A 57,671-nucleotide genomic window follows, 5' to 3' on the forward strand; every position below is an offset into this window, starting at 1 on the left:
TTGGTGTTGTGCTTATTGTTACTATGATTGCAATCATGTGGTTAACAAAGGAGAGACGTCAATGAAAAAATTTGCAAATCTCTATTTAGCTCTAGTCTTTGTTATCATCTACCTGCCAATCTTTTATCTAATCGCCTTTTCTTTCAATAGTGGTGGCGATATGAATAGTTTCACAGGATTTACTCTTGATAACTATCAGAGCATGTTTTCAGATAGTCGACTCATGTTGATTTTAGCTCAAACCTTCTTTTTAGCTTTTCTTAGTGCCCTCTTGGCGACGATTATTGGTACCTTTGGGTCAATTTTTATCTATGAGAGCAAGCAGAAGCAGCAGACTGGAATCTTATCCCTAAATAACGTGCTAATGGTTGCACCGGACGTTATGATTGGTGCGAGTTTCTTGATTCTCTTTACCTGGATTGGTTTCCAACTTGGCTTTGTATCGGTTTTGTTGAGTCACATTGCCTTCTCAATCCCAATCGTGGTTCTCATGGTTTTGCCGCGCCTCAAGGAAATGAATCGAGACATGGTGAATGCAGCTTATGACCTGGGTGCGACCCAATGGCAGATGTTACGCGAGGTCATGTTGCCATACTTGACACCTGGTATTATCGCTGGTTATTTCATGGCCTTTACCTATTCTTTGGATGACTTCGCAGTAACCTTCTTTGTAACGGGTAATGGTTTTTCAACACTTGCTGTGGAAATTTACTCACGTGCTCGTAAAGGGATTTCCTTGGAAATCAATGCCCTATCAACGGTTGTCTTCCTCTTCTCTATTCTTCTAGTCATTGGATATTATATGATTACCCAGGAGAGAAAGGAGGAGCATGATGCGTAAACTCTATCAATTTCTGTCAGGGATTTTAGCAATTATTTTCTTCCTTTGGGGAATTTCTGCCTACATGCAAAGTCGCACCGGAAGTGCTTCGGACAAACTGGTTATTTATAATTGGGGTGACTACATTGACCCTGATCTCTTGACCAAGTTCACTAAAGAGACAGGAATAAAAGTCCAGTATGAAACCTTTGATTCTAACGAAGCTATGTATACTAAAATTAAGCAAGGTGGTACGACTTACGACATCGCTGTACCTTCGGACTACACCATTGATAAGATGGTCAAGGAAGACCTTTTGGTGAAGTTGGATAAATCTAAAATCCATGGCTTCGATCAGATTGGCTCAAGCTTTAAGGGTCTTAGTTTCGATCCCAATAATGACTATTCTATTCCTTATTTCTGGGGGACAGTCGGAATTGTCTATAATACGAAATTGGTGAAAAAAGCACCTCAGCACTGGAATGATCTTTGGTCACCTGAATACAGAAACCAGATTATGATGGTTGATGGTGCGCGTGAAGTCATTGGTTTTTCTCTCAATAGCTTGGGTTACAGTTTGAATACCAAGAACATGACGGAATTGCGTCTGGCTGAAACTAAACTTAATAGCCTTACACCGAATATTAAAGCTATTGTGGGTGATGAGATGAAGGGCTACATGATTCAAGGTGATGCAGCTATTGGAGTAACCTTCTCAGGGGAAGCCAGTGAGATGCTTGATAAAAATGAAGATCTTCGTTATGTTGTTCCATCTGAAGGCTCAAATCTGTGGTTTGATAATCTGGTCATTCCTAAAACAGTGAAGCATGAAAAAGAAGCTTATGCTTTTATCAACTTCATGCTTAAACCGGAAAATGCAGCGCAAAACGCTGAATATATCGGCTATGCCACACCTAACGAGGCAGCTAAAACCTTACTTCCAAAGAGTATTACTAATGATAAAGCCTTTTACCCATCAGAATCAACCATCAAAAACCTTGAAGTCTATAATAACTTAGGTAAAAAATGGCTTGGGATTTATAATGACATTTACCTTCAAGATAAGATGTATCGTAAATAAAAAGTTTCCTTTTGGACCGTTGGGTTTTAAGCTTAGTCACAAAATACAAGAGGCTGAAACGCTAGTGTTTCAGCCTCTTGTATGATTGTCAAAGCTCTTGAAAAAGATATACTATTTTTCTTGAATAGTTGTATTACTGTGCTATAATAAAGCAAAGAAATCTTTAATGTTTATTTTGGAGGACTTAACATGCAGGCAGCATTTCTCTTTTTACTGATTTTATTCTTGATTATCTTGGGAATTCTCATCAGTATGCTTTATGTCGTACGTCAACAGTCAGTAGCCATCGTTGAACGTTTTGGACGCTATCAAAAAATCGCAACGAGTGGTATTCATATGCGTTTGCCATTCGGTATCGATAAAATACAGCTCGTATTCAACTACGTTTGCTTCAAAGTGAGATTGTGGTTGAAACCAAAACAAAGGACAATGTCTTTGTTATGATGAATGTGGCTACTCAGTATCGTGTAAATGAACAAAATGTTACAGATGCTTACTATAAACTCATGTGACCAGAGGCTCAAATTAAATCATACATTGAGGATGCCCTTCGTTCATCAGTTCCTAAATTGACGCTTGATGAGCTTTTTGAGAAGAAAGATGAAATCGCTCTTGAGGTTCAACATCAAGTAGCCGAAGAAATGACAGCTTATGGATACATCATTGTTAAGACCTTGATTACCAAGGTTAGCCAGATGCTGAAGTTAAGCAGTCTATGAACGAAATTAATGCTGCTCAACGTAAGCGTGTAGCAGCCCAAGAATTGGCAGAAGCTGATAAAATTAAGATTGTCACAGCTGCCGAAGCCGAAGCCGAAGCCGAAAAAGACCGTCTTCATGGTGTTGGTATTGCCCAACAACGTAAAGCCATCGTTGATGGTTTAGCTGAATCTATTGCAGAACTTAAAGAAGCCAATGTTGGTATGTCTGAGGAACAGATTATGTCTATCCTCTTGACCAACCAATATCTAGATACCCTTAATACTTTTGCGGATAAAGGTAATCAAACTTTATTCTTGCCAAATAATCCAAATGGCGTGGATGATATTCATACCCAAATTTTGTCATCCTTAAAGGTCGATAATAAAAAATAAGTAAAAAAGGAGCCAGAGTTGAGATAATCTGACTTCTTTTTCATTATTTTTCCAAGAACTGAGCTAAACGGATGACCTCGATTTTATAGCCATCTGGATCAGTAATAAAGTAGTACATTTTTGGTTTACCAGGTAGACCTGAGAGATCAGTAACATTATAGCCAGCCTCTTTGTGGGCTTGGTGTGTGGCCTCTAGGTCATCAACACCAACAGCGATGTGTCCATAACCATTCCCAATATCATAAACTTCATGATCGTAGTTGTATGTCAATTCCAACTCGTAATCAGGATCATCTTCTAGTTGCATGTAGACAAGAGTGAACTTATATTCTGGGAAATCGTTACGACGGACTTCCTTAAAACCAAGCGCTTCTTGATAAAATTGTAGTGAAGCTTCTAGGTCTTTAACACGGACACAAGTGTGTAGAAATTTAGTCATGTGAGAGACTCCTTTTATCTAGTTTTCTAAAACCATTATAGCATTTTGATAGCGTTTTTTCTAGTTTTAGCAATTGATTTTGGAGGGACTCAGGTAAAGTCTGCTCTTGTTTCAGAGGACCTTGTCCTCTGAAAGAGTTTGCCAACGCAATCATCCCCTCAGACCTTGGATAAGGCTCTCGATGTTATTGATCATTTAGTAACTTCGGTTGAAATAGCTTTATCAGGCAGTGCAATTAGTGTTCCTGAAACTGTTGATATGGAAGGAGGGTGTGATTTATCACGGCGGTTTGTTGAGATTCTTTCATGGTTTTCGTGTCAAATAAACCCTGCAAGCTAAGTATCATTTTCCAGTAGCTGCGCTTAATGATGGTAAAGCAGCAGCCTTGGCTGAACTAGCCACAGGTCATTTGAAAGGAGTGACTAACGGTGCTGCTCTTGTTTTAGGGTCAGGCCTTGGTGGAGGTATAATAATCAATGGTAAACTTTTTCAGGGAAGCCATTTCCAGGCAGGAGAGTTGACCTTTCTCCTTCCTCTTCAAATGGAAAAACTTGATCCTTCATTGATGCAAGAAACAACTCTTTCAGCTATTGGTTTGATTACTAAAGTTAATGAAATTTTAGCTAGTCTTGATTTAAAAGATGGTTTGCTAGCCTTTAAGGCAATTAATGCTAAAAAGGAAGCAGTTTATCCAATCTTTGAGACCTATTGTCGAAACCTAGCTATTACTATATTGAATCTTCAAACTATCTTTGATATGGAAACCTTTGTTCTTGGAGGTGGTATTTCAGCTCAGTCTATTCTGATAGAAGAAGTCAACCGCCAGTTTGATAAGGTTCACCATGAGATTGATTTTATCGGTAAAATTATTAAACGTCCAAAGATTGTAGCCTGTCATCATAATGGAACAAATCTAATCGGTGCTGCCTATTTTCTTAAGCAAGGATAACGGATAGTAAATCTGATTACTTGCAAAAATATACATAAAATACCTAACTTTTTTGTGACGAACGGGCAATTCCGTTCGTTTTTTACTATTAACACTTTACAATATTCAGTAAATTCGCTATAATGGGCCCATTAAAATTTTGGAGGTGTCTTTATGACAATTTATAATTTCTCAGCAGGACCTGCTACATTACCAAAACCTGTGCTCGAAAAAGCACAAGCTGAATTGCTTAACTATCAAGATTCCGGTATGTCCGTGCTAGAAATGTCCCACCGTTCTCCAGAATTTGACAAAATCATTAAAGATGCGGAAGCGACACTTCGCGAGCTTATGGCCATTCCTGATAACTATAAGGTTATTTTCTTGCAAGGGGGCGCTTCAACGCAATTCACAATGGTTCCACTGAACCTTGCTCAAGGTAAGAAAGCTTACTACCTTGTAGGTGGTTCATGGGGTAAAAAAGCCTATACTGAAGCTGTCAAGCTTTCAAAAACTATTCCTTTTGAACCAATTCTTTTGGCGTCATCTGAGGATACTGTTTACGATCATATCCCAAGTTTTGATCCTTCAACGATTGATCCAGAAGCCGCTTATGTTCACTTGACTACCAATAATACAATTGAGGGAACATCTATCTATGATTTGCCTGATACTAATGGTGTGCCAATTGTAGCAGATATGTCTTCAAATATCTTAGCAGCTCGCTATAATGTTGAGGATTTTGCTCTTATCTATGCTGGTGCTCAGAAAAATATTGGACCTGCGGGTGTGACGGTGGTTATCGTCCGTGAAGACTTCCTTAACGACCAACCACAATTGTCTGCCATGTTGGACTACCGTATTCAAGCTGAAGCAGGATCACTCTACAATACACCACCATGTTTCAATATCTATATTTCAAAACTCGTTTTTGACTGGGTAAAAAATGAGATTGGTGGCGTAGATAAGATGGCGGAAATTCAACGTGAAAAATCAGGTCTTCTTTATGACTATATCGAATCATCTGATTTCTACACCAATCCTGTTAAAGATGCCAAGGATCGTTCTGTCTGCAACATTCCATTTGTCACACCAAGTAAAGACTTGGATGCCAAATTTGTAGCAGAAGCAGATGCTCTTGGTTTCAAAAATATCAAGGGACACCGTTCAGTGGGTGGTATGCGTGCCAGTGTTTATAACGCCTTCCCGCGTCAAGGTGTGCTTGATTTGATTGACTTTATGAAGAAATTTGAAGATGAAAATAAATAATTAGGAAAGAGATGGAAATTAGACAAGCTTTCCCAAATGAAATTGGTGCTATCATGACCGTGATTGAGAGTGCTAGAATTGCTTTAGCGGAAGCTGGTAGTTCTCAATGGCAAGGGGCTGATGGTTATCTTACAGAAGAAATCATCTTTGATGATGTTCTTAAAGGACAGGCCTATGTCGGTATCATTGACGGTCAAATTGTTTCTTATGCTGCGGTGGTTACTGATGGAGAGCCCGCCTACGAAAAAATCTATGATGGAGATTGGAAGCATCATAATAAGCGCTATGTTACCTTTCATCGAATTGCCGTTTTAAGAGAATTTACGGGACAGAAAAATGCTCAAACCTTTATTCAAGGTCTTATTGAGGGAACTGACGCTCATGATTTTCGTTGCGACACGCATGAAAAGAATCTTGTCATGCAGCACATTTTGGAGAAACTTGGCTATGTCTATTGTGGTAAGGTTCCTATTGATGGTGAACGACTTGCCTATCAGAAAATCAAAACCAAGAGGGAGAAGGCTTTTTATCAAGAAGTTGATGAAGCTACTCACCACGGAATTCATTAATTTAAGAGGAATAAAATTATGGTATTTAGCGTAAAAACATATAATAATATTAACCAAATTGGTTTGAAGGAACTTGGAAATCATTTTCAAATTGATGGTGATTTAGCGGAAAATCCGGATGCTTACATTATTCGTAGTCAAAATCTCCATGATACAGTTTTCCCTGAAAATTTGAAAGCTATTGCGCGTGCTGGTGCTGGGACTAACAATATCCCAGTTGATAAAGCAACTGAAAAAGGAATTGTTGTCTTCAATACTCCAGGAGCTAATGCTAATGCAGTTAAAGAAGCTGTCTTAGCTTCTATCTTGCTTTCAGCACGTGATTATATTGCGGCCAATACTTGGGTTAACAAACTTAGCGGTGATGATGTGCCTAAACAAATCGAAGCAGGTAAGAAGCAGTTTGCGGGTAGCGAGATTGCAGGTAAGACACTGGGTGTTATTGGCTTGGGTGCCATTGGTGCGCGTATTGCTAACGATGCCTATCGTTTGGGAATGAAGGTCTATGGCTATGACCCATACGTTTCTATTGAAGCAGCTTGGAATATTTCTCACCACGTTAAACGTGTTTCTGATCTCAAAGAAATCTTTGAAAACTGTGATTATATCACTGTTCACGTTCCATTGACACCTGATACGAAAGGTACTTTCAATGCAGACGCCTTTAGCCTCATGCAAAAAGGAACAACAATCATCAACTTTGCCCGTGCAGAATTAGTAGAGAATGATGCGCTCTTTGATGCTTTGGAAACAGGTGTAGTAAAACGTTATATCACTGACTTCGGGACAGAAGAACTACTTAACAAGCCTAATGTGACAGTCTTCCCACACGTTGGTGGTTCAACGAGTGAAGCAGAGCTTAACTGTGCTATTATGGCTGCTCAGACCATCCGTCGCTTCATGGAAACAGGTGAAATTGTCAATTCTGTTAACTTCCCACGTGTACAACAGGTTTTGAGTGCTCCATATCGTATCACTTTGATTAATAAAAACGTGCCTAACATTGTAGCCCGTATTTCAACAGCGGTCTCTGATTTTAATATTAATATAGATAATATCATTAACCGTTCAAAGGGAGAGTATGCTTATACCCTTCTTGACCTTGATGAGACAGACAAGTCTAAGATTGATGAATTGGTCGCTAAGTTTGAGGCGAGCGATAACATCGTACGAGTACGTTTGATTAAAGGTAAATAATTCAGAAATAAGCTGACAGGAACAAGGCTTTCCTGTCTTTTTTGGAATAATTGAAATATGTTTTATCGTCAGTATTTTGTATCACCTATTGGTCGCCTGTCCTTGGTTGCAAGTGAGCAAGCCCTCTATGGTATGTGGTTAGAAGGACAAAATCATTTTAGGCTGGTTTTAAGGAAGAGGAGTTAGTAGACATCTCAAATCCTATTTTAGAAGTGACCAAGAAGTGGTTGCAGGCCTATTTTAAAGGTGAAAGTCCAAGTCCAGATGACCTTCCTTTAGCTGAACAAGGAACAGCTTTCCAACAAAGAGTTTGGTTGGCTTTAAGTGAAATACCTATGGGGCAAATCAGAACCTATGGTCAGATTGGTAAGGCAATCTCTTGTCAATCCGCACAGGCTGTAGGAACTGCTGTTAGTAAGAATCCCTGGCTGATTCTTATCCCTTGTCATCGTGTTTTGCCTAGTAGTGGTCACTTAGGAAATTATGCGGTAGGAGAGGATGTCAAGTGTTTCTTACTTCGTTTGGAAGGTCTTAGGTTTGACAATCCTTAGATAGATTGCTTATGCTAGAGAAAAGGAGAAAAACATGTACACTTTTTATGAATATCCAAAATGTAGCACTTGTCGTAAGGCAAAAGCTGAACTCAATCAATTAGGTCTCGAGGTCGAGTCTGTCAACATTAAGGAAAATCCACCCTCAGCTCAATTTTTAAGAGAGCTTCTAGAGGGGGCAGATTTAGAGCTTAAGAAATTCTTTAATACGAGTGGACAATCCTACCGTTCTTTAGGATTGAAGGACAAACTTCCAACCTTATCACAAGATGAAGCCGTAAAACTCTTATCATCAGATGGTATGTTGATTAAACGTCCTATCTTGATTAAGGATGGAAAGGTTTTACAGGTTGGTTACCGTAGTCCTTACAAAGACTTAAATTTATAAATAATAAGCAAAAACTCTTGCCACAGTAAGTGGAAATATGATAAGATAGAAACAGTTGCCGCTATAGTTAAATGGTATAATAGAGCAATGGTAATGCTCCGTTCCGAGTTCAATTCTCGGTGGTGGCATCTGTGAATGAATCCAGCCTCGGGGTTGGATTTTTTATGTGTTAAGGAGTTGATTAACGATTGCTGATTTTTCAAAAAAATCTACTGAAAACTCTTGAAATTCAAAATAAAAGGAGTAGACTAATAGGTGATTAAACCTAGGAGGCGACTCGTGAAATACTACATTCAATTCATGTTGATTTGTTTGTTTGCTGTGATTGGTGAAGCTCTTTCAACCTTTTTTAAATTACCTGTACCTGGGAGTATCATTGGCTTATTCTTGCTTCTGATTGCTCTACAGCTTAAGTGGATTCGTCCACGTCATATCCATGCTGTAGCAGAGTTTTTAATAGCCAATATGACTATCCTTTTTTTGCCAGCAGGTGTCGGTATTATGGAACGATGGAATGCTATTTCGGCGAATATTGTTCCAATTATTTTGATTATTATGGGTGCCTTGGTTCTTAATATTGTAGTGATTGCCGTAGTTGTCGTCTTTATCAAAAAGCACTTTGAAGGCGATTATGAGGAGGTTAATCATGGCTAATTTTTTTAACACACCCTTGTTTGGTTTAACTCTTTCAGTATTGGCTTACACGCTGGGGCTTTTGCTTTATCGCCGTTTCCCTAATCCTTTGACAACGCCTCTTCTTGTGTCAACTGCCTTAATTATTGTCATTTTGCACTATACAGGCATTTCTTACAGGGATTACTATGTAGGTGGTTCTTATCTTAATAGTTTGATTATTCCTTCAACGGTTGCTCTAGCTGTCCCTTTTTATAAAAATCTCCACCTCATGCGTCATCACTATAAGAGTATCTTAATTGGGTCAACAGTTGCCTGTATTCTTAACACTACTTATACCGCTTTGATTGCTAAGCTTTTTGGTATGGATTATTTCCTTGCTATCTCACTCTTTCCTAAGTCTGTAACGACTGCCATGGCTGTAGGGATTTCGGAAAAAATGCAGGGGATTACAACAGTGACTTTGGTCGTAGTTGTTATTACAGGAATCTTGACATCAGTTTTAGGACCTGTCTTTTTAAAGATGATTGGTATTAAAGATCCAGTTGCTATTGGTCTTTCCCTAGGAGGAACTGGGCATGCCGTTGGTACTGGAACTGCCTTCAGATATGGTCAGGTTGCAGGTGCCATGGGTGGTCTATCAATCGCTGTAACAGGAATTTTATATGTCTTTATTAGTCCTATTGTGGCTAGTTTAATTCTGAGATAAAAAATTAAGGTTTGGATAGGTTTTCCAAGCCTTTTTAGCTATGAAAAACAAGCAAAATCTGACCTTTTATGTTATAATTAAGATTATGAATTATGGAGATTATATCTGGGATTTAGGTGGTACCTTGTTGGATAATTACCAGATATCAACCCAAGCCTTTCTAGCGACTTTAGAACGGTTTGAGCGTACAGCAGAATTTCAAGCAGTCTATGATGCCCTTAAGGTGTCGACCAGTACTGCCATTGCCATGTTTGCGCCTGATATAACTGATTTTCGAACCCTCTATAAGCAGGAGGAAGCCAAGCATTTGCAAGAACCTGTGCTTTTTGAAGGTGTTAAGGATGCCCTCGCTAAGATTGTGGCTGAGGGTGGACGTAATTTCTTGGTTAGTCACCGCAATCACTTGGTGCTAGATATCCTTGATAGAGTAGAGATTGCTCATTATTTTACAGAGGTCGTAACTTCTGAAAATGGTTTTGCTAGAAAACCTAGTCCAGATAGTTTCCTTTATTTAATTAAAAAATACGATATTAAACATGGCTTGGTCATTGGTGACCGCCAGATAGACATAGAGGCTGGAGAAGCAGCGGGTTTGGATACCTTGCTAGTTGATGGCCATAAATCATTATTGGAGATTGTGACATAGATGACTGATGAATTAAAAAATCTTGAAGAAAAAGCGCAAGAATATGATGCCAGCCAGATTCAGGTCTTAGAGGGACTTGAAGCGGTACGTATGCGCCCAGGAATGTATATTGGATCGACCTCCAAAGAAGGCTTGCATCACTTGGTATGGGAGATTGTCGATAACTCAATTGATGAGGCCTTAGCAGGCTTCGCCTCGCATATCAAAGTTTTTATTGAACCGGATAATTCTATCACGGTTGTTGATGATGGTCGTGGTATCCCAGTCGATATTCAAGAAAAAACAGGTCGTCCTGCTGTTGAGACAGTATTTACAGTTCTTCATGCTGGTGGTAAATTCGGTGGAGGCGGTTATAAGGTCTCTGGTGGTTTGCACGGGGTTGGTTCTTCGGTCGTTAATGCCCTCTCAACTCAGCTTGATGTTAAGGTTTATAAAAACGGTCATATTCACTTCCAAGAGTATAAACGAGGAGTTGTGGTAGACGACTTAAGGATTATTGGTGAAACTGAAGAACATGGAACGACTGTTCACTTTATTCCAGATCCAGAAATTTTCCAAGAAACAACGGAGTTTGACTTTGGAAAGTTAGCTAAACGTTTCCAAGAGCTAGCTTTTCTGAACAAGGGTCTACGTATCTCTATTACAGATAAGCGTGAAGGTCTTGAACAAGAGAAACATTATCACTATGAGGGTGGAATCACATCTTATGTGAAGTACATCAATGAAAACAAAGACGTTATCTTTGATGAGCCTATCTACACATATGGTGAGATGGATGGCATTTCAGTCGAAGTTGCTATGCAGTATACGACCGGCTACCATGAAACGGTGATGAGTTTTGCCAATAATATCCACACTCATGAAGGTGGTACTCATGAACAAGGTTTCCGTACGGCTCTTACTCGTGTTATCAATGATTATGCACGTCAGAATAAGATTCTCAAAGAAAAAGATGATAATCTGACTGGTGATGATGTTCGTGAAGGCTTGACTGCTATAATCTCTGTCAAGCATCCCAACCCACAGTTTGAAGGGCAAACCAAGACCAAACTTGGAAACTCAGAAGTGGTTAAGATTACTAATCGTCTCTTCAGTGAAGCCTTAAGTCGCTTCCTCTTGGAAAATCCTGCTATTGCTAAAAAGATTGTTGAAAAAGGAATTCTGGCTTCTAAGGCCCGTATCGCCGCTAAGCGTGCTCGTGAGGTGACACGTAAGAAGTCAGGTCTTGAAATTTCAAACCTTCCAGGTAAGTTGGCAGATTGTTCGTCAAACAATCCCGAAATGAATGAGCTCTTCATTGTCGAAGGGGACTCAGCCGGTGGTTCTGCTAAATCGGGTCGTAATCGTGAATTCCAAGCTATCTTGCCAATTCGTGGTAAAATTTTGAACGTTGAGAAGGCTAGCATGGATAAGATTCTAGCCAACGAAGAGATTCGTTCTCTTTTCACAGCTATGGGAACCGGTTTTGGATCAGAATTTGATGTCAGCAAAGCTCGCTATCACAAGTTGGTTATCATGACCGATGCCGATGTTGATGGGGCTCACATTCGTACCTTGCTCTTGACCTTGATTTATCGCTTTATGCATCCAGTTTTGGAAGCTGGCTATGTCTACATTGCACAACCACCAATTTATGGTGTTAAGGTTGGTTCTGAGATTAAAGAGTATATCCAGCCAGGTGCGGATCAAGAAGAAAAATTGCGTGCTGCTCTTGAAAACTACAGTGTAGGGCGTTCAAAACCTACGGTACAACGTTATAAAGGCTTAGGTGAAATGGATGACCACCAACTTTGGGAAACTACCATGGACCCTGAAAATCGTTTATTGGCACGTGTTTCTGTGGATGATGCTGCAGAGGCCGATAAGATTTTTGATATGCTGATGGGAGATAAGGTTGAACCTCGCCGCGAATTTATCGAAGAAAATGCCGTTTACAGTACTCTGGATATCTAATATTCTTTTAGAAAAGGGTGCAATGCTAGGATAACTATGTTATAATCGTAACATTACTCTACATTTATGAACATAATAGACGATTAAGGAGAAACTATGTCTAGCGGAATTGTTTTACTGATTGTAGTGGCAGTTATACTTGTAATTGTCGCTTACTTAGTCGGTATTCTTATTAGAAAACGAAATGATTCGCGGATTGCACAGCTTGAAGAACGCAAGCAAAAATTGTTTGACTTGCCAATTAACGAAGAAATTGAAGAAGTTAAAAATCTTCATTTAATTGGACAAAGTCAAACAACTTTCCGTGAATGGAATCAGAAATGGATAGATATCTCAACAAATTCATTCGCAGATATTGAAAATCATATTTTTGAAGCTGAAAATATGAATGATAACTTTCATTTCTTCAAAGCTAGTGCTGAAATCAATAATATTGAGAGTCAATTAGATCTTGTGGAAGAAGACATTAAGTCTATCCGTGAGGCGATCTCAAGCTTGAAAGAACAAGAAGAAAAGAACAGTGCTCGTGTTAAACACGCACTTGACTTGTACGAAGAGTTGCAAAATTCTATTGAAGGAAACTCTGATAATTTTGGCTCTACTTTGGATGAGATCACTAAACAGCTTAAAAATATTGAATCGGAGTTTGCCGAATTCGTGACTCTTAATTCATCAGGTGACCCTGTTGAGGCATCGAGCATTTTGGACCGTGCAGAGGAGCACACCATTGCTTTGGGTCAAATTACAGAGAAGATTCCAGCCATTGTAGCTAAGTTGGAAGATGATTTCCCAGATCAGTTGGATGATTTGGAATCTGGCTACCGCAAGTTGATTGAACAAAATTACCACTTCCCTGAGAAAAATATCGAACGTCACTTCCAGGAAATTCGTGAAGCTATCCGTTCAAACTCAAGTGAGTTGGTTTCTCTTGATCTGGATCGTGCGGAAGAAAAAAATGCTGATATTCAAGAAAAGATTGACAACTTGTATAGTATTTTCGAACGTGAAATTGCATCATACAAGGTTGTTATGCGTCAAAAGAAAATTTTGCCAGATTATCTCAAGCATGCTAAAGAAAACAACAAGAAACTTCAAGAAGAGCTTGAGCGTCTCATGTTGACTTACATTTTCGATGAAACTTATGAAGCAGCTGTACGTAGCTTTACTTCAGATATTTCGAGTGTTGAAACAGCAGTTCTTCCAACACTTGAAAACTTTGATAATCAGGTGAAACCCTTCTCAGAACTTGAAAAGATCTTCGAAAAGAGTCTCAACACCTTGTCTGCTGTTGAAAATGGACAGGTTGAGGTTTTTGAAAATCTTCGAGCTATCGAGAAAAATGAAGCTAAGGCGCGTGATGAGCTTGATGTTTATATTGATAAATTGCATGTTATCAAGCGTTACATGGAAAAACGTAATCTTCCAGGTATTCCTGAATCCTTCTTGAGTGTATTCTTCTCAACAAGTGCACAAATTGAAGCTCTAATGGATGAGCTCAGCCGTGGACGTATTAATATTGATGCAGTAATGCGTTTGACTGAAACGTCAAAAAATGCTATTGAGCATTTGGAAAAGACTGCTTATTTGGTTGTTCAAAATGCAACCTTGACTGAACAACTTTTGCAGTACTCAAACCGTTACCGCTCTTTCGAACCTGCTGTTCAAAGTAGCTTTGAGCATGCGCTTAAGTTGTTCGAAGTCGACCATGACTACGATGCATCTTTGGAAGAAATCTCTTACGCCCTGGAAAAAGTAGAACCAGGTGTAACAGATCGTTTTGTATCGTCTTACGAAAAAACACGCGAACAAATTCGTATGTAGAAGAAAGATTCTGGGCCTAGGTCCAGAATCTTTTTTGAAGAACCTTATCTCTTTTTAGGTTAATGAGAAGCTTAATAAAAGTTATATAGGTATTAGAGAATAGAGGAAATTATGTCAGAAGTAAAAGGCTTATTAGTTATGGATGTAGACTCAACTCTGGTCCAAGAAGAAGTAATTGATTTATTGGGGGAAGAGGCTGGTGTTGGTCGAGGGGTCGCTGAAATCACAGAGCGGGCCATGCGTGGAGAATTAGATTTCAGACAGGCTTTGAATGAGCGTGTGGCAACCCTTAAGGGATTGCCTGACAGTATATTTGAGAAGGTCTATGCCCGCATTCATTTCAACAAGGGAGCCAAGGAACTTGTGGATGAACTCCACTCACGTGGCTTCAAGGTAGGTTTAGTTTCTGGTGGTTTCCATGAGACAGTTGATAGACTGGCAAGAGAGGCAGGTATTGATTATGTGAAGGCCAATCACCTTGAGGTGATCGATGGTTTCTTAACTGGAAAGGTTTATGGTGAGATTGTTACCAAAGATGTCAAGGTAGCTAAGCTTAAAGATTGGGCAGCGGAAAATGGACTTAAACTCTCTCAAACCATTGCTATGGGTGATGGAGCCAATGATTTGCCTATGATTAAGACAGCCGGCATAGGCATCGCCTTTTGTGCCAAACCAATTGTCCGTGCACAAGCTCCTTATCAGATCACAGAACCAGATTTGTATAAGGTCATTGAGATCTTGGATGAGGTGGGAAAATAGTAGAGATAAAAGAGTCCTTTGGATGATTCCAAGGGACTCTTTGTGTATAAAAAAAACACCGAATCGGTGCCACCTTTTCAAGTTGAGTACGGACTAAGCCTTATTTTAACTCGCTGTGTTGTTTCGAATGGTTTCAAACCACAATTATTATTATATAGTTTTATAACTAATATGTCAATTTACTATAGGGTAAAGTATAAAAAATTTGGTAGTGTAAAATAAGTTGTGTAAACACAAAAAGGAATAAATCCGTTATAGTAGAGTTGCAAAACATTACTAGAAAGAGATTTATTCCTATGACTCAGTTTACCACAGAACTACTTAACTTCCTAGCCCAAAAGCAAGATATTGATGAATTTTTCCGTACTTCTCTTGAAACAGCAATGAATGATCTGCTTCAAGCAGAGTTATCAGCCTTTTTAGGGTATGAACCTTACGATAAATTAGGCTATAATTCTGGGAATAGTCGTAACGGAAGCTATGCACGGAAATTCGAAACCAAATATGGGACTGTTCAGTTGAGTATTCCTAGAGATCGTAATGGGAACTTTAGTCCAGCTTTGCTTCCCGCTTATGGACGTCGAGATGACCACTTGGAAGAGATGGTTATCAAACTCTATCAAACCGGTGTAACGACTCGAGAAATTAGTGATATCATCGAGCGAATGTATGGTCATCACTATAGTCCTGCCACAATTTCTAATATCTCAAAAGCAACTCAGGAGAATGTCGCTACTTTTCATGAGCGAAGCTTAGAAGCCAATTACTCTGTTTTATTTCTTGACGGAACCTATCTCCCCTTAAGACGTGGAACCGTTAGTAAAGAATGTATTCATATCGCACTTGGCATTACACCAGAAGGACAGAAGGCTGTTCTTGGATATGAAATCGCCCCAAATGAAAACAATGCTTCTTGGTCCACCCTGTTAGACAAGCTTCAAAACCAAGGAATCCAACAGGTTTCTCTTGTAGTGACCGATGGCTTCAAGGGGCTTGAACAGATTATCAATCAGGCTTACCCATTAGCTAAACAACAACGTTGCTTAATTCATATTAGTCGAAATCTAGCTAGTAAAGTGAAACGAGCAGATAGAGCGGTTATTCTGGAGCAATTTAAAACGATTTATCGTGCTGAAAATTTAGAAATGGCAGTGCAAATTTTAGAGAACTTTATCGCCGAATGGAAACCAAAGTATAGGAAAGTCATGGAAAGTCTGGAGAATACGGATAATCTTTTAACTTTTTATCAGTTTCCCTACCAGATTTGGCATAGCATTTATTCGACAAACCTCATTGAGTCTCTTAACAAAGAAATCAAACGTCAAACGAAAAAGAAGGTTCTTTTTCCTAACGAGGAGGCTCTGGAACGTTATTTAGTTACCCTGTTTGAAGATTATAATTTCAAGCAAAATCAACGCATCCATAAAGGGTTTGGCCAATGTGCTGACACACTTGAAAGCTTATTTGATTAACATTCTTCAACTCTACTTGAGTGTTTACACATAATTATTGACAGTATCAAAAATTTTATTCTTGATTACAAGATTTCAACGTCATACTATTTAATCAGTAATTCTATTAGATGTTGAAATGTTGTTTAATAAGTGTATAATAATTTCTATAAATTTAGATTTTTCAAATAAGGAGAAATGTATGACTAAGCCATACTCAATTGGACTTGATATTGGAACGAATAGTGTTGGATGGGCTGTAATAACTGATAATTACAAGGTTCCGTCTAAAAAAATGAAAGTCTTAGGAAATACGAGTAAAAAGTATATCAAAAAGAACCTGTTAGGTGTATTACTCTTTGACTCTGGAATCACAGCAGAAGGAAGAAGATTGAAGCGTACTGCAAGAAGACGTTATACTAGACGCCGTAATCGTATCCTTTATTTGCAGGAAATTTTTAGCACAGAGATGGCTACATTAGATGATGCTTTCTTTCAAAGACTTGACGATTCGTTTTTAGTTCCTGATGATAAACGTGATAGTAAGTATCCGATATTTGGAAACTTAGTAGAAGAAAAAGCCTATCATGATGAATTTCCAACTATCTATCATTTAAGGAAATATTTAGCAGATAGTACTAAAAAAGCAGATTTGCGTCTAGTTTATCTTGCATTGGCTCATATGATTAAATATAGAGGTCACTTCTTAATTGAAGGAGAGTTTAATTCAAAAAATAATGATATTCAGAAGAATTTTCAAGACTTTTTGGACACTTATAATGCTATTTTTGAATCGGATTTATCACTTGAGAATAGTAAACAACTTGAGGAAATTGTTAAAGATAAGATTAGTAAATTAGAAAAGAAAGATCGTATTTTAAAACTCTTCCCTGGGGAGAAGAATTCGGGGATTTTTTCAGAGTTTCTAAAGTTGATTGTAGGAAATCAAGCTGATTTTAGGAAATGTTTTAATTTAGACGAAAAAGCCTCCTTACATTTTTCCAAAGAAAGCTATGATGAAGATTTAGAGACTTTGTTAGGTTATATTGGAGATGATTACAGTGATGTCTTTATCAAAGCAAAGAAACTTTATGATGCTATTCTTTTATCGGGTTTTCTGACTGTAACTGATAATGAGACAGAAGCACCTCTCTCTTCTGCTATGATAAAGCGATATAATGAACACAAAGAAGATTTAGCGTTACTAAAGGAATATATAAGAAATATTTCACTAAAAACGTATAATGAAGTATTTAAAGATGACACCAAAAATGGTTATGCTGGTTATATTGATGGAAAAACAAATCAGGAAGATTTCTACGTATATCTAAAAAACCTATTGGCTGAATTTGAAGGTGCGGATTATTTTCTTGAAAAAATTGATCGAGAAGATTTTTTGAGAAAGCAACGTACATTTGACAATGGTTCGATACCATATCAGATTCATCTTCAAGAAATGAGAGCAATTCTTGATAAGCAAGCTAAATTTTATCCTTTCTTGGCTAAAAATAAAGAAAGAATCGAGAAGATTTTAACCTTCCGAATTCCTTATTATGTAGGTCCACTTGCGAGAGGGAATAGTGATTTTGCCTGGTCAATAAGAAAACGAAATGAAAAAATTACACCTTGGAATTTTGAGGACGTTATTGACAAAGAATCTTCGGCAGAGGCTTTCATTAATCGAATGACTAGTTTTGATTTGTATTTGCCAGAAGAGAAGGTACTTCCAAAGCATAGTCTCTTATACGAAACTTTTAATGTATATAATGAATTAACAAAAGTTAGATTTATTGCCGAAAGTATGAGAGATTATCAATTTTTAGATAGTAAGCAGAAGAAAGATATTGTTAGACTTTATTTTAAAGATAAAAGGAAAGTTACTGATAAGGATATTATTGAATATTTACATGCAATTTATGGGTATGATGGAATTGAATTAAAAGGCATAGAGAAACAGTTTAATTCTAGTTTATCTACTTATCACGATCTTTTAAATATTATTAATGATAAAGAGTTTTTGGATGATAGTTCAAATGAAGCGATTATCGAAGAAATTATCCATACTTTGACAATTTTTGAAGATAGAGAGATGATAAAACAACGTCTTTCAAAATTTGAGAATATATTCGATAAATCCGTTTTGAAAAAGTTATCTCGTAGACATTACACTGGCTGGGGTAAGTTATCTGCTAAGCTTATTAATGGTATTCGAGATGAAAAATCTGGTAATACTATTCTTGATTACTTAATTGATGATGGTATTTCTAACCGTAATTTCATGCAACTTATTCACGATGATGCTCTTTCTTTTAAAAAGAAGATACAGAAAGCACAAATTATTGGTGACGAAGATAAAGGTAATATTAAAGAGGTCGTTAAGTCTTTGCCAGGTAGTCCTGCGATTAAAAAAGGTATTTTACAAAGCATAAAAATTGTAGATGAATTGGTCAAAGTAATGGGAGGAAGAAAACCCGAGTCAATTGTTGTTGAGATGGCTCGTGAAAATCAATATACCAATCAAGGTAAGTCTAATTCCCAACAACGCTTGAAACGTTTAGAAAAATCTCTCAAAGAGTTAGGTAGTAAGATACTTAAGGAAAATATTCCTGCAAAACTTTCTAAAATAGACAATAACGCACTTCAAAATGATCGACTTTACTTATACTATCTTCAAAATGGAAAAGATATGTATACCGGAGATGATTTAGATATTGATAGATTAAGTAATTATGATATTGATCATATTATTCCTCAAGCTTTTTTGAAAGATAATTCTATTGACAATAAAGTACTTGTTTCATCTGCTAGTAACCGTGGTAAATCAGATGATTTTCCAAGTTTAGAGGTTGTCAAAAAAAGAAAGACATTTTGGTATCAATTATTGAAATCAAAATTAATTTCTCAACGAAAATTTGATAATCTGACAAAAGCTGAACGGGGAGGATTGTTACCTGAGGACAAAGCTGGTTTTATTCAACGCCAGTTGGTTGAAACACGTCAAATAACAAAACATGTAGCTCGTTTACTTGATGAGAAATTTAATAATAAAAAAGATGAAAATAATAGAGCGGTACGAACAGTAAAAATTATTACCTTGAAATCTACCTTAGTTTCTCAATTTCGTAAGGATTTTGAACTTTATAAAGTTCGTGAAATCAATGATTTTCATCATGCTCATGATGCTTACTTGAATGCCGTTATAGCAAGTGCTTTACTTAAGAAATACCCTAAACTAGAGCCAGAATTTGTGTACGGTGATTATCCAAAATACAATAGTTTTAGAGAAAGAAAGTCCGCTACAGAAAAGGTATATTTCTATTCAAATATCATGAATATCTTTAAAAAATCTATTTCTTTAGCTGATGGTAGAGTTATTGAAAGACCACTTATTGAGGTAAATGAGGAGACCGGCGAATCCGTTTGGAATAAAGAATCTGATTTAGCAACTGTAAGGAGAGTACTCTCTTATCCGCAAGTAAATGTTGTGAAAAAAGTTGAGGAACAGAATCACGGATTGGATAGAGGAAAACCAAAGGGATTGTTTAATGCAAATCTTTCCTCAAAGCCAAAACCAAATAGTAATGAAAATTTAGTAGGTGCTAAAGAGTATCTTGACCCCAAAAAGTATGGGGGGTATGCTGGAATTTCTAATTCTTTTGCTGTTCTTGTTAAAGGGACAATTGAAAAAGGTGCTAAGAAAAAAATAACAAATGTACTAGAATTTCAAGGTATTTCTATTTTAGATAGGATTAATTATAGAAAAGATAAACTTAATTTTTTACTTGAAAAAGGTTATAAAGATATTGAGTTAATTATTGAACTACCTAAATATAGTTTATTTGAACTTTCAGATGGTTCACGTCGTATGTTGGCTAGTATTTTGTCAACGAATAATAAGAGGGGAGAGATTCACAAAGGAAATCAGATTTTTCTTTCACAGAAGTTTGTGAAATTACTTTATCATGCTAAGAGAATAAGTAACACAATTAATGAGAATCATAGAAAATATGTTGAGAACCATAAAAAAGAGTTTGAAGAATTATTTTACTACATTCTTGAGTTTAATGAGAATTATGTTGGAGCTAAAAAGAATGGTAAACTTTTAAACTCTGCCTTTCAATCTTGGCAAAATCATAGTATAGATGAACTCTGTAGTAGTTTTATAGGACCTACCGGAAGTGAAAGAAAGGGGCTATTTGAATTAACCTCTCGTGGAAGTGCTGCTGATTTTGAATTTTTAGGTGTTAAAATTCCAAGGTATAGAGACTATACCCCATCATCCCTATTAAAAGATGCCACACTTATTCATCAATCTGTTACAGGCCTCTATGAAACACGAATAGACCTTGCCAAACTAGGAGAGGGTTAATGGCAGGTTGGAGAACAGTAGTCGTAAACATACATTCTAAACTGTCATATAAGAATAATCACCTTATTTTTAGAAACTCATATAAAACTGAGATGATTCATCTTTCTGAAATTGATATACTTTTATTGGAAACAACTGACATTGTATTGACTACTATGTTAGTGAAGAGATTAGTTGATGAAAATATTCTAGTTATTTTCTGTGATGATAAACGATTGCCGACAGCTTTTCTTACACCGTATTATGCACGTCATGATTCTAGTCTGCAAATAGCTAGACAAATTGCGTGGAAGGAAAATGTTAAATGTGAGGTATGGACTGCTATTATTGCGCAAAAGATATTGAATCAATCTTACTATTTGGGAGAATGTTCCTTCTTTGAGAAATCTCAATCTATTATGGAATTATATCATGGATTAGAACGGTTTGATCCTAGTAATCGTGAGGGTCACTCTGCCAGAATTTATTTTAATACGCTTTTCGGTAATGATTTTACTAGGGAAAGTGATAATGATATCAATGCAGCGCTGGATTATGGTTATACCTTGTTATTGAGTATGTTTGCACGTGAGGTTGTCGTCTGTGGTTGTATGACACAAATTGGTTTAAAACATGCTAACCAGTTTAATCAATTTAACCTTGCTAGTGATATTATGGAGCCATTTAGGCCAATTATAGATAGAATTGTTTATCAAAATCGACATAATAATTTCGTCAAAATCAAAAAAGAACTTTTTTCGATCTTTTCAGAAACCTATCTCTATAATGGAAAAGAGATGTATTTATCAAACATTGTTAGTGATTATACAAAAAAAGTTATAAAAGCGTTAAATCAGTTAGGTGAGGAAATTCCTGAATTTAGAATATGAGTTATAGATATATGCGAATGATATTAATGTTTGATATGCCAACAGATACTGCTGAAGAGAGGAAAGCGTATCGTAAGTTTAGAAAGTTCCTCTTAAGTGAAGGTTTTATCATGCACCAGTTTTCGGTATATAGTAAACTGTTATTAAATCATACCGCCAATACAGCAATGGTTGGACGACTTAAAGCTAATAATCCTAAAAAAGGAAATATAACAATACTAACAGTTACTGAAAAGCAATTTGCCCGTATGATTTATTTGTACGGAGATAAAAACACAAGTATTGCCAATTCAGAGGAAAGGTTAGTGTTCTTAGGAGATAATTATTGTGATGAAGATTAATTTTTCACTTTTGGATGAGCCTATGGAGGTTAATCTGGGGACAGTTCTCGTAATTGAGGATGTGAGTGTGTTTGCTCAGTTAGTCAAGGAATTCTATCAGTATGATGAACAATCGAATTTAACAATATTTGATAGTAAAATAAGGAGTATAAGGTCCTCTGAATTACTTTTAATAACGGATATTTTAGGTTACGATATTAATACTTCTCAGGTATTAAAGTTGCTTCACACAGATATTGTAAGCCAGTTGAATGATAAACCTGAAGTTAGATCAGAAATAGATTCTTTGGTATCATTAATTACTGATATTATAATGGCAGAGTGTATAGAAAATGAACTAGATATAGAGTATGATGAGATTACACTTTTAGAACTAATTAAAGCATTAGGTGTCAGAATCGAAACTAAGTCTTGTACGGTTTTTGAAAAAATATTTGAGATTTTACAGATTTTTAAATATTTAGTTAAAAAGAGAATTTTAGTATTCGTCAATAGCTTGTCGTATTTTTCTAAAGATGAAATTTATCAAATCTTGGAATATACAAAGTTATCACAAGCTGATGTATTATTTTTGGAACCTAGACAGATTGAAGGGATTCAACAATTTATTTTAGACAAGGATTATATTTTGATGCCCTATAATAACTAGTAAATTAGTAATAAGTATAGATAGTCTTGAGTTATTTCAAGACTATCTTTTAGTATTTAGTAGTTTCTGTATGAAGTTGAATGGGATAATCATTTTGTTAGAGAGTAGATTATAAGGATTTGATAGAGGAGGAATTAAGTTGCTTGACATATGATTATTAAGAAATAATCTAATATGGTGACAGTCACATCTTGTCTAAAACGTTGATATATAAGGATTTTTAAGGTATAATAAATATAAAATTGGAATTATTTTGAAGCTGAAGTCATGCTGAGATTAATAGTGCGATTACGAAATCTGGTAGAAAAGATATCCTACGAGGTTTTAGAGCTGTGTTGTTTCGAATGGTTCCAAAACTTTTTTAGCACGATAGCCACCAAAATATTTGTTTTAGAGCTGTGTTGTTTCGAATGGTTCCAAAACGGCACTATCTGCATAAGCAAAATGGACATAGTTTTAGAGCTGTGTTGTTTCGAATGGTTCCAAAACGAATCCAGACCGTAATGTCATTAGATACGTGTTTTAGAGCTGTGTTGTTTCGAATGGTTCCAAAACTTTGGGAACAACTACAGACTACATTCTATTGTTTTAGAGCTGTGTTGTTTCGAATGGTTCCAAAACACACTCTCAAACTTTGACAATCATGAGTGCGTTTTAGAGCTGTGTTGTTTCGAATGGTTCCAAAACGGCACTATCTGCATAAGCAAAATGGACATAGTTTTAGAGCTGTGTTGTTTCGAATGGTTCCAAAACCCGTGGTGAGCAAGGCTTGCAAGGACCGAAGTTTTAGAGCTGTGTTGTTTCGAATGGTTCCAAAACTTTAGCAACAGAAAGCCCACCGAGCGAACAGTTTTAGAGCTGTGTTGTTTCGAATGGTTCCAAAACTTTTGTTATCACAATTTTCGGTTGACATCTCTTAGAACTCATCTTATCATAAAGGAGTCTAGTATTAAAATATGAGAAGGAACATGTTATACGAATATCCAGCTATTTTTCACACGATTGAGGAAGCTTGCAGGATTAGTTTTCCCAATTTTGGTCGGATTATTCAGGTAGCTTCTTTATTTAATGTTATGACGAAATCGTCAGTATTTTTGGCTTATATTATTTATTATTATGTGGACCAGGTCTTGCCTGATTTGACGGCAGTAAGTAGTATTCCTAATGAGAAAGAGCTTGTGGTTTTGATTCAGTTAGAACTTGATTGACAGCAAAAAACTCTTGGAGGATAAATTTCCAAGAGTTTTAATTTTTATTAGCCACATAGACTCCAAGGACTACCAAGATTCCCGCTAAGATTTGTAACTGTGAGAAGGGCTCTCCTAAGAAGACTACAGCAGCTAGAATTGAGATAATCGTTGATATGCCAATGAAAGAAGCAGTTCGGTTAACCCCGATAGTTGCGATAGCAAAATTTGAAAGGATATACCCTATAACACTACACCCCAATCCTTGGTACAGGATGGTTATGGCGAACTTTGGATTACTCCAAGGGAGCGTTAAAAGCTCTTTCAAGTTACCCGCTAGAAAGCTACGGCTTAGTGCAAAGAGTCCAAATGTAAGGCAACCACTGGCTAACATAAAATAGCTAATCTCAAAGCTAGTGAATTGACTGGCTTTTTCAACGTCAACGCAATAAAGGGCATAGGAGACAACGGCTAAACCTAAAATGAAGTATCCGACAAGTGAGAAGTTGGTGGAGCCACCCGCAGCGAATACGGCAATAATGATACCGATGAGGGTTGTAGCGACACCTACCACTTGCCAACGACTTGGCCATTCTTTCAAAATAAGACTAGACATGATAAGTGCGACGACCGGAATGCAAGCGAGGAATGCTCCACTTTCAGAGGCAGTAGTCATACGAATCCCAATCGTTTCGCAGATAAAATAGATAATAGGATTAAGGATGGCAATACGTATCAGTGGTTTGAGATTTCTGCCATTTATGACTACCTTTTGTCTTCTTGTGAGAAGATAAAGGTTGACAAAGAAGAAGGCTGTGACAAAACGCCAAGAGATTAAAGCAAGGCCACTGGCCTGTGCTGTAATCGATTTGGTAAATATAAAACTGAGCCCAAAAAGGATCTCGCAGGCAGCTGCAGCCAAACATCCCAAGATGATTTTATTTTTCATTGTCTTACCCCCTGATTATGGATTTCCACCCCTATTATAGCATCTTTAGGTAACGATTTTATGATTCTGAATCTAAAAAGATTTGCAGAATAGCTAGCCCATCTTATATTAGTTACCAATTGAGACAGTTCCGTCTGAGCCAACTTTTATATTTGTATCGTCTTGGCTTAAACAGCATTTTCACCATTTATTTTGGCAGAATTACCGTTCTCGCCGTTCAATTCAGTTGAACCGTCTTTGTTAACTTTAACTGAGGCACTTGAGTCGGTAGAAGAAGAGTCTTTTCTCACCCTACTTGATGATGAAGAAGATGATGAGTTACTTTTATCTTTGGAGTTACCACATGCTGCTAGGGTTAACAAGGCGAGAACTGAGACAGATGCTAAAGTTAATTTAGAAAAAACTCTCATAATAATCTCCCTTTTTTATTAGTAGAGTTAATTTAATGAAAACTCATCAAATTAAAAGCACTTCCAGTTGTTTTTACCTAATTGTAATCTCTTAGTAATGTAGGTATTGTATAAGATTAATCTGTTGAAAAGTAAGAGGATTCCTTAAGGGTTGTGATAGATATTTCAAAGTGTTCAGTTCGGTTGTTAGGCTTCTCTTTGTTATAATAAAAAAACAAATGTAGGTGCATTACGTATCAAACGACGATTAAAGTTGACAACGCTATTATTCAGTTTCAGAGGGTTACGGAGTGTCTGTGGAACTATTCTGATATATGGAAAATGGGATGACACCTATGAGTTGGGTGAATATTGCTTTAGCCTCTTGCGTGACCATGTGTCTACAGAGTTATTTTTCCAATTATCAGGAAATAGAGGAGCTTGCAATTCAGGTTGATTCTAGCTATGAAGAAGGGCATTTCAAGCTTGACATTCATCTACCTAAGGACTTGAATAGTGATAATGAGCAGGAAATCTTGTCTTTTTAGATACTTATTGCCGAGCGAAGAATTTTTTTCGTGAGGATATAGATGTTGATATCAGCTTAGTCAAATAAGCTTGTTATCCGTTGAGAAATTCGTGTTATACTAGTAGCTATAGACAACCTGTTTCACTTGTGGTGGAATGGGTATTGATAGGAGGGCTTGCTATGCAAGACAAACTACATGAAATCCGTGTGTTTGAGAATTTTCAAGAAGAACTATTTGAAACTGGACATGTGATTGTCACTACTGAGGTGGTCGAGAAGTCCTTAAATTATTTTGGTAATGCTCATGGTGGTTATTTATTTACGCTCTGTGATCAGGTGGCAGGACTTGTGGCACTTTCAACAGGAGACTACGCTGTAACTCTTCAGTCCAATATCAATTATTTAAAGGCAGGTCATTTGTCTGACCAACTCAAGATTGAAGGTCTTTGTGTGCATAATGGTAAAACGACCAAGTTGGTAGAAGTCCTCATTACTAATCAGGAGGAAAAAATTCTTACTAGAGCGACCTTTACCATGTATGTGACGGGCTCGATTTCGGAGTAGAGAAGGAATCTTATGTCAGATTTTTAAACTATGGATGACTTTGCAGTCTTTGTAAATGACTACCTGACACCAGACCAATTGAGTATTCAGGAATATTCTTGTGCCTCTGATCAGCAGGAATTTTCTCTTCTTGTGACTATTGATGATTATGAGATGATGTGTCGTTGGCATACCGTCTGGACTTTTTCTAGTATACACCGGATCTTTTTTCAGTCCGTAATGGATTTGGATAATAGTTTTACTATATATGCTGAAAGTCTGACGATGAAGGTACGACTTAGGGACCAAGAACTTATGTTTCAAGTGACTGGGCTGGAGATGGTGGTTATTGGTTTGTCTGAATCCCTTTATTGTTTAGTTGATGGGTCATTCAATGAGAGAGGTAAGCATTTTAGCTACCTTTTTGAAGATAAGAGTGTGAGATCTGAAGGTTGGGTGTTGGATCTTGAAATGTTGAAAAAGAAGCATTTGTAGAAAAAAATTCCTATATACTAGATGATGAGGTTCCAGTTGAGCTGATAAAGCTTAAAAAAGTGATACAAAAGTTAGATTTAGTAACCGTTCGTCATGATGTGAAGGTTGTTCGAAAAGTTTTTTGAGTTTTTCAGGGATGGCTTTTGATGGTGAGGACAATAGTCTGGAAATGATTGTTCTTGCGCCAGCTACGTATGCCATTTTCAAGTTGAAGGGCCCTGCAATGGCAGCTGTCTGGGGAAGTTTTCATTCTGCGAAGAAACATTGTGAGATGATTGACCAACCAAGTGTAGAAGTTTATCCCCTAGGTAATCATCAGGCTGACGATTATGAGATGAAAGTGTGGATTCCAATAAAGGAGGAAGTATAGATGCGTCTGGACAAGTTTTTGGTAGACTGTGGTGTCGGGAGTCGTAGTCAAGTCAAGACCTTTCTGAAAAAGAAGCAAGTGACCGTAAATGGGCAGGTGGAGACATCACCTAAGACTCAGATTGATGAGGATAAAGACCAAATTGCATACTTGGGTCAGGAGTTGACACATGAGACCTTTGTTTACTATCTCTTAAATAAACCGCAAGGTGTCATTTCAGCAACGGAAGACTCTCGTCATAAGACTGTCCTCGATTTACTCGATGAGACAGCAAGACATAAGCAGGTTTTTCCAGTTGGTCGCTTGGATATTGATACTCATGGTCTTCTTCTATTGACCAATAATGGAGACTTAGCCCACGCTATGCTGTCTCCCAAGAAGCATGTGGACAAGATTTATCAGGCCAAGGTGGCTGGTATTATGGATGAAGAGGATATCTTGGCTTTTGAAAAAGGGATCAAGCTTAAAGACCATACTTGTCAGCCAGCGAAATTAGAGATTGTATCAGTCGACAGGAATGCGAGTACTAGTTTGGTTCAAATTACCATTGCCGAGGGAAAATTCCATCAGGTTAAGCGTATGGTAGCCGCTTGCGGTAAGAAAGTGGCGGATTTACAACGTTTGAAAATGGGACCTTTAAGCCTGCCAAATGATTTAGAGCTTGGTGCTTGGCGACGTTTGACACAGGAGGAGTTAGACGCTCTAACTATTTTTGGAATTCCTTTGGCCTAAGATAGTCTAGTAGTTGCGAAATAGGCGGATTTTTGTTACTATTATTGTGATATTCTAGAAGAAAAAACGAGGTAAATTCAAGTGGCATTTGGAGATAACGGACCACGTAAGAAATCATTTTTTGAACGTCTAACAGTATTAGTCGTTTTGATTATGCTAGTAGTAACAGTTGGGGCATTGATTTTCCAAGCAGTCTCAGCTGTCCGTTAAGACGCTATCAAGCGTTTTTTTGTGTATGTCGGAGATTCTTTGGTCTGAGATCAAATTAGAACACAGCATACAAATCAGAAAGAGAGAATATAAATGAGTATGTTTTTAGATACAGCCAAGATCAGTGTCCAAGCTGGTCGTGGTGGCGATGGGATGGTTGCCTTCCGTCGTGAAAAATATGTGCCAAATGGCGGTCCTTGGGGAGGTGACGGTGGTAAGGGTGGCTCAGTCATTTTCAAGGTTGACGAAGGCTTGCGCACCCTTATGGATTTCCGTTATAACCGTAAGTTCAAAGCTAAGAACGGTGAAAAAGGGATGACCAAGGGTATGCATGGTCGAGGAGCTGAGGACCTTATCGTTAGCATCCCGCCTGGTACGACAGTGCGTGACGCTGAAACAGGTAAGGTTATTACTGATATGGTCGAGGATGGCCAAGAGTTTGTCGTTGCTCATGGTGGACGTGGTGGACGTGGAAATATCCGTTTTGCGACACCTCGTAATCCTGCCCCTGAAATCGCTGAAAATGGTGAACCAGGTGAAGAGCGCGAACTTCAATTGGAATTGAAGATTTTGGCTGATGTTGGTTTGGTTGGCTTCCCATCTGTTGGTAAATCAACAATTCTCAGTGTGGTAACGGCAGCAAAACCAAAGATTGGTGCTTACCACTTTACGACAATTGTTCCTAACTTGGGAATGGTCCGTACAAAGTCAGGAGAGAGTTTTGCCATGGCTGACCTCCCAGGATTGATTGAAGGTGCTAGCCAGGGGGTTGGTTTGGGAACACAGTTCCTCCGCCACATCGAGCGTACACGTGTTATCCTTCATGTTATTGATATGTCAGCGAGTGAGGGGCGTGATCCTTACGAGGATTATCTTCAAATTAACAAAGAGCTGGAAACTTACAACTTGCGCTTGATGGAACGTCCACAAATTATTGTTGCTAATAAGATGGACATGCCTGAGGCTGAGGAAAACTTGAAAGAGTTTAAGGAAAAATTGGCTGCTAACTATGATGAATTTGATGAGTTGCCACAAATTTTCCCTATTTCAAGTTTGGCCCATCAAGGTTTGGAAAATCTTTTGGAAGCTACTGCTGAACTACTTGATCAAACAGATGAATTCTTGCTCTATAACGAAGATGATATGGAACAAGAAGAAGTATACTATGGCTTTAACGAAGAAGAACGTCCATTTGAAATCAGTCGTGACGATGATGCGTCATGGGTGCTTTCTGGTGAAAAACTTGAAAAACTCTTTGTCATGACTAACATGGAACGTGATGAATCTATTATGAAATTTGCTCGTCAATTGCGTGGTATGGGAGTTGATGAAGCCCTTCGTGAACGTGGTGCTAAGGACGGCGATATTGTTCGTATTGGTAACTTCGAATTTGAGTTTGTGGATTGACGTTGAAAGACTATCAAGTGCTTCAGCACTTGATAGTCTACGGCGGCCGCTATGGCAACCTCATTACCTGCCTAAAGTGGAGGTTAAGGATTGACTTGTGTCGCATGGATTAGTGTGATATAAATACATGTTGAATACAACAAATTATTGAAAGGAGAGGTTTACAATGGGAAATAAACCAATATCCTTCAAGGATAAAGATGGGAATTTTGTTTCTGCGGCTGATGTCTGGAATCCGAAGAAACTTGAAGAATTCTTTACGCGATTAAACCCTAACCGAAAACTTCGTCTTGAGCGTGAGCGTTTGGCAAGGAAAGAAGCGGCAAAACACCCTGAATTAAATGAAGAAACAGAGCAAGTGTAGTTACTTGCCCTGTTTTTTTATTTAAATTGGTAATCAAAAACAGTTACCTCATTAGGAGTAACTGTTTTAATAATTAGGCATTTAAAACTTTGTCCAAGAATTCTTTCAAACGTGGGTGTTGTGGGTTATCGAAGATTTGATCTGGTGTACCATCTTCAAGGAACTCACCGTCTGCAGTAAAGATGACACGGTTAGCAACCTGACGGGCAAATCCCATTTCGTGAGTAACGATAATCATGGTCATACCTTGCTCTGCCAATTCTTTCATAACGTTAAGAACGTCCCCGACCATCTCAGGGTCAAGGGCAGAGGTAGGTTCGTCAAAGAGCATGATGTCAGGATTCATTGCCAAACCACGCGCAATTGCCACACGTTGTTTTTGTCCACCAGATAGGCTATCTGGTGTAGCATCAGCTTTGTCAGAAAGTCCGACACGGTCTAGAAGATCCATAGCTAATTTATCAGCTTCTTCTTTAGTCATGCGTCCCAGTTCAACTGGTGCGAATGTCACATTTTCAAGGACAGTCATGTGTGGGAAGAGGTTGAAATGCTGGAAAACCATCCCGATATTTTCACGGGCTTTGTCAATGTTTGTCTTAGGGTTTGATAATTCATAGCCATCAACGACTACTTTACCAGAAGTTATTGGTTCAAGTAGGTTAAGAGTACGAAGGAAGGTTGATTTACCTGAACCTGAAGGACCGATGATACATACAACGTCCCCCTCGTAGAATTTGGCGTCAATGCCTTTAAGGACTTCATTGTCGCCGTATGATTTGTGCAAGTCCTGCACATCGATTTTCAATTCAGCCATTATTTAAGTCTCTTTTCTAGTCGTTTAGCCAATTTCGTCAAGCATGTGATGATGACCAAGTAAATGATGGCCAAAATCGCATACATACGGAATGATTGGTAGTTACGAGCAATGATGATTTTACCAGTTTGGAAGAGTTCGACCAAACCGATAGCTGATACGATAGTCGTATCTTTCAATGAGATAACAAATTGGTTGATGAAGTTTGGCAACATCAAACGAACAGCCTGTGGCAAGATGACCTTACGCATTGTTGTATTGTATGGGACACCCAAGCTTCGGCTGGCTTCCATCTGACCAATAGGGACAGCTTCGATACCACCACGCACAATTTCAGCAATGTAAGCACCACCATTAAGTGAAAGGGCTATAGTCGCAGCCACGAAGTTATTGATTGGTGACTGGTGACCGGTGATATTTTCAATCAAGTTCGGAATACCCCAATAGATGAAGGCTGCAACGATCATCAATGGAATACCACGGACAACGTCAACAAAGATTTGTGAAATCACACGAAGGGTCTTGTTTGGTGCAACTGCCATCATACCGAAGATAATACCGATAATCATGGCAATAGCAAATGAAAGAAGGGTCAATCCAAGGGTAATTCCAAGACCTTGGAGAAGTTGTTTATAGTTGTTTTTAATTAAGCCTACGATTGTAGTTTCATCGGGAACATTGGTTGAGCTCTTTTCTTTAGATTTGTTATTGTCAAGGTATTTGTTGATAATCTTATCGTAAGTACCGTCTTTAACAATAGCAGCTAAACCATTGTTGAACATTTCAATCAACTCAGGGTTAGCCCCTTTTTTAACAGCAAAGCCAACTTTACCAGTAGAGATTCCCTTAATAGGTGTTTCAAAGTTACGTCCTTGTTGGATAGCGTATAGAAGTACGGCTTCATCATCCATAAGGGAATCGATTGAACCAGAGTTCAAGCTATCATACATAGTAGAAGCTTCATCGTATGCACGAAGCGTGAAGCCATATTTGTCGGCATTCTCTTCTAACCAAGAGTAAGAAGATGTTCCGTTTTTGGCACCAACAGTCTTACCTTTGAGATCTTCATATTTCTTAATGTTAGAGCCTTTTTTCACAGCTAAACGAATGTTTGAAGTGTAGTAAGGATCTGAGAAATCAAAGATTTGTTTACGGGCATCAGTGATGGTCATACCAGCCAATACCGCATCGGCTTGGCTAGATTGAACGGCATTAAGTGATGCATCGAAACCAGGGTTAGTTAATTTAACATTGAAACCTTGGTTTTTAGCAATGGCATTGATGATGTCAACGTCGATACCAACATACTTACCAGAACCATTTTGATATTCAAATGGTGCAAACGATGAGTCCATTGAGATGGTGTAAGTTTCCTTAGTAGGAGTAGCTTTTGCATTAGCATCACCAGTCAAGTTAAGAGCTTCCGACGGTTTTGACGATGAAGATTTTGAAGAAGCTTTTGCTGAGTCACCCAACCATTTGGTCATGATTTCATCGTAGGTACCGTCTTCCTTCATTTCCTTAAGGGCTTCATTGAAATCCTTGATAAGACTTTCGTGCTTTCCACCTTTTTTTACAGCGAAAGCGAAGCTACCGATAGATTCAGGCTTTATGTTGATAGCATAGTCTTTACCTTGACCAATAGCATATTGAACAACTGGTGTGTCGTCCATGGCTGCATAAACTGAACCAGAGTCCAAACTGTTGTTCATCAAGTCACTAGTGTCAAAAGTTTTAACAGTGAAACCATACTTGCTAGCGTTTTTATCAAGCCAGGTTTGAGCGGCGGTACCATTTTTAACACCAACTGTTTTACCTTTCAATTGTTTGTAGTCGCTGACTTTGTCGTTACTACGAGTGTAAATAACAATTGATGTGTCGTAATAAGTGTCTGAAAAAGTGAAGACCTTCTTACGTGCATCGGTTACAGTTGTACCTGCCATGAGGGCGTCTGCTTGTCCTGACTGAACTGCGTTAACGGCTGCATCAAAACCAGGATAAGTTTGGTTAACATCCCAATTCTTACGTTTGGCAACTTCGTTGATAATATCAACATCGATACCCTTGTAGGTCTGATCAGAGTCTTTGAATTCAAATGGGGCATAGGCTGTATCTGAAACTACTGAAATCGTTCTAGCAGATGCCTTAGCTCCGAAAACAAAGAGAGCTGACATGACACTCAAAAAGAGTGTCAGAAGTTTTTTCTTCATTATAAAAAGTTCTCCTTTATAAAATACCTTTCTATTCTATCAAAAAAAGCCCTTGTTATCAAACTCTGAGAAGCATCATGTTATAAAATATAACAATAATTGTTAATTGTGAGAGTTGTTTTAGAAGAAGTTGACAAGTTTGTGTCAATTCGTTACACTGTACCCTAATACAGGGAAGATTAGTTACAGGAGCTGAAAATGAAGAAAAGTATGCTTGAGAAATACACCAGCCGATATGATAAAGTCCCTAGTTGGCTGATGATTATGCTTTCCTGTTTTATTGCCTCTGGATATGTCCTTATAGGTGGATTTCTAGCAGGGATTGTTGTGGGAGTTCCCATGACTGTTATTTTTTCATTCTTGATATTTAATGGCAACATTCAGTTTCGGAATATAAATACGATTTTCACTAAACTGTTTTCAAGCTTGTATTTTCAGCTGGGAACCTTTGTCTTTACTGCCTTAGTTATCTTTATCTGAGTTAAAGTTGTTGAAAAACGTCCCATTCGTACACTCGGATTTTTTAAGGGGAATATTTGCTTGAACTTACTTAAGGGGTGGGGCTTTGGGACTCTACTCTTGTTAGCGAGTTTCCTTGGGACTTCTTTACTTGGTGGTTTAGAGTTTGTAAAAGTGGACTTTTCTCAAAGAATCTTTATATATCTCTTATCTTTGATTCCTTTCTGGTTTATCCAGGGCGGGACTGAGGAATTGGTGACACGTGGTTGGCTACTTCAGACGGTGACTAGTAAATTGAACCTTTCCTGGGGAATTGCTATTTCAAGTTCTCTCTTTTCAATACTACACCTAGGAAATCAAGGTGTCACTGCCTTGTCTCTTATCAGTATTATTCTAGTAGGAGTCCTCATGGCTCTTTACATGCTCAAGACAGATAATATCTGGGGAGTGGCATCCCTTCATGGTGCTTGGAACTTTACGCAAGGAAATCTAGTTGGCGTGGCAGTCAGTGGACAGAATGCAGGTGATAGCCTATTGCGCTTCCCTACCAAGTCAGGTGTACCGGATTGGTTATCAGGTGGAGCCCTTTGGTCTAGAAGGTAATATTATCACCTGTATCGTTCTCCTGATTGGTATTGTTATTCTTCGACTACAATTGAAAAAAGAAAATTCTTAAGGCTGAGTTCTAAAGACTCGGTCTTTTTACTTCTATGTTAAAATAGAAGAAAGGTTTGAAAAAGGGGACGAGATGATAGTAAAGCTTGATGGGCTCATATTGAAATTGAAAATAGTGGTTAGCCTTATATTTTCCGTCTTGTCTCTATGGATCCTTTTTCCTGAGCTTATTAGAGGTTCCCTTCGTGAAGATCTAGTCAAGCAGTTCCTTGGTCTCATTGTTTTATTTTGGCTCTTATTATCCATTGTTCTTCTCATAGATGGTATTGTAAATCTCAAAGGTCATGGAAAACTGTTGGAACTTGATGACAATTCTTTGACCTACTACGGCCAAGTATTTGGACGCAAAACCTTTGAAATTCCCTTATCAGAGATTGAGTTTGTCAAGAAGGCTTGGTCAACGCAGATGGAGGATATTGAACGCTCTTCGATGGTGAGATATTCTTTGAAATGCATCGAGCATGTCTTTGACTTGATGCTGAAGTTGATGATAAAAAGAGATATCAGGTCTTGCTTATCTTCTTCAAAAATGGTGAGATAGCCATTACCTATGACAAAAACTTGGTCATCAATCACGGAAGAAACGTACCTATGTCGCAAAGATGCGAATGATTGAGATTCCACTTACAAGTGGGGAGATTTTCTCCGATCAAGAGATAAATGATTGCATAAATGAAAGGAAAAACCATGATAGATAGAAAAGAAGACAACCAATTTCATTTGGTTTCTAAATACGAACCCTCAGGAGATCAGCCCCAGGCTATCGAAACCTTGGTTGATAATATCAAAGGTGGGGAGAAGGCTCAAATTTTAAAGGGTGCGACAGGGACAGGTAAGACCTATACCATGAGTCAAGTCATCCAACGTGTTAATAAGCCAACTCTGGTTATCGCCCACAATAAGACCTTGGCAGGCCAGCTCTATGGTGAGTTCAAGGAGTTTTTCCCAGACAATGCTGTAGAGTATTTTGTTTCCTATTATGATTATTACCAGCCAGAGGCTTATGTGCCTTCATCAGATACCTATATTGAAAAAGATAGCTCTATTAATGATGAAATTGATAAACTCCGTCACTCAGCGACATCAGCCCTATTGGAACGCAATGATGTAATTGTTGTGGCTTCCGTGTCTTGTATTTACGGTTTGGGTTCGCCAAAAGAATATGCGGATTCAGCTGTTAGCCTGCGTCCTGGTCAAGAAATTTCTCGGGACAAGTTGCTCAATGACTTGGTTGATATCCAGTTTGAGCGTAACGATATTGATTTTCAACGCGGAAAATTCCGTGTACGTGGCGATGTGGTTGAAATTTTCCCTGCCAGCCGTGATGAAAATGCTTTTCGAGTGGAATTTTTCGGTGATGAGATTGACCGTATCTGTGAAATTGAAAGTTTGACAGGACGTAATCTCGGTGAAGTTGAGCACCTTGTTCTTTTTCCGGCTACTCACTTTATGACCAATGAAGAGCATATGGAAGAAGCTATCAAGAATATTATGGAAGAGATGGAGGTTCAGGTTAATCAATTTGAAGCCGAGGGTAAACTCATCGAGGCTCAACGTATTCGTCAACGGACAGAATACGATGTCGAAATGCTTCGTGAGATGGGTTACACCAATGGTATCGAAAACTACTCACGTCACATGGATGGTCGTAAAGAAGGTGAGCCACCGTTTACTCTACTTGATTTCTTCCCAGAAGATTTCCTCATCATGATTGATGAAAGTCACATGACCATGGGACAGATTAAAGGAATGTATAACGGAGACCAAGCCCGTAAGAAGATGCTTGTCGATTACGGCTTCCGTTTACCATCGGCTCTTGATAACCGTCCCCTTCGTCGTGAAGAATTCGAAAGTCATGTGCATCAGATTGTCTATGTGTCAGCGACACCAGGCGACTATGAGATGGAGCAGACTGAGACTGTCGTTGAGCAAATCATCCGTCCGACAGGACTTCTTGATCCAGAAGTCGAAGTTCGTCCAACTATGGGTCAAATGGATGACCTCCTTGGTGAAATCAATGCCCGTACTGAAAAAGGAGAGCGTGTCTTTGTAACAACTTTGACTAAGAAGATGGCTGAAGACTTGACCGATTACCTCAAGGAAATGGGAGTCAAGGTCAAATACATGCACTCTGATATTAAGACTTTGGAGCGTACTGAGATTATCCGTGACTTGCGTTTGGGTGTCTTTGATGTTCTTATTGGGATTAACCTTCTTCGTGAGGGTATTGACGTTCCTGAAGTTAGTCTGGTTGCTATTTTGGATGCTGATAAGGAAGGTTTCCTTCGTAATGAACGTGGACTTATCCAAACGATTGGACGTGCTGCCCGAAATAGTGATGGGCACGTTATCATGTATGCGGATAAGATTACGGAGTCTATGCAGAAAGCTATGGATGAAACTGCTCGTCGTCGTGAAATCCAAATGGCCTATAATAAGGAGCACGGTATCACTCCGCAAACGATTAAGAAGGAAATTCGTGACCTTATTTCGATTACCAAGACCAATGAAGCAGAAGTGGCAGAGGATACTGTGAACTACAGTGCCATGAACAAGAAAGAACGCCAAGAAGCCATCAAGAAACTTCAAAAGCAAATGCACGAAGCGGCAGAGCTGCTTGATTTTGAATTGGCAGCCCAAATTCGTGATATGGTTCTAGAGCTGAAGAGTATGGATTAAGGCTAGGTTCATTACTTAGGAAATATAAGTAAGAAAGGAAATATATGTCACGTTCACAAGCAACTATTTTGACCAACATGTGTCTCATTGAAGATGGCCGTGGAAATATTGTCATGCAAATCCGCGATCCAAAACGTTATTCTTGGTCGGGAGCAGCCCTACCCGGTGGCCATATCGAAGCACATGAAGGTCTAGTAGAATCAGTTATCCGTGAGGTAAAGGAAGAAACTGGTTTGACCATCAAAAGTCCTAAATTGGTCGGTATGAAGCACTGGTACACGACAGATGACGAACGGTACTTGGTTTTCCTCTATAGAACCTCGGATTTTGAAGGGGATCTTCGTTCAACGGAAGAGGGAGAAGTCCGGTGGGTTGCTCGAGAGGAGGTAGTTCATATGGATTTAGCCTATGACATGCTTAATCTCCTTCGTGTGTTTGAAGAAGATAATCTTTCAGAACTCTTCTATCGTGAGCGCCTTGAAAATGACTTCTTAAGAGAATTTTGGTGAAAAATGAACTATTTATTCAAATGAATGAATAGTTTTTTTTAGTCTTTGAAATTAGATAGAAAACTTTAAAACAAGCGATTTTCGGCATTTATAACGATTCTGAAATTAATAAAAATAAAAACAAATCAATAAAAGTCTATTTTTGCGTTGACAAATGTATATTAATACATTATTATACTTACATAGTTAATAAATATAGAAAAGAGATTGATTATGAAACCGTGGAAAAAACTTTTATTGGGCCTTGCAGGTATCTTTGCTTTGACATCTTTAGCGGCTTGTTCTTCATCGACTAACACATTAGATAAAGTAAAAAATAAGGGGACTTTGACTGTCGCTCTTAATCCCCACTTTGCCCCTTTTGAATTTAAAACAATCCAAGATGGTAAGGATACTATTGCTGGGGCAGACATCGAAATTGCCAAGGCTATTGGTGATGAACTAGGTGTGAAAGTCAAATTCTCTGAAATGTCTTTTGACAATGTCCTAGCCAGTGTTCAATCTGGTAAAGCTGATATTGCGATTTCTGGTATATCAGCTACTAAAGAACGTCAGAAAATTTTCGACTTTTCAGATACTTACTATGATTCTGAAACGGTTCTTCTTGTCAAAAAAGATGCCACAGAAAAAACCTACAAACAAATCAGCGACTTTTCTAAGAAATCTATAGCTGTTCAAAAAGGCTCAATTCAAGAAAATATTGCCAAAGCTAACTTGTCGGATGCCAATGTGGTTTCCTTGGCGCAACCTGGTGAAGCTATCAATGAGTTGAAATCAGGTCAAGTCGAAGGAGTGGTGCTAGAAAAGGCTATCGCGAAAGGTTATGTGGACCAAAATAGTGATTTAACTATGTCAGATATTGCTCTAAAATCAGATTCAAACGATGCTTACGCTGTAGCGATGCCTAAGGGCAGTGATGATCTTAAAGCCAAGGTTAATAAGATTATCGCTAAACTCAAAAAAGAAGGTAAAATTGACAGCTATGTTCAAGATGCCTACGCTCTTTCACTTAAGAGTTCTAGCAAATCAGGAGTCACAATATGAAGAAATTTTGGTTTATGCTTACAGCCCTAGTTGCCACGTGTTTTCTTGTTGCATGTAGGGGGAGTCAAGGAGTGAGCACAAAAACGATTAAGGAAAATAAGAAAATTGTCGTAGCGACAGAGTCTGAATTTGCACCATTTGAATTCAAATCGTTGGTCAATGGCAAGGATACCTTAGTTGGAGCAGACATCGAGTTGGCTAAAGCTATCGGGAAAAAACTTGGTGTGAAAGTTGAATTTTCTGTTATGTCTTTTGACAATGTCCTTGCTAGTGTGCAAAGTGGTAAAGCAGACATTGCCATTGCAGGGATCTCGGTAACAGACGAGCGTAAAAAAGTCTATGATTTTTCTGATAGCTACTATACCTCTGAAAATGTAGTGATTGTCAAAAAAGACAAGGTAAATGATTTTACAAGTGCTGATAGTCTCGCTAAACAAACTGTCGGTACGCAAAAAGGGTCTGTTCAAGAAACAATTGCTAAGAAACAACTCTCTAAGGCAAGTGTGGTTTCACTCGCTTCAAATGGCGAGATGATTAACGAACTCAAGTCAGGACAGATTCAAGCGGTTGTCCTTGAAAAAGCTATTGCAGAAGGTTATATCGCACAAAATGATGATTTAACCCTTGCCAGCTTTAACCTTAAGTCAGATGGTTCAGATGCTTATGCAGTCGCGATACGTAAGGGTTCGGACGATTTACTTAAAGAAATCAATGCTGTCATCAAAGAGACCAAGGAGTCTGGAAAATTTGACCAATGGTTAAAAGAAGCATCAAGTTACAAACAAAGTAAGTAAACTCAAAAGATTTTCTATTTTGCATTGAATAAAAGTTCTTTTAGAAACTTTTATTAGGTAATGTCGGACGTTAGCGAACTTCTTTGAAGTTTCATGACTAAGTTCTCGAAATTTTCGAGCATCTGAAACAAGCCCGCTTCAGGTGTTTTCATCACGGCGAAAAGTCTCGATTAGAGCTCGCTTTGGCAGCTAAAGGGAATTCTCAAAACATTCTTAAATCTAAAATGAGGAATACCCCATTTTTTATTGAATTCTCTGCTAAAAACAGTTATTATCAAAGTAGGTAAGTCTTCCAAAAATGACAAATAAAATTGTAGACAGAGCTCGATAAAAGCAAGGAGAAACGATGAAGCTACCACGTTTTGGTGTTGAAGAATGGCTTAATGTCCATGAAAAATCTGCCATTTATGATATCGCAGGAGTTTCAATTAAGGCCCTTACAATGAGAGAATTATTTGACCTATCAGGCCTTGATAAGGATGCCTTTTTTTCTCAATTACTAAAGAAAAAAATGGATTACGGCTGGATTGAAGGTTCACCAGAGTTCAAAACTCAGGTAGCTAGCTTATACAAGAACATGCCAGTTGATAATATCCTCCAAACCAACGGAGCTACAGGAGCTACTATGTTAGCGCTTTATGCTCTCATTGAGCCTGAGGACCATATCATCTCCATGTATCCAACCTATCAACAGCTCTATGACATTCCCAAGTCACTAGGAGCGGAAGTGGATCTCTGGGAAGTTGAGGAGGACAAGGGCTGGTTGCCTGATTTGGACCAACTACGTCGTCTGATTCGTCCCAATACCAAGATGATTTGCATTAACAATGCTAACAATCCGACCGGTGCCCTTATGGATGCTGCTTATCTTGGGGATCTAGTGGCTATCGCTAAAGAAGTGGGAGCCTATATCTTTTCAGATGAGGTCTATCGTAGTTTTGACCAGCCTGCACCTTCTATCGTCGATTTATATGAAAAGGGAATTGCGGTTAACAGTCTTTCAAAGACCTATTCGATTCCTGGTATTCGAGTCGGCTGGGTGGCTTCTAATACTAAGGTGGCAAACATACTACGTGACTACCGCGATTACACAATGATTTGCGCCGGTGTCTTTGACGATATGGTGGCTACCCTTGTTTTGGAAAATAAAGAAGCCATCTTGGAACGTAATCGTCAGATTATAGAGGAAAATCTAGCTCTTATGGATGAGTGGATTGCCAAAGAGCCTAAGGCTAGCTGGATTCGTCCTGCTAGTGTGTCAACCTCCTTCGTCAAATTAGATGTTGATCGTCCCATTGAAGTGTTTGCCTTAGAGCTTCTACAGGAGTACGGTGTACTTGTGGTTCCAGGTAACCGTTTTGACAAGGAGTCACATGTCCGTATTGGTTATTGTTGCGATAAGGAAGTTCTTCAAAAGGGCTTGGAAAAACTGTCGCAATTTCTTAATAAATGTTGACAATGCTACTAATTTTAAATAAAATAAACAAGCAAAAAATATATTTATACAGGAGTTTCTTATGAAAAAACTTTTCCTCGGGGCGATGGCTTTCCTTGTTGCTGTAACTTTGGTAGCTTGTGGGTCAAAAAAAGACGCTGACGAATCTATTAAAGAAAATAAAAAACTTGTCGTGGCTGTCAGCCCAGACTATCCACCATTTGAGTTCAAAACTTTGGTAGATGGTAAAGACCAAGTAGTTGGTTCAGATATCAAGTTGGCACAAGCTATTGCGAATGAACTCGGTGTTAAGCTTGAAGTTACAACAATGAGCTTTGATAACGTGCTCTCAAGCCTTCAATCAGGTAAGGCTGATCTTGCTATTTCAGGTATCTCAGTAACAGACGAACGTAAGAAAACCTTTGATTTCTCAGATCCTTACTACGAAACACAAAATGCTATCATCGTTCGTAAAGGTCAAGAGTCTACTTACTCAAGTCTTGATGCTCTCAAAGGTAAGAAAGTAGCAGTTCAAAAAGGTACCATTGAAGAAGGTCTTGCTAAGAAACAATTGAAAGATTCAACAGTCATATCACTTACAGCAATGGGTGAGGCGATTAACGAGGTGAAATCTGGTCAAGTTGATGCTGTTGACCTTGAAAAACCAGTAGCAGAAGGTTACGTGGCACAAAATTCAGATTTGGCCTTGGCAAGTGTTGCCCTCAAAGTTGATGATGGCGATGCAAAAGCAGTCGCTATGGCTAAAGGCAACGACAAATTGAAAGAAGCAGTCAATAAAGTCATCAAAAAATTGAAAGCAGATGGTACTTACGACGAGTATATCAAGGATGCTTCTAAATATACAGCAGCTGAATAAATCAGTAGCTAGGGGAGATGAATCCTCTAGTTTTTTGTATAGGAAAAACCTTTGATAGTTTTAGTAGACTTAGAAGTCAACTGTAATAGCAAAAAGTTCCTAAACTTAAATATATTTCTTGACAGAAAAAGGCGAGTCTTGTATACTTGGATAGAACGTGTAAAATGTTACTTTATCTTGAGGAGGTGAATTCAATGTCAAAAGTAGTAGTACGTAAAAACGAATCACTTGACGACGCTCTTCGTCGTTTCAAACGTTCTGTGACTAAAGCTGGTACTCTTCAAGAGGCTCGTAAACGTGAACATTACGAAAAACCTTCTGTAAAACGTAAACGTAAATCAGAGGCAGCTCGCAAACGTAAAAAAATCTAATTAAGAATGAAATTAACAGAAAAAAAGCTTGAGTATTTTTGACCTGCACCCCAAAAGTTAGACAGAAAAAAATCTAACGATTGGGGTGTTTTTGTATGAAATTAAGTTATGAAGATAAACTAGAAATATATCAGTTAAGACAGGCTGGTTTTTCTTGGCCTTATATTAGTCGAAAGTACGGTGTATGTCTATCCAATCTTAAGTACATGGTACGGCTTATGGAGAGACATGGTATTGAGGTTGTTAAAAAAGGGAAAAATAAGTATTATCCCTCTAAATTAAAGCAGGAAATCATTAATAAAGTTCTTATTGACGGTCAATCTCAGCTCACCGTATCACTGGATTATGCTCTTCCCCAACAATCCCTACTCACCAATTGGATAGCACAATACAAGAAAAACGGGTATACTATTGTTGAGAAACAACGAGGGAGACCGAGTAAGATGGGACGTAAACCAAAGAAAACTTGTAAAGAAATGACTGAGCTAGAACATATTCTGGAAGAGAATGAGCGTCTGCGTACCGAGGTAGCTTATCTAAAAAAGTTGAGGGAATTGCGCTTGAGGGACGAAGCCTTACAGCGCAAAAGGCGGAAACAGTTAGAGAACTGGTCTCAGGAGGATTTCGATTAGACCTCTTACTAAAAACCGCTAAGCTAGCTCGTTCTACTTATTATTATCAGTTGAAACGGTTTAATAGAGCTAAGAAAGATAAGAAGGTCAAAGAGATGATTCAAACCATTTACGTTGACCATAAAGGCAATTATGGATACCGTCGTATTCATTTAGAACTAAGAAACCGAGGATTTGTTATCAATCATAAGAAGGTTCAACGGTTAATGAAACTCATGGGACTCGCTGCTCGTACTCGTTGTAAGCGTAAATACTCGTCTTACAAGGGAGAGATTGGGAAGAAAGCTGATAATCTAATTCAACGTCAGTTTGAAGGGGCTAAGCCTTATGAGAAGTGTTATACGGATGTCACTGAATTCGCTTTACCAAATATTAGAGAGAAACTCTATTTATCCCCTGTTCTTGATGGATACAATAGTGAGATTATTGAATTCACCTTGTCACGCTCACCTGATTTAAAACAGGTTCAAACCATGCTTAAAAGAGCATTTCCGGCTACCTCTTACCAAGGAACTATTCTTCACAGCGACCAAGGGTGGCAATATCAACACCAGTCTTATCATGATTTCTTGGCATCCAAAGGGATTCGTCCATCTATGTCACGCAAGGGAAATAGTCCAGATAATGGCATGATGGAGTCCTTCTTTGGCATCTTAAAGTCTGAGATGTTTTACGGTTATGAAAAGACTTTTAAGTCGCTTGATAAGCTAGAACAAGCCATTACGGATTATATTTTTTATTACAACAATAAACGTATCAAGACAAAATTAAAAGGACTCAGTCCTGTGCAATACAGAATTAAATCCTTTCAATAATTTATTGTCCAACTTTTTGGGGTCAGTACATTTCAAGCTTTTTTCTTTTTATCGAATAAATAAGTCAGTTAGTAGTCATGAGAAACAAAAAATAGGACGTCTGAGATTTCAGACGTCCTAAGTTTCATGTGTCTTTAGTTGAACAAATAAAGATTATTTGTTTGCAAGAAGGTCGCGGATTTCAGCAAGCAATTCTTCTTGTGATGGACCAGCTTCTTCAGCAGCTTCTTCAGCTTGATTTTGACCATGAGCTGTTCCTTTACCAGCAGCTTTAACAACGAAGAAGAGAGTAGTACCAACGATGATGAAGTTGATAACTGCGCTCAAGAAGCTACCGTATGTGATACCGTTCCATGACAATTTAGAGAGGTTTTCAACGTTAGCAGCCTTAACAACTGGGTTAAGGATAAGTGGTGTGATGATATCACTTACAAGTGAAGTGACAATAGCGTTGAAAGCAGCCCCCATAACAACAGCTACAGCAAGATCAAGGACGTTACCCTTGAACAAAAAGTCTTTAAACCCTTTAATCATTTTGACAATTAAGCCCTTCTATTATTTACTTTTAATATTTTATCTGAATTTGTAAATCTTGACAAGAGATTTGCTCATGAAAAAATCTATTTTATTTTACTTTCATTTTTCATCGTGTTATAATTAGGGGTATTGCAATTATGGTAAGATAGGGGGCGATTAGATAGTGATTGATAAAGCTTTAATAGAAGATATTAAGATCAGTACCAACATCGTCGACGTGATTGGTGAAGTTGTCAGTCTTAATCGTGCTGGCCGCAATTACCTTGGTCTCTGCCCCTTCCATAAGGAGAAAACCCCCTCATTTAATGTTATTGAGGACAGACAGTTTTACCATTGTTTTGGTTGTGGCAAGTCTGGCGACGTCTTCAAATTTTTAGAAGAATATCGTCAGATTTCTTTCCAAGAAAGTGTCAAGGTTCTGGCAGACCGCTTAGGTATTGCAGTTACAATAGATGCACCAAGACAGGCTCAGCAGCAGAACTCTCCTAATCAAGCCCTCTATGATCTTCATGAGGATGCGCTGAAGTTTTATCACGCAGTCTTGACGACGACTAAGATAGGAGAAGCGGCGCGTGCCTACCTCTATGAGCGTGGCATGACTGACGATTTACTTAAGACCTTTCAGATTGGTCTAGCCCCTGACGAACCAGATTATCTCTATCAGTCTGTATCAAAAAAATATGACGAAGAGGTACTGACAGAATCAGGTCTTTTTAATCTTTCTGAAAATAATCGTATTTTCGATACTTTTAAAAATCGAATCATGTTTCCACTCAAAAATGAGTTTGGAAAGACAATCGGTTTTTCAGGACGTGTTTGGACTAAGGAAGATATTGAAAAAGGACAGGCCAAGTACAAGAATACTAGGGCTACCCGTATTTTCAATAAGTCCTATGAACTCTACCACTTGGATCAGGCTAAACCAGTGATACAGAAGACACATGAGGTTTATCTGATGGAGGGGTTCATGGATGTCATTGCCGCCTATAGAGCTGGGCATGTTAATGCAGTGGCTTCTATGGGAACGGCTCTGACTCCTGAGCATGTCAATCGTCTTCGTAAACTGACTAAAAAAATAGTTCTAACCTATGATGGTGATAAACCTGGGCAAAATGCGATTGCCAAGTCTTTGGAACTGTTATCGGATTTTCAAGTTGATATAGTTAAAATTCCAGACAGTATGGACCCTGATGAATATCTACAGAAAACATCCGAAAAGGCCTTGGGTAAACTCTTGGTTGAGTCCCGCATTTCAGATGTGGAATTTTGGATTGGACAGCTCAAGCCTGCTAATGTAGACAACCTTCAAGCGGAGATTGCCTATGTCGAGCAGATTGCAAAGATTATTGCTAAGTCGCCTTCTGTAACGGCACAAAATTCCTACATTTCTAAGGTGGCTGACCTTTTGCCAGACTTTGATTTTTTCCAAGTTGAGCAAGCGGTCAATAACGCACGGTTGACCATGAGAAATCAGCAGACGGCTCAATTATCAGCTGCTAGTAATAGTGCTTACGAGTCTTCAGCATCAGGACTTAGAGGGACGGTCAAACTACCTTCTACACCTAAGATTACAGGTCTTCGTCGCGCGGAAAATCAACTCTTCCATCGCATGCTTAATCATCCTATGATTTTAAATGATTATCGTATGCGGGATGACTTTTTCTTCCAAACACCTGAGTTAGAAGAACTCTTTCAGATTTTGAAGCGAGATGGTCAAATTGATACGGTAGCCTTGTCTGTGCTTTCTCAAGAAGTACAAACAGCCTATTATCAGGTTTTAGAGGAAATTTTGCCACCTGAAACCAATTTAGAGGAAGTCCAGGCTATTGAAGAGCGTAGAAATCATTTTCTGAGGGAACAGGACTTCCGTAAGCAAAGTAAACAAATAAGAGAATCAAGTAACCACGGTGATGTTGATGCAGCGGTGGAAGCCCTGCAAATGCTCATCGCCCAAAAACGAGATATGGAGTAACACATGGTAACGAAAAAACAAAATACAGCATTTAACGTTCAAGTCGCTGATTTCATTCGTAATCACAAAAAAGCTGGTACAGCAATTGATGATGAAATCACAGAAAAACTAGTTATCCCATTTGTTTTAGATGCTGATGGGATTGATGACCTTTTGGAACGTTTGACAGATGGTGGTATCTCTATCACTGATAAAGATGGAAATCCTTCATCTAAATATGTTGTTGAGGCACCAAAACCAGAAGAGCTTACAGACGAGGAGCTTCTTGGTTCAAACTCAGCTAAAGTCAATGACCCTGTTCGTATGTATCTCAAAGAGATTGGGGTAGTGCCTCTCTTGAGTAACGAAGAGGAAAAAAAATTGGCTATCGCTGTTGAAAATGGTGATTTGGAAGCTAAACAACGTTTGGCAGAAGCCAACCTTCGTTTGGTAGTCTCAATCGCTAAACGCTATGTCGGACGTGGCATGCAGTTCTTGGACTTGATTCAAGAGGGTAACATGGGGCTTATGAAAGCCGTTGATAAATTTGACTACTCAAAAGGTTTCAAGTTTTCAACTTATGCGACATGGTGGATTCGTCAAGCAATCACTCGTGCCATCGCAGACCAAGCACGTACCATCCGTATCCCAGTTCACATGGTTGAAACTATCAATAAATTGGTACGTGAGCAACGTAACCTCTTGCAAGAGTTGGGACAAGACCCAACACCTGAGCAAATTGCTGAGCGTATGGATATGACACCAGATAAGGTTCGTGAAATCCTTAAGATTGCTCAAGAACCAGTCTCACTTGAAACACCTATCGGTGAAGAGGATGACAGCCATTTGGGTGATTTTATCGAAGATGAAGTTATCGAAAATCCAGTAGATTACACAACTCGTGTCGTTCTTCGTGAACAATTGGATGAGGTGCTTGATACCCTTACAGACCGTGAAGAAAATGTTCTACGTCTCCGTTTCGGTCTTGATGATGGTAAGATGCGTACCTTGGAAGATGTTGGTAAAGTCTTCAACGTTACTCGTGAACGTATTCGTCAGATCGAAGCTAAAGCCCTTCGAAAATTACGCCATCCAAGTCGCAGCAAACAACTTAAAGACTTTATTGAAGACTAAGATAGTAAATGGAAGGGGCCTGATTGTTAGGCCCTGATTTTGGAGGAAAAGCTATGTCTGAAGTGAAATACACTGAAGAAGAAATTGAAAAAATCAAAGACCGTATCTTGGAAGCCTTAGAAATGGTTATTGACCCGGAGTTGGGGATTGATATTGTCAACCTAGGCCTTATTTACGATATTCGTTTCCAGCAAGATGGCTATACTGAAATCGATATGACCTTGACGACTATGGGATGCCCCTTAGCAGATCTTTTGACAGACCAAATCTATGACGCTATGAAAGAAGTACCTGAAGTCACTAAGACTGAGGTTAAGTTGGTCTGGACACCAGCATGGACTATTGAAAAGATGAGTCGTTATGCCCGTATTGCCCTAGGTATCCGTTAGGAGAAGGTTTATGAAAACGCTAGCTATCGTTGTCCCTTGTTACAATGAGGAAGAGACTATCCCTCCTTTTTTAGAGGCTTGTCAGGTAGTTGAACGACAAATGGCCAATCAGTTGACTTTCAACTACTATTTTGTCAATGACGGTTCTAAAGATCGAACTTTGGATGTTTTGAGACAGGTTTCAAAGCAATTTGAAAATGTTCACTACCTCTCTTTCTCTCGTAATTTTGGAAAGGAAGCAGGCTTGCTTGCAGGACTAGAAGCAGCTGAAGGTGACTACGTCACAGTGATGGATGCCGATCTTCAGGATCCACCTGAACTTCTTATCGAGATGTATGCCAAAATCCAAGAAGGTTACGACGTTGTCGGGACTCGACGTGCTGACCGCAAGGGTGAACCGCCGATTCGTTCCTTTTTTGCTAAGGCCTTCTATTGGTTAATTAATAAAGTTTCTGACACAGAAATGGTAGACGGGGCGCGTGATTTCCGTTTGATGACGCGTCAAGTTGTTGATGCCATCCTAGAGCTTAAAGAAGTTAACCGTTTTTCAAAAGGGCTCTTTTCATGGGTTGGCTTTGATGTAGCCTACGTCTCTTATGAAAATCGTGAACGCGTTGCCGGAGAAACCTCGTGGTCTTTCTGGAAATTATTGAGCTATTCACTTGACGGCTTTATCAACTTTTCCGAAGTGCCTTTGAAACTTGCTACTTGGGCAGGAACCTTTTCATTCTTAATTTCTTTGGTTGGAATTGTCTTTGTCGTTATCCGAAAACTAACTATAGGTGGGAGTGTTGCAGGCTGGGCAAGCCTTGTCTCAATCATCCTCTTTATCGGAGGAATCCAACTCTTAGCCTTGGGAATCATCGGGAACTACATCTCAAAGATTTTCCTAGAAACCAAGAAACGACCGGTTTATATTGTTAAGGAAAAAGGGTGAAAGAATGAGTGAAAAAAAGAAAACAATTAACGCCTTTGTGTTAATTGTTCTTTTGTTTGGTTTAATATCATTATTTGCCTCTTATCCTCTTTCAAATGGAGATGAAGGTTTCCATATGGCAAAAAGTTACTCAGTATTTTCTGAGACATCCCCTAAGGAGACCTCGAAAAAAAGATTAAGAGAGATTGAGCTTACTGCCATTAGTCAACCTAAACAAATTTCTATAAGAAAATTTTATAGTGAAAAGATTGATAGTGTTGCTAATGATGGAATTAAATTTAATGTTTTAACTGACCAAAATCTAACATCAAAAATAGATGTTGGGCATCTTGTACCTGCAATTGGTCTACTCCTAGGAAGATTGTTTTACCCAAGCTACGGTGTAATGCTATTATCTGCTAGATTATTTAATTTAATCTTCTTTGTGGGAGGAATGTATCTAATTTTTAGAAGGGCCAAGTTTGACCATCTGATTTTCTTGATGATATTTACTGTCCCTTTTATGCAGAAAATAGCTAGTCCATCATATGATATCTTTGCGTTTCTTGCTGTAGCATCCTTTGGGACAAATTTCTTATATTTGAGTCAGTTAAAAAAAGTATCAGATGTAAGGAGAGAAGATGTTGTTTATACATTAATGACTATAGCATTGATTTTGTTGACAAAACTTAACTATATTTTTGCTTTACCAGTATTATTGGGGATTCCAATAGTATATAAACCTATATTATCAGCACTTAAACGTTGTTCGAGAATAACGAGAGTATTATTAACAATTGTAACTAGTCTATTATTCTTTATTGTTGGTTTATTTGTCCACAGAGTCTATAATATTATCGATTTGATAAAGGTATTTTTCAATAATTACTTTAATGTTGCGACTATGGGGGGAAGAGGTACAACTTTATTTTCTGTAGTTCAGGATAATCTCCCAGAGATAGTGAATATATGTTGGATTGTTTGTTTAGTATTGGTAATGATGTCAACTCAAAAGAGTGAGTACAAATTACCTACCGCTCTAGCCGGTCTAATAGTTTATCTATTAAATTGGTTTGGTATATTTTTAGGCTTTTATAGCTCACATCCTGAACATTTGCCTTTTGATGATCTGACAGGTAGATATTTACATGCATACATTATTTTTCTTATACCATTGATGTCCTGGTTAGGATTTAAAATGAATTTTAGAATATCCCCAAAAGCTAGGTATTATATTGCTATTTTTTCAACAGCTAGTGTTTTAATATTATATTTAATTACTATCGTCTATAGAGGATTTATCTTGGGGACTACACCTACGTGGAAAAACTAAGGATGAAAGCAGATTTTTTCTGCTTTTTTTGTTAAAATAAAACTAATAGTATTGAATTACGAGGAGAAAAATATGATTCTAGTAACAGGTGCAAATGGCCAACTCGGAACTGAACTTCGTCACCTACTTGATGAACGTAACGAAGAGTATGTAGCAGTAGATGTGGCAGAAATGGACATCACAGATGCCGAAAAAGTAGATGAAGTGTTTGCGGAAGTAAAACCAACCTTGGTTTATCACTGTGCTGCTTACACAGCTGTTGATGCTGCTGAAGATGAAGGCAAAGAGCTTGACTACGCTATTAACGTGACTGGTACTGAAAATGTCGCTAAGGCTGCAGAAAAACATGGTGCAACGCTTGTTTATATTTCAACGGACTACGTTTTTAATGGTGAAAAACCAGTCGGTCAAGAGTGGGAAGTTGATGATAAACCAGATCCACAGACAGAGTATGGTCGTACAAAACGTATGGGTGAAGAGCTAGTTGAAAAACATGTGACTAACTACTACATTATCCGTACTTCCTGGGTGTTCGGTAACTATGGTAAAAATTTTGTCTTCACTATGCAAAACCTTGCTAAAACTCACAAGACGCTGACAGTCGTTAATGACCAACATGGCCGTCCAACTTGGACACGTACTTTGGCAGAGTTTATGACTTATTTGGCTGAAAACCGTAAGGAATATGGTTACTATCACTTGTCAAATGATGCAACAGAAGATACAACTTGGTATGACTTTGCGGTTGAAATTCTCAAAGATACTAATGTTGAAGTGAAACCTGTTGATTCAAGTCAATTCCCAGCTAAAGCTAAACGTCCTCTTAACTCAACAATGAGTTTGGCTAAGGCTAAGGCAACAGGATTTGTCATCCCAACATGGCAAGATGCTTTGAAAGAGTTTTATAAACAGGAAGTGAAATAATGACAAGGAAAAGAGTGCTTTTATGTAGCTTGTTACTTAGTCTTTTATATGTCATTCCGATTGCTTTTTTCAATAAGGGATTGAATGGGGCAGATCTTAGCTTCCATCTAAATCGTTTATTGGGTATGGAAGGCATATATGCTTCCCCGATAAATTTTAAAGCTTTTTATGGTATAGGTTTAGGAGTTAATTATTTCTATCCATTTTTAACCTATTATCCATTTTTCGTACTATATAGGTTATCACACAGTGTTTTCCTAGGTTATTACATCTACCAATATTTGTTAACGATAATTACTTTTCTAATTGCTTACTATTCGGTAAGTAATATTATGGTTATCGAAAATAAGGAAAACAAGAAAGATTTTGCAGGTTTATTATTTGCTACCTTATATACTTTTTCCCTATATAGATTAGATAACATTGTAATACGGTTTGCAATGGGTGAGTTTATCGCCTACGCCTTCATTCCACTAGTGTTCTATGGTCTCTTTGTTATTTTAAAAGGAGATTATAAGAAGTGGTATGTTTTGAGTATTGGAATGTCTCTGATAGCCTACTCTCACTTAATTTCATTGCTTCTTACAGGTTTATTAGTTGGTTTAATTTTTATAATAACCTTTGGATTTGTGGATAGTAAGAAAGAGAGACTATTAAGTTTCATAGTGGCGACATTATCTACGATTTCTATTTTTGCATTTCAATTAGTTCTTATGGGAGAACAGTCTTTATCAAATGCGATTGTTAAGCCAGTGGGAATAAGTTTAAATACAACGACACATTCGCTTAAAGATCTATTGTTGAACCCTAATTTTGATAATAACTATACACTTCCAGGATTTCTGATTATTGTTTGTTTATTGGTCTCACTTATAGGAGTGTTTAGACTACAAAAATATGATGTCCTTATTTTTGTTTTGACATTTTTACTTATAATTCTTGAAAGTCCATTAATACATTGGCCTGAAAATAGTGAACATGTAGTGTCCTCAATACAGTTTATTTGGCGCCTAAATAATTTTATTACACTATTCACTGCTTATTTGGCAAGTAAAGTCTTTGTTAGTTTTATATTAAGAAAAGAGTACTTAATTGCAGTTTTGATTGGTGTGATCAGTTTGACGACATTTTTCACTGTGTCACAAGCAAGAAAAACGGTAGAGGGACCACAAACAACTTTTAACAATATGCCTAAAGAAGAACTTCTTCCTTTGGTTACCAATGGAGATTACCATGCTACAGACTATATGTTGAAAACTGATGGTAGTATTCCTGATTATGATGCCTTTCAAAGAAAACTACGACATGAGGTCATAAATCTTCAGAATAATCAGGTGGTTAAAGCAAAGATGTCTGTTTCTTCCTTGAAAACCAATTTTGAAATTATTAGTGATAAAAATATAACTGTTAGTTTACCTGTTTATGCATATAAAGGTGTAGCAGTCGATATAGATGGACATAGAACAGACGCTTCTAAATCACCCGATGCTGGAGTTAAAATAGTGGTACCAGAAGGAAAACATGAGATAGAGGTTTCATACCACTATACAATTTGGGCAAAGATTTTTTTCGCCATTTCATTAGTATCTGGTATCCTTGTAGCATTTTATGGTTATATAGTTCATAAAAAGCAATAATATATTAGGAATTTCTACTAAAAAAGTGTAATAATTCAATTTTTTCGAAAAGGTCGTTATGACCTTTTTTGTGTATTAGTGAATCGTTATGTGGGATTTTCACTTTTTAAAAAATCTATAGTATAATAAAGGGAAAAATCATTTTTGTAGGAGAAATAATGAGTTCGGAAAAAGGCACTTTAGTGAAGAATGTAGATGACCAACAGTTCATTTCAGAGAAATTAGATGATAAAATTTCCATAAAGAAGAATTATATCTGGAATATGTTGGGAACTATTTCCTCTTCTTTAATTTCAGTTATTCTCTTACTCTTGGCTTCTAGACTTCTTGATTCTCGAAATTCAGATATTTTTAGCATTGCATACGCACTAGGTCAGCAGTTCTTTATTCTAGGATATTTCCAGATACGTAATATGCAGTCTACAGATGTTCAAGAAAGGTACTCATTTGTTTCCTATCATAATACACGTATAGTAACAGTTATTATGATGTTATTAACCTCTCTTGGATATATTTTTGCACAAGGGTATAGCTTTTATAAAGCAGTAATTATATTACTCCTAGTATTATACAGAGCAATCGATGCCTATTCAGATGTTTTTCAGGGATATTTTCAGCAACGAAACAGATCAGATTTAGCTGGAAAAGTTCAGTTCTATCGAAGTTGGGTTTCTATATTAAGCTTTGGATTAAGCTTGGTCCTAACAAAATCACTAATGATTTCAAGTGCTATTATTTGTTTGATAAATATAGTTCTTATAGCTATCCTTGATTATAGAATCTCTACTAGAAACTTTGAAATTAATTTTTGTCCATCAATTTTAAAAGATAACAGTAATATTATCTCTATTTTAAAAGAAGCATTTCCTTTGTTTCTAAATGGTTTTTTGATTACTTATGTCTATAATGAAGCTAAGATTGATATTGATTCTCTCTTGGCTCAGGGGCTATTTTCAAATGGTATTCAACGAGACTTTAATGTGTTGTTTATGCCCGTCTTTGTTTTGTCACTCTTATTTTTCGTTTTAAGACCTTTAACGACCCAGCTCTCGATTTATTGGTACGAACAGAAATATAGTCTGTTTTATAAACAGGTTTATCTCTTATTTGCAACTATGACTGTATTAGGTACGATTATTATCGGTCTAGGTTATCTAATAGGTACAGAGATTCTAGGGCTTGTCTATGGAACGTCATTGATAGAATATAAAGTACCTTTTGTGATTCTCCTTGGGGGAGGAATACTCAATGTCTTAGCACTTGTTATTGATATAGTTATGACAATTTATAGAAAACAAACTTATCTTGTGATTGCCTATATTACTACCTTTATTGTAGCTAAATTTATCACGATGCCGTTTGTAAAGGGAGAGGGGATTATGGGTGCATCATTGTCATTCTTAATTTCAATGATTATCTTTTTTAGTACTAGTTTGTTAATTTATATTTGTGTAAATAATAACGATAAAAGAAAGAGAAGTTAATGAATATTTTATTTACGTTAAATAACGCTTTTGTTCCTCAGGTGGCAACTTGTATGTGTTCAATCTTTGAGAATAATAAATCAATGGATGAGATTGATGTCTACTTACTAAATACTGATATTTCTGAGGCTAATAAAGCTAAACTACAAGAATTCACTAAACTTTATGGTCGTTCAGTTCATTTTATTACTCTACCTAATCTGAAGAGTTTGATAGATTTTGATTTTGATACAAATGGTTGGTCACCAATTGTGTTGGCACGCCTTTTAGTTGACAAGCTTTTACCAGAAGATATCGATAGAATTTTGTATTTAGATGGCGATACTTTGGTATTGGAGAGTCTGGAATCTCTTTGGAAATTAGACATGGGTAACTGTTCAATCGGAATGGGACCTGAATCTACAGTTGATGCAGGACGAAGAGAATTTCTAGGCTTGGGAAAACAAATGTATTGTAACGCTGGGGTCCTACTTATTAATTTGGAGAAATGGAGGGAGCGTAAACTTGGAGAGAAAGTTCTAGAATATTATAAAAAACATGATGGTAATCTTTTTGCTAACGATCAAGATGCAATTAATGGATCTCTAAAGGATGAGATTTATGTTTTTTCTCCAAAATATAATTTCTTCAATATTTACTTCTTTTACCCTTATAAGGTGTTAAAAAAACTTTCTTTACCTGCTGAGTTTATTAGTAGACAAGAGTTGCAAGAATCTATTAAAGGTCCAGTTATTGTTCATTATTTGGGAGAAGAGCGTCCATGGAGAAAAGGAAACACGCATAAACTCAGAAAAGACTACCTATATTATCTTGAAAAGACTCCATGGTCTGAAACTCCGATGGAAACTGGTTGGGAATTATATTTTATTTGTTTTAGGATTTTCAATATAGTTATGAAACCTTTCCCAATGTTACGTTATAAGATAATTAATTCACTCATACCAGCATTCATGAAATATCGAAAAAAACAACTTCAAAAGAATAAAAAATAGTTGTATTGAATAAAGAAAGAAAGTAATACATGAGAGTTTTAATGATAATTCCTGCCTATAATGAGGAGGAAAGCATTTTTGACACGGTAACGAGTATCTTGAGTTACCGCAAGAAAGTTGATTTTGATTTGGACTATGTTGTTATTAATGACGGATCAACAGATAAGACAAAACAGATTCTGGAAGAGAATCATTTTAATGCTGTTAACCTTGTGATGAATCTTGGGATTGGTGGTGCGGTTCAAACAGGCTACAAATATGCACTAGAGCATGACTATGATGTAGCAGTTCAATTTGATGGCGATGGCCAGCATGATATTGAATCCTTGTCAGATTTACTAGAGCCAATTCGAAAAAATGAAGCAGACCTAGTTATTGGTTCTCGTTTTGTTGGTGATGTTAAGTCGGAATTCCAAACGACTTTTATGAGACGTTTTGGAATTAGTGTTATTTCCAATCTTATCAAATGGACAACTGGACAAAGAGTTTTAGATACAACTTCGGGTTACCGTTTGGCTGATAAAGCTGTTATTAAACAGTTCGCTAAGCGTTATCCAATCAAGTATCCAGAACCAGAGACTATTGTTCATATTTTGAAACGTAAATATCGAGTTGTTGAACGACCAGCAAATATGTTTGAACGTACTGGTGGCGTTTCTTCCATTACGCCCATTAAATCGATTCGATATATGCTTGAAGTATGTTCGTCGATTGTTATTGCAGCCTTTATGAAGGAGAGTGAATAATGTCAGTTTTATCTATTGTGATGTTGGTAGCTTCCATCTTTTTCCTTTATCTAGTCATTAGAAATATTAATAAGAATAATATCTTATTTGAACAGGCTTTCATGTGGATTGTCATCAGTCTGGTATTGATTGTTATTTCTATTTTTGATGTTATTCCTGGTTATTTTGCTAGGTTACTTGGATTTGAATTGACATCGAATTTTTTACTTTCGCTAGCTATTTTTTTCTTGTTAGTGATCGCTTTTTTACAAACCATGACTTTATCAAAACAAAAAGAACAGATAAAGCATTTGGTTCAGGAATTATCTATTCTCAAAAGTCATGTAGAAGAGAAAGAGGAAAAGAATGAAAGATAATCATACTTGGGTGATTTGCGCTTATGGAGAAAGTGATTATCTAGAGACTTGTATTCAATCTTTGAAAAATCAAACTCTCCAATCAAAAATTATCTGTTATAGTTCAACACCACTTGATTCGATTAAGGACCTTTGTCAGCGTTATGCTATCCCATTTTATACGAAACAAGGTGGAGGAATTGGCAAGGATTGGAATAACGCCATCTCTTTTGTAGAAACGAAATATGCTACCATCGCCCATCAGGATGACTATTATGAGCCAAGTTATGCAGAAAAAGTATTGTCCAAGATGGATAAGTGTAGTGATGTTCTAATCGGATATTCTGATTATTTTGAAGAAAAAAATGGTCTAAAGATTCCTGCCAACACCAATCTAAAGATTAAAACCTTAATGCTAAAAACAATGAATCTTTTTCCTAGCAGTCATTTTTGGCGTAACCGCGTAATGGCTTTTGGTAATCCAATTTGTTGTCCAGCTGTCACCTATAACCTTGAAAAATTGAAGAATTTTTATTTTGATGAAGGAATGAAAGTTAGCCTTGATTGGTATGCCTGGTACAAGATTAGTGAATATAAGGGACGTTTTGTTTATGTGTCAGATAAGCTAATGTGTCACCGAATTCATGAGGAATCTGAGACTTCTAAGACTATTGCTGATAATTCTCGTAGTAAAGAAGATTTGTATATGTACCAACTCTTTTGGCCAAAATGGATAGCAAATATTCTTATGAAACAGTATGTAAAAAGTCAGAAGACGAATGGATAGTGTACAAAAAAATTATAAAGCAGAATCATTTCTGCTTTTTTTTGTTGCTCAATAGCAAGAGGACTTTTTCTTTTTTGTATAAACTATAGTATAATTAAGGTGGTATGCACTTTCAAAGATTACTACTTTAGTCAATCTTTGAAGCTTACTAATATTAGTAATTTTCAGGTACTAATTGATATTTTGTTAAACAAAATGGATGGAAAAATGAATAATTTAATCTCAGTGGTTGTGACTTGTTACAATCATGAAAAGTATATTGAGCAGTGTCTGCGAAGTGTTTTTAATCAGACCTATACTAATATCGAATTAATCGTTTTGGATGATGGTTCGACGGATAGTTCAACTCAAATTATCCAAGAGGTTTTGAAGGATTCACCTTTTGAGACAAGATTTGAAACTCATGAAAACCTTGGGGTAGTAAAGAATCGAAATTTAGGATTAGAGCTTATAAGAGGTGACTATTTGCTATTTGTAGATAGTGATAACTACCTCGATGCGGATTATGTGGAACAGTTGTACAGTAAGTTGACGGAAACAAATGCTGATATTGCGTACTGTGATCTTTTTAATCCAGAAAAAGAAGAGTTCTACCTTAAAAGCCGTGAATTTGACCTAACTGCCTTTCTAAATGCTAGTTTTATTGATAACTGTTCTTTAATTCGTAGAAGTATTATTGGAAATGCTCGTTATGATGAGATGTTAAATCGTAAAAAGCTTGAAGATTATGACTTTTTATTGAACTTAATCATTAATAACGGTGCTAAAGCGGTATATCAACCAAGCACTAAGCTTAATTATCGTGTCTTTGAAACAGGATCAATTTCTGGACGTGACTCCGTTCGCTACCATTATGAAATCTATCTTGACATTCTTGAGAAGTACCTTGATAAGCTTCCTCATGAAATTTACAAGGCAGTTTGTGAGAACCTCATGGTTTTGGAAGAGCGGTTGGATAGCTTGCTTAAACATCACGATGATGTGACAGACTATGTTAATCGCTTGAAAAAAGAACGTGACCAACTTGAACGAAGCTTGAAAAAAGAACGTGATCAACTTGAACGAAGGAAGTATACACAAAAGCAACTGAAAGATGCCCATAAAGAAATGGAGCTTATCCGAAGTTCGCTGTCATATCGTTTAGGGAACGCCCTTATCACTCCTATAAAGACAGCTGTAATAATTGCGAAGAATCCAAAGGCTATTAAAAATTATTTGAGAGCTTTAAAAGTCAAAGTGATACAGTTACGTCGTCGAATGACACCTCTTAAGGTTCGCCAGTTACGACGTCTCAGAAATAGTCAACGCTCTGCCTTGTCCCATAATGGTAAGAAAGCGTTGGTTTATGTTATTTTTGAGTCTGAAGCTCGTCTTCAAGAATACAAATTACATTTCTTGCAAGCCTTGGCTCCATTGGTAGATGATGTTATTGTCGTTGTCAATGGACAGCTTCATGATGATGATATTAATACCCTTGAGGCC

Annotated in this window: 56 protein-coding genes, 1 tRNA gene, 3 pseudogenes and 1 CRISPR repeat array (2 of these 61 running past the window's edge); of the genes and pseudogenes, 54 read left to right on the forward strand and 6 right to left on the reverse strand. The window is 37.6% G+C overall.

The window, feature by feature from the left end:
* The 4 genes and pseudogenes from MHH90_RS02510 to MHH90_RS02525 all read left to right on the forward strand — a co-directional run.
* Positions 1-65 carry the final stretch of an ABC transporter permease gene (locus tag MHH90_RS02510; RefSeq protein ID WP_002951547.1) on the forward strand. Its footprint begins 730 nt before the window's first position, so the window shows 65 of its 795 coding nt (coding positions 731-795); its start codon lies off the left edge, out of view; its stop codon occupies positions 63-65.
* The gene (locus MHH90_RS02515) at positions 62-841 is read left to right on the forward strand and encodes an ABC transporter permease (RefSeq protein ID WP_011681478.1); all 780 of its coding nucleotides are present in this window, start codon (positions 62-64) and stop codon (positions 839-841) included. Before MHH90_RS02510 ends, MHH90_RS02515 begins: the two co-directional genes overlap by 4 nt.
* Entirely contained in the window at positions 834-1,901 is a 1,068-nt protein-coding gene (locus MHH90_RS02520) for an ABC transporter substrate-binding protein (protein ID WP_011681477.1), read from the forward strand. Before MHH90_RS02515 ends, MHH90_RS02520 begins: the two co-directional genes overlap by 8 nt.
* 189 nt (positions 1,902-2,090) lie before the next feature.
* Positions 2,091-2,994, forward strand: a pseudogene (locus tag MHH90_RS02525) (SPFH domain-containing protein).
* A 43-nt stretch (positions 2,995-3,037) separates the two neighbouring features.
* Here the strand turns inward: MHH90_RS02525 and gloA are convergent.
* On the reverse strand, positions 3,038-3,433 hold the full coding sequence (gene gloA / locus MHH90_RS02530; RefSeq protein WP_084829016.1) for a lactoylglutathione lyase: 396 nt from the start codon (positions 3,431-3,433) through the stop codon (positions 3,038-3,040).
* 48 nt (positions 3,434-3,481) lie between these two features.
* Here gloA and MHH90_RS02535 point away from each other — a divergent pair.
* The 19 genes and pseudogenes from MHH90_RS02535 to MHH90_RS02625 all read left to right on the forward strand — a co-directional run bounded on the left by MHH90_RS02535 (position 3,482) and on the right by MHH90_RS02625 (position 23,743).
* Positions 3,482-4,382: pseudogene (locus MHH90_RS02535) on the forward strand (ROK family protein).
* A gap of 153 nt (positions 4,383-4,535) precedes the next feature.
* Positions 4,536-5,630 (forward strand): 3-phosphoserine/phosphohydroxythreonine transaminase, encoded by a 1,095-nt coding sequence (serC, locus tag MHH90_RS02540; RefSeq protein WP_011227455.1) that lies wholly within the window; start codon positions 4,536-4,538, stop codon positions 5,628-5,630.
* Between the two features lie 11 nt (positions 5,631-5,641).
* Complete coding sequence (locus MHH90_RS02545) at positions 5,642-6,199, forward strand: GNAT family N-acetyltransferase (RefSeq protein WP_260214149.1); 558 nt, start codon at positions 5,642-5,644, stop codon at positions 6,197-6,199.
* 18 nt (positions 6,200-6,217) lie between these two features.
* Positions 6,218-7,396, forward strand: a complete 1,179-nt coding sequence (locus MHH90_RS02550; protein ID WP_014608600.1) for a 3-phosphoglycerate dehydrogenase family protein — start codon at positions 6,218-6,220, stop codon at positions 7,394-7,396.
* A 212-nt stretch (positions 7,397-7,608) separates the two neighbouring features.
* Positions 7,609-7,947 (forward strand): methylated-DNA--[protein]-cysteine S-methyltransferase, encoded by a 339-nt coding sequence (locus tag MHH90_RS02555; RefSeq protein WP_011227453.1) that lies wholly within the window; start codon positions 7,609-7,611, stop codon positions 7,945-7,947.
* Between the two features lie 34 nt (positions 7,948-7,981).
* A complete protein-coding gene (locus MHH90_RS02560; RefSeq protein WP_002951532.1) occupies positions 7,982-8,335 on the forward strand; it encodes an arsenate reductase family protein in 354 nt (117 codons plus the stop codon).
* Between the two features lie 57 nt (positions 8,336-8,392).
* Positions 8,393-8,463 (forward strand) — tRNA-Thr (locus tag MHH90_RS02565).
* Positions 8,464-8,614: 151 nt separating this feature from the next.
* A complete protein-coding gene (locus MHH90_RS02570; protein WP_014621845.1) occupies positions 8,615-8,989 on the forward strand; it encodes a CidA/LrgA family protein in 375 nt (124 codons plus the stop codon).
* A complete protein-coding gene (locus MHH90_RS02575) occupies positions 8,982-9,677 on the forward strand; it encodes an LrgB family protein (RefSeq protein ID WP_011681473.1) in 696 nt (231 codons plus the stop codon). The genes MHH90_RS02570 and MHH90_RS02575 overlap by 8 nt, the downstream gene beginning before the upstream one ends.
* An 85-nt stretch (positions 9,678-9,762) precedes the next feature.
* A complete protein-coding gene (locus MHH90_RS02580) occupies positions 9,763-10,323 on the forward strand; it encodes an HAD-IA family hydrolase (protein WP_014621844.1) in 561 nt (186 codons plus the stop codon).
* Complete coding sequence (gyrB, locus tag MHH90_RS02585) at positions 10,324-12,276, forward strand: DNA topoisomerase (ATP-hydrolyzing) subunit B (RefSeq protein ID WP_100273654.1); 1,953 nt, start codon at positions 10,324-10,326, stop codon at positions 12,274-12,276. It abuts the gene before it with no gap.
* A 96-nt stretch (positions 12,277-12,372) separates the two neighbouring features.
* Positions 12,373-14,097: a septation ring formation regulator EzrA gene (gene ezrA / locus MHH90_RS02590; RefSeq protein ID WP_014608596.1), complete on the forward strand. Its 1,725-nt coding sequence runs from the start codon at positions 12,373-12,375 to the stop codon at positions 14,095-14,097.
* Positions 14,098-14,208: 111 nt separating this feature from the next.
* The gene (gene serB, locus MHH90_RS02595; RefSeq protein ID WP_011681471.1) at positions 14,209-14,856 is read left to right on the forward strand and encodes a phosphoserine phosphatase SerB; all 648 of its coding nucleotides are present in this window, start codon (positions 14,209-14,211) and stop codon (positions 14,854-14,856) included.
* 296 nt (positions 14,857-15,152) lie between these two features.
* Positions 15,153-16,328 (forward strand): IS256-like element IS1191 family transposase, encoded by a 1,176-nt coding sequence (locus MHH90_RS02600; RefSeq protein ID WP_340725732.1) that lies wholly within the window; start codon positions 15,153-15,155, stop codon positions 16,326-16,328.
* Between the two features lie 181 nt (positions 16,329-16,509).
* On the forward strand, positions 16,510-20,676 hold the full coding sequence (gene cas9, locus MHH90_RS02605) for a type II CRISPR RNA-guided endonuclease Cas9 (RefSeq protein ID WP_340725765.1): 4,167 nt from the start codon (positions 16,510-16,512) through the stop codon (positions 20,674-20,676).
* On the forward strand, positions 20,676-21,545 hold the full coding sequence (cas1, locus tag MHH90_RS02610; protein ID WP_011681469.1) for a type II CRISPR-associated endonuclease Cas1: 870 nt from the start codon (positions 20,676-20,678) through the stop codon (positions 21,543-21,545). Before cas9 ends, cas1 begins: the two co-directional genes overlap by 1 nt.
* Entirely contained in the window at positions 21,542-21,886 is a 345-nt protein-coding gene (cas2, locus tag MHH90_RS02615) for a CRISPR-associated endonuclease Cas2 (protein ID WP_023909843.1), read from the forward strand. The genes cas1 and cas2 overlap by 4 nt, the downstream gene beginning before the upstream one ends.
* Positions 21,876-22,535, forward strand: coding sequence for a type II-A CRISPR-associated protein Csn2 (gene csn2 / locus MHH90_RS02620; protein WP_014608593.1), 660 nt, complete (start codon positions 21,876-21,878; stop codon positions 22,533-22,535). The genes cas2 and csn2 overlap by 11 nt, the downstream gene beginning before the upstream one ends.
* A gap of 321 nt (positions 22,536-22,856) precedes the next feature.
* A CRISPR array of direct repeats spans positions 22,857-23,420; the repeat unit is 36 nt; unit sequence GTTTTAGAGCTGTGTTGTTTCGAATGGTTCCAAAAC.
* Positions 23,421-23,503: 83 nt separating this feature from the next.
* On the forward strand, positions 23,504-23,743 hold the full coding sequence (locus MHH90_RS02625) for a hypothetical protein (protein ID WP_014727646.1): 240 nt from the start codon (positions 23,504-23,506) through the stop codon (positions 23,741-23,743).
* A 37-nt stretch (positions 23,744-23,780) separates the two neighbouring features.
* Here the strand turns inward: MHH90_RS02625 and MHH90_RS02630 are convergent, their stop codons facing one another.
* A complete protein-coding gene (locus tag MHH90_RS02630) occupies positions 23,781-24,671 on the reverse strand; it encodes a DMT family transporter (RefSeq protein WP_011681465.1) in 891 nt (296 codons plus the stop codon).
* 167 nt (positions 24,672-24,838) lie between these two features.
* A complete protein-coding gene (locus MHH90_RS02635; RefSeq protein WP_014621840.1) occupies positions 24,839-25,081 on the reverse strand; it encodes a hypothetical protein in 243 nt (80 codons plus the stop codon).
* A 335-nt stretch (positions 25,082-25,416) separates the two neighbouring features.
* Here MHH90_RS02635 and MHH90_RS02640 point away from each other — a divergent pair, with 335 nt between their 5' ends.
* The 8 genes from MHH90_RS02640 to MHH90_RS02675 all read left to right on the forward strand — a co-directional run bounded on the left by MHH90_RS02640 (position 25,417) and on the right by MHH90_RS02675 (position 29,710).
* On the forward strand, positions 25,417-25,608 hold the full coding sequence (locus MHH90_RS02640) for a hypothetical protein (protein WP_224102967.1): 192 nt from the start codon (positions 25,417-25,419) through the stop codon (positions 25,606-25,608).
* 161 nt (positions 25,609-25,769) lie between these two features.
* On the forward strand, positions 25,770-26,153 hold the full coding sequence (locus MHH90_RS02645) for a PaaI family thioesterase (RefSeq protein WP_002951502.1): 384 nt from the start codon (positions 25,770-25,772) through the stop codon (positions 26,151-26,153).
* A gap of 30 nt (positions 26,154-26,183) precedes the next feature.
* On the forward strand, positions 26,184-26,627 hold the full coding sequence (locus MHH90_RS02650) for a hypothetical protein (RefSeq protein ID WP_011681462.1): 444 nt from the start codon (positions 26,184-26,186) through the stop codon (positions 26,625-26,627).
* Positions 26,628-26,748: 121 nt separating this feature from the next.
* Entirely contained in the window at positions 26,749-26,997 is a 249-nt protein-coding gene (locus MHH90_RS02655) for a GyrI-like domain-containing protein (protein WP_228024341.1), read from the forward strand.
* Positions 26,998-27,729 (forward strand): pseudouridine synthase, encoded by a 732-nt coding sequence (locus tag MHH90_RS02660; protein ID WP_014621836.1) that lies wholly within the window; start codon positions 26,998-27,000, stop codon positions 27,727-27,729.
* Positions 27,730-27,810: 81 nt separating this feature from the next.
* Positions 27,811-27,939 (forward strand): DUF4044 domain-containing protein, encoded by a 129-nt coding sequence (locus tag MHH90_RS02665; protein WP_002953363.1) that lies wholly within the window; start codon positions 27,811-27,813, stop codon positions 27,937-27,939.
* Positions 27,940-28,032: 93 nt separating this feature from the next.
* Positions 28,033-29,346 carry a GTPase ObgE gene (obgE, locus tag MHH90_RS02670; RefSeq protein ID WP_011681460.1) on the forward strand — a complete coding sequence of 438 codons (1,314 nt, stop codon included), beginning with the start codon at positions 28,033-28,035 and terminating at the stop codon, positions 29,344-29,346.
* 166 nt (positions 29,347-29,512) lie between these two features.
* Positions 29,513-29,710 carry a GTPase gene (locus MHH90_RS02675; RefSeq protein ID WP_340725766.1) on the forward strand — a complete coding sequence of 66 codons (198 nt, stop codon included), beginning with the start codon at positions 29,513-29,515 and terminating at the stop codon, positions 29,708-29,710.
* A gap of 73 nt (positions 29,711-29,783) precedes the next feature.
* Here MHH90_RS02675 and MHH90_RS02680 read toward each other — a convergent pair whose 3' ends face one another.
* Together MHH90_RS02680 and MHH90_RS02685 are read right to left on the reverse strand one after the other, a co-directional pair.
* Positions 29,784-30,524, reverse strand: coding sequence for an amino acid ABC transporter ATP-binding protein (locus MHH90_RS02680; RefSeq protein WP_014608584.1), 741 nt, complete (start codon positions 30,522-30,524; stop codon positions 29,784-29,786).
* On the reverse strand, positions 30,524-32,734 hold the full coding sequence (locus MHH90_RS02685; protein WP_014621834.1) for an ABC transporter substrate-binding protein/permease: 2,211 nt from the start codon (positions 32,732-32,734) through the stop codon (positions 30,524-30,526). The genes MHH90_RS02680 and MHH90_RS02685 overlap by 1 nt, the downstream gene beginning before the upstream one ends.
* 198 nt (positions 32,735-32,932) lie before the next feature.
* Here MHH90_RS02685 and MHH90_RS02690 point away from each other — a divergent pair.
* The 10 genes and pseudogenes from MHH90_RS02690 (at position 32,933) to MHH90_RS02735 (ending at position 43,024) form a co-directional block, all read left to right on the forward strand.
* Positions 32,933-33,869, forward strand: a pseudogene (locus tag MHH90_RS02690) (CPBP family intramembrane glutamic endopeptidase).
* Positions 33,870-34,007: 138 nt separating this feature from the next.
* Positions 34,008-34,409, forward strand: a complete 402-nt coding sequence (locus MHH90_RS02695; protein ID WP_244092517.1) for a hypothetical protein — start codon at positions 34,008-34,010, stop codon at positions 34,407-34,409.
* Between the two features lie 146 nt (positions 34,410-34,555).
* Positions 34,556-36,547, forward strand: a complete 1,992-nt coding sequence (gene uvrB, locus MHH90_RS02700; RefSeq protein WP_002953358.1) for an excinuclease ABC subunit UvrB — start codon at positions 34,556-34,558, stop codon at positions 36,545-36,547.
* A gap of 44 nt (positions 36,548-36,591) precedes the next feature.
* Positions 36,592-37,056: an 8-oxo-dGTP diphosphatase gene (locus MHH90_RS02705; protein ID WP_011681454.1), complete on the forward strand. Its 465-nt coding sequence runs from the start codon at positions 36,592-36,594 to the stop codon at positions 37,054-37,056.
* Positions 37,057-37,269: 213 nt separating this feature from the next.
* Positions 37,270-38,100: a transporter substrate-binding domain-containing protein gene (locus MHH90_RS02710; RefSeq protein WP_022097022.1), complete on the forward strand. Its 831-nt coding sequence runs from the start codon at positions 37,270-37,272 to the stop codon at positions 38,098-38,100.
* Entirely contained in the window at positions 38,097-38,894 is a 798-nt protein-coding gene (locus tag MHH90_RS02715) for a transporter substrate-binding domain-containing protein (protein ID WP_014621828.1), read from the forward strand. Before MHH90_RS02710 ends, MHH90_RS02715 begins: the two co-directional genes overlap by 4 nt.
* A gap of 346 nt (positions 38,895-39,240) precedes the next feature.
* A complete protein-coding gene (locus MHH90_RS02720; protein WP_260224110.1) occupies positions 39,241-40,350 on the forward strand; it encodes an aminotransferase in 1,110 nt (369 codons plus the stop codon).
* Positions 40,351-40,411: 61 nt separating this feature from the next.
* Positions 40,412-41,206, forward strand: coding sequence for an ABC transporter substrate-binding protein (locus MHH90_RS02725; RefSeq protein ID WP_023909836.1), 795 nt, complete (start codon positions 40,412-40,414; stop codon positions 41,204-41,206).
* Positions 41,207-41,400: 194 nt separating this feature from the next.
* Positions 41,401-41,577: a 30S ribosomal protein S21 gene (rpsU, locus tag MHH90_RS02730; RefSeq protein ID WP_011681449.1), complete on the forward strand. Its 177-nt coding sequence runs from the start codon at positions 41,401-41,403 to the stop codon at positions 41,575-41,577.
* A gap of 95 nt (positions 41,578-41,672) precedes the next feature.
* Positions 41,673-43,024, forward strand: a protein-coding gene (locus MHH90_RS02735; protein WP_340725767.1) for an IS3 family transposase whose coding sequence is annotated in 2 segments (ribosomal slippage) — positions 41,673-42,132 and positions 42,132-43,024 — 1,353 coding nt in all. Because the reading frame shifts where the segments join, the coding sequence is not laid out codon by codon here.
* A 153-nt stretch (positions 43,025-43,177) separates the two neighbouring features.
* Here MHH90_RS02735 and mscL read toward each other — a convergent pair.
* Positions 43,178-43,558 carry a large conductance mechanosensitive channel protein MscL gene (mscL, locus tag MHH90_RS02740; RefSeq protein WP_226003716.1) on the reverse strand — a complete coding sequence of 127 codons (381 nt, stop codon included), beginning with the start codon at positions 43,556-43,558 and terminating at the stop codon, positions 43,178-43,180.
* A 163-nt stretch (positions 43,559-43,721) separates the two neighbouring features.
* Here mscL and dnaG point away from each other — a divergent pair, with 163 nt between their 5' ends.
* From dnaG to MHH90_RS02805, 13 genes are all read left to right on the forward strand, one after another.
* A complete protein-coding gene (gene dnaG, locus MHH90_RS02745) occupies positions 43,722-45,533 on the forward strand; it encodes a DNA primase (RefSeq protein WP_100273659.1) in 1,812 nt (603 codons plus the stop codon).
* Positions 45,534-45,536: 3 nt separating this feature from the next.
* Positions 45,537-46,646, forward strand: coding sequence for an RNA polymerase sigma factor RpoD (gene rpoD / locus MHH90_RS02750; protein WP_011226338.1), 1,110 nt, complete (start codon positions 45,537-45,539; stop codon positions 46,644-46,646).
* Positions 46,647-46,699: 53 nt separating this feature from the next.
* On the forward strand, positions 46,700-47,035 hold the full coding sequence (locus MHH90_RS02755) for a metal-sulfur cluster assembly factor (protein WP_002891474.1): 336 nt from the start codon (positions 46,700-46,702) through the stop codon (positions 47,033-47,035).
* 10 nt (positions 47,036-47,045) lie between these two features.
* Positions 47,046-47,972, forward strand: coding sequence for a glycosyltransferase family 2 protein (locus MHH90_RS02760; protein WP_071417308.1), 927 nt, complete (start codon positions 47,046-47,048; stop codon positions 47,970-47,972).
* 4 nt (positions 47,973-47,976) lie between these two features.
* The gene (locus MHH90_RS02765; protein WP_101415667.1) at positions 47,977-49,284 is read left to right on the forward strand and encodes a DUF2142 domain-containing protein; all 1,308 of its coding nucleotides are present in this window, start codon (positions 47,977-47,979) and stop codon (positions 49,282-49,284) included.
* Between the two features lie 72 nt (positions 49,285-49,356).
* Positions 49,357-50,208 carry a dTDP-4-dehydrorhamnose reductase gene (rfbD, locus tag MHH90_RS02770; protein WP_340725768.1) on the forward strand — a complete coding sequence of 284 codons (852 nt, stop codon included), beginning with the start codon at positions 49,357-49,359 and terminating at the stop codon, positions 50,206-50,208.
* Positions 50,208-51,845, forward strand: a complete 1,638-nt coding sequence (locus MHH90_RS02775; RefSeq protein ID WP_101415666.1) for a hypothetical protein — start codon at positions 50,208-50,210, stop codon at positions 51,843-51,845. The genes rfbD and MHH90_RS02775 overlap by 1 nt, the downstream gene beginning before the upstream one ends.
* A gap of 158 nt (positions 51,846-52,003) precedes the next feature.
* Positions 52,004-53,329, forward strand: a complete 1,326-nt coding sequence (locus MHH90_RS02780; protein ID WP_101415665.1) for a lipopolysaccharide biosynthesis protein — start codon at positions 52,004-52,006, stop codon at positions 53,327-53,329.
* Positions 53,329-54,321, forward strand: a complete 993-nt coding sequence (locus MHH90_RS02785; protein ID WP_101415664.1) for a glycosyltransferase family 8 protein — start codon at positions 53,329-53,331, stop codon at positions 54,319-54,321. Before MHH90_RS02780 ends, MHH90_RS02785 begins: the two co-directional genes overlap by 1 nt.
* Before the next feature lie 29 nt (positions 54,322-54,350).
* On the forward strand, positions 54,351-55,067 hold the full coding sequence (locus MHH90_RS02790; RefSeq protein WP_041827367.1) for a glycosyltransferase family 2 protein: 717 nt from the start codon (positions 54,351-54,353) through the stop codon (positions 55,065-55,067).
* Positions 55,067-55,423 (forward strand): DUF2304 domain-containing protein, encoded by a 357-nt coding sequence (locus tag MHH90_RS02795; protein WP_011681441.1) that lies wholly within the window; start codon positions 55,067-55,069, stop codon positions 55,421-55,423. The genes MHH90_RS02790 and MHH90_RS02795 overlap by 1 nt, the downstream gene beginning before the upstream one ends.
* A complete protein-coding gene (locus MHH90_RS02800) occupies positions 55,413-56,189 on the forward strand; it encodes a glycosyltransferase family 2 protein (RefSeq protein WP_101415663.1) in 777 nt (258 codons plus the stop codon). Before MHH90_RS02795 ends, MHH90_RS02800 begins: the two co-directional genes overlap by 11 nt.
* 207 nt (positions 56,190-56,396) lie before the next feature.
* Positions 56,397-57,671: the start of a rhamnan synthesis F family protein gene (locus MHH90_RS02805; protein WP_340725769.1), read on the forward strand. Its footprint extends 1,707 nt past the window's final position; only the first 1,275 of its 2,982 coding nucleotides appear in the window; it begins with the start codon at positions 56,397-56,399; the stop codon falls past the right edge of the window.

This window comes from Streptococcus sp. FSL E2-3488, from assembly GCF_038003585.1.
GTDB classification, from domain to species: domain Bacteria; phylum Bacillota; class Bacilli; order Lactobacillales; family Streptococcaceae; genus Streptococcus; species Streptococcus thermophilus.

What these genes read in the sequence shown, in the direction of transcription:
- uvrB (WP_002953358.1), top strand. Translation starts at nt 34,556, where the DNA reads ATGATAGATAGAAAAGAAGACAACCAATTTCATTTGGTTTCTAAATAC.
- MHH90_RS02755 (WP_002891474.1), top strand. Translation starts at nt 46,700, where the DNA reads ATGTCTGAAGTGAAATACACTGAAGAAGAAATTGAAAAAATCAAAGAC.
- MHH90_RS02715 (WP_014621828.1), top strand. Translation starts at nt 38,097, where the DNA reads ATGAAGAAATTTTGGTTTATGCTTACAGCCCTAGTTGCCACGTGTTTT.
- MHH90_RS02680 (WP_014608584.1), bottom strand. Translation starts at nt 30,524, where the DNA reads ATGGCTGAATTGAAAATCGATGTGCAGGACTTGCACAAATCATACGGC.
- MHH90_RS02545 (WP_260214149.1), top strand. Translation starts at nt 5,642, where the DNA reads ATGGAAATTAGACAAGCTTTCCCAAATGAAATTGGTGCTATCATGACC.
- MHH90_RS02520 (WP_011681477.1), top strand. Translation starts at nt 834, where the DNA reads ATGCGTAAACTCTATCAATTTCTGTCAGGGATTTTAGCAATTATTTTC.
- MHH90_RS02685 (WP_014621834.1), bottom strand. Translation starts at nt 32,734, where the DNA reads ATGAAGAAAAAACTTCTGACACTCTTTTTGAGTGTCATGTCAGCTCTC.
- rfbD (WP_340725768.1), top strand. Translation starts at nt 49,357, where the DNA reads ATGATTCTAGTAACAGGTGCAAATGGCCAACTCGGAACTGAACTTCGT.
- MHH90_RS02515 (WP_011681478.1), top strand. Translation starts at nt 62, where the DNA reads ATGAAAAAATTTGCAAATCTCTATTTAGCTCTAGTCTTTGTTATCATC.
- MHH90_RS02660 (WP_014621836.1), top strand. Translation starts at nt 26,998, where the DNA reads ATGCGTCTGGACAAGTTTTTGGTAGACTGTGGTGTCGGGAGTCGTAGT.
- MHH90_RS02675 (WP_340725766.1), top strand. Translation starts at nt 29,513, where the DNA reads ATGGGAAATAAACCAATATCCTTCAAGGATAAAGATGGGAATTTTGTT.
- cas2 (WP_023909843.1), top strand. Translation starts at nt 21,542, where the DNA reads ATGAGTTATAGATATATGCGAATGATATTAATGTTTGATATGCCAACA.
- MHH90_RS02780 (WP_101415665.1), top strand. Translation starts at nt 52,004, where the DNA reads ATGAGTTCGGAAAAAGGCACTTTAGTGAAGAATGTAGATGACCAACAG.
- MHH90_RS02795 (WP_011681441.1), top strand. Translation starts at nt 55,067, where the DNA reads ATGTCAGTTTTATCTATTGTGATGTTGGTAGCTTCCATCTTTTTCCTT.
- MHH90_RS02640 (WP_224102967.1), top strand. Translation starts at nt 25,417, where the DNA reads ATGAGTTGGGTGAATATTGCTTTAGCCTCTTGCGTGACCATGTGTCTA.
- MHH90_RS02650 (WP_011681462.1), top strand. Translation starts at nt 26,184, where the DNA reads ATGGATGACTTTGCAGTCTTTGTAAATGACTACCTGACACCAGACCAA.
- csn2 (WP_014608593.1), top strand. Translation starts at nt 21,876, where the DNA reads ATGAAGATTAATTTTTCACTTTTGGATGAGCCTATGGAGGTTAATCTG.
- MHH90_RS02635 (WP_014621840.1), bottom strand. Translation starts at nt 25,081, where the DNA reads ATGAGAGTTTTTTCTAAATTAACTTTAGCATCTGTCTCAGTTCTCGCC.
- MHH90_RS02790 (WP_041827367.1), top strand. Translation starts at nt 54,351, where the DNA reads ATGAGAGTTTTAATGATAATTCCTGCCTATAATGAGGAGGAAAGCATT.
- mscL (WP_226003716.1), bottom strand. Translation starts at nt 43,558, where the DNA reads ATGATTAAAGGGTTTAAAGACTTTTTGTTCAAGGGTAACGTCCTTGAT.
- rpoD (WP_011226338.1), top strand. Translation starts at nt 45,537, where the DNA reads ATGGTAACGAAAAAACAAAATACAGCATTTAACGTTCAAGTCGCTGAT.
- MHH90_RS02560 (WP_002951532.1), top strand. Translation starts at nt 7,982, where the DNA reads ATGTACACTTTTTATGAATATCCAAAATGTAGCACTTGTCGTAAGGCA.
- MHH90_RS02760 (WP_071417308.1), top strand. Translation starts at nt 47,046, where the DNA reads ATGAAAACGCTAGCTATCGTTGTCCCTTGTTACAATGAGGAAGAGACT.
- MHH90_RS02720 (WP_260224110.1), top strand. Translation starts at nt 39,241, where the DNA reads ATGAAGCTACCACGTTTTGGTGTTGAAGAATGGCTTAATGTCCATGAA.
- MHH90_RS02785 (WP_101415664.1), top strand. Translation starts at nt 53,329, where the DNA reads ATGAATATTTTATTTACGTTAAATAACGCTTTTGTTCCTCAGGTGGCA.
- ezrA (WP_014608596.1), top strand. Translation starts at nt 12,373, where the DNA reads ATGTCTAGCGGAATTGTTTTACTGATTGTAGTGGCAGTTATACTTGTA.
- MHH90_RS02775 (WP_101415666.1), top strand. Translation starts at nt 50,208, where the DNA reads ATGACAAGGAAAAGAGTGCTTTTATGTAGCTTGTTACTTAGTCTTTTA.
- serB (WP_011681471.1), top strand. Translation starts at nt 14,209, where the DNA reads ATGTCAGAAGTAAAAGGCTTATTAGTTATGGATGTAGACTCAACTCTG.
- serC (WP_011227455.1), top strand. Translation starts at nt 4,536, where the DNA reads ATGACAATTTATAATTTCTCAGCAGGACCTGCTACATTACCAAAACCT.
- MHH90_RS02765 (WP_101415667.1), top strand. Translation starts at nt 47,977, where the DNA reads ATGAGTGAAAAAAAGAAAACAATTAACGCCTTTGTGTTAATTGTTCTT.
- MHH90_RS02575 (WP_011681473.1), top strand. Translation starts at nt 8,982, where the DNA reads ATGGCTAATTTTTTTAACACACCCTTGTTTGGTTTAACTCTTTCAGTA.
- gloA (WP_084829016.1), bottom strand. Translation starts at nt 3,433, where the DNA reads ATGACTAAATTTCTACACACTTGTGTCCGTGTTAAAGACCTAGAAGCT.
- MHH90_RS02800 (WP_101415663.1), top strand. Translation starts at nt 55,413, where the DNA reads ATGAAAGATAATCATACTTGGGTGATTTGCGCTTATGGAGAAAGTGAT.
- MHH90_RS02625 (WP_014727646.1), top strand. Translation starts at nt 23,504, where the DNA reads ATGTTATACGAATATCCAGCTATTTTTCACACGATTGAGGAAGCTTGC.
- MHH90_RS02725 (WP_023909836.1), top strand. Translation starts at nt 40,412, where the DNA reads ATGAAAAAACTTTTCCTCGGGGCGATGGCTTTCCTTGTTGCTGTAACT.
- MHH90_RS02600 (WP_340725732.1), top strand. Translation starts at nt 15,153, where the DNA reads ATGACTCAGTTTACCACAGAACTACTTAACTTCCTAGCCCAAAAGCAA.
- MHH90_RS02705 (WP_011681454.1), top strand. Translation starts at nt 36,592, where the DNA reads ATGTCACGTTCACAAGCAACTATTTTGACCAACATGTGTCTCATTGAA.
- MHH90_RS02550 (WP_014608600.1), top strand. Translation starts at nt 6,218, where the DNA reads ATGGTATTTAGCGTAAAAACATATAATAATATTAACCAAATTGGTTTG.
- MHH90_RS02580 (WP_014621844.1), top strand. Translation starts at nt 9,763, where the DNA reads ATGAATTATGGAGATTATATCTGGGATTTAGGTGGTACCTTGTTGGAT.
- rpsU (WP_011681449.1), top strand. Translation starts at nt 41,401, where the DNA reads ATGTCAAAAGTAGTAGTACGTAAAAACGAATCACTTGACGACGCTCTT.
- cas9 (WP_340725765.1), top strand. Translation starts at nt 16,510, where the DNA reads ATGACTAAGCCATACTCAATTGGACTTGATATTGGAACGAATAGTGTT.
- obgE (WP_011681460.1), top strand. Translation starts at nt 28,033, where the DNA reads ATGAGTATGTTTTTAGATACAGCCAAGATCAGTGTCCAAGCTGGTCGT.
- MHH90_RS02645 (WP_002951502.1), top strand. Translation starts at nt 25,770, where the DNA reads ATGCAAGACAAACTACATGAAATCCGTGTGTTTGAGAATTTTCAAGAA.
- gyrB (WP_100273654.1), top strand. Translation starts at nt 10,324, where the DNA reads ATGACTGATGAATTAAAAAATCTTGAAGAAAAAGCGCAAGAATATGAT.
- cas1 (WP_011681469.1), top strand. Translation starts at nt 20,676, where the DNA reads ATGGCAGGTTGGAGAACAGTAGTCGTAAACATACATTCTAAACTGTCA.
- MHH90_RS02630 (WP_011681465.1), bottom strand. Translation starts at nt 24,671, where the DNA reads ATGAAAAATAAAATCATCTTGGGATGTTTGGCTGCAGCTGCCTGCGAG.
- MHH90_RS02710 (WP_022097022.1), top strand. Translation starts at nt 37,270, where the DNA reads ATGAAACCGTGGAAAAAACTTTTATTGGGCCTTGCAGGTATCTTTGCT.